This is a genomic window from Streptomyces sp. NPDC054842 (assembly GCF_053611025.1).
This window is the reverse complement of sequence record NZ_JBSGZN010000030.1, coordinates 1-56,177: the sequence shown is the minus strand read 5'-3', so window position 1 is coordinate 56,177 and position 56,177 is coordinate 1. Positions and strand designations below refer to the sequence as shown.

49 protein-coding genes, 1 other RNA gene and 1 pseudogene (1 of these 51 running past the window's edge) are annotated in these 56,177 nt (G+C 72.8%); 24 read left to right on the top strand and 27 right to left on the bottom strand.

Annotation, left to right across the window (positions count from 1 at the left end):
* From ACWGIS_RS23195 to ACWGIS_RS23180, 4 genes are all read right to left on the bottom strand, one after another.
* Window positions 1-876, bottom strand: partial view of an MFS transporter gene (locus ACWGIS_RS23195; protein ID WP_453364369.1) — the 5' portion only. The gene continues 351 nt to the left of window position 1, outside the view; 876 of the gene's 1,227 nt are visible here — the first part of the coding sequence; it begins with the start codon at window positions 874-876; its stop codon lies off the left edge, out of view.
* 145 nt (window positions 877-1,021) lie between these two features.
* Complete coding sequence (locus tag ACWGIS_RS23190; protein ID WP_453364368.1) at window positions 1,022-2,059, bottom strand: endonuclease/exonuclease/phosphatase family protein; 1,038 nt, start codon at window positions 2,057-2,059, stop codon at window positions 1,022-1,024.
* A gap of 222 nt (window positions 2,060-2,281) precedes the next feature.
* Window positions 2,282-2,905 carry a TetR/AcrR family transcriptional regulator gene (locus tag ACWGIS_RS23185; protein WP_453364367.1) on the bottom strand — a complete coding sequence of 208 codons (624 nt, stop codon included), beginning with the start codon at window positions 2,903-2,905 and terminating at the stop codon, window positions 2,282-2,284.
* 70 nt (window positions 2,906-2,975) lie between these two features.
* Complete coding sequence (locus ACWGIS_RS23180; protein ID WP_453364366.1) at window positions 2,976-4,565, bottom strand: MFS transporter; 1,590 nt, start codon at window positions 4,563-4,565, stop codon at window positions 2,976-2,978.
* Window positions 4,566-4,782: 217 nt separating this feature from the next.
* Here ACWGIS_RS23180 and panB point away from each other — a divergent pair, with 217 nt between their 5' ends.
* From panB to ACWGIS_RS23165, 3 genes are all read left to right on the top strand, one after another.
* Entirely contained in the window at window positions 4,783-5,664 is an 882-nt protein-coding gene (panB, locus tag ACWGIS_RS23175) for a 3-methyl-2-oxobutanoate hydroxymethyltransferase (protein WP_453364365.1), read from the top strand.
* A 231-nt stretch (window positions 5,665-5,895) separates the two neighbouring features.
* Complete coding sequence (locus ACWGIS_RS23170) at window positions 5,896-6,924, top strand: ATP-binding cassette domain-containing protein (RefSeq protein WP_453364364.1); 1,029 nt, start codon at window positions 5,896-5,898, stop codon at window positions 6,922-6,924.
* 104 nt (window positions 6,925-7,028) lie between these two features.
* The gene (locus ACWGIS_RS23165; protein ID WP_453364412.1) at window positions 7,029-7,802 is read left to right on the top strand and encodes an ABC transporter permease; all 774 of its coding nucleotides are present in this window, start codon (window positions 7,029-7,031) and stop codon (window positions 7,800-7,802) included.
* Between the two features lie 31 nt (window positions 7,803-7,833).
* Here ACWGIS_RS23165 and ACWGIS_RS23160 read toward each other — a convergent pair whose 3' ends face one another.
* Window positions 7,834-11,136, bottom strand: a complete 3,303-nt coding sequence (locus tag ACWGIS_RS23160; RefSeq protein WP_453364411.1) for an AfsR/SARP family transcriptional regulator — start codon at window positions 11,134-11,136, stop codon at window positions 7,834-7,836.
* A 299-nt stretch (window positions 11,137-11,435) separates the two neighbouring features.
* Between ACWGIS_RS23160 and ACWGIS_RS23155 the strand changes: the two genes are divergently transcribed.
* A complete protein-coding gene (locus ACWGIS_RS23155) occupies window positions 11,436-12,230 on the top strand; it encodes a site-2 protease family protein (protein WP_453364363.1) in 795 nt (264 codons plus the stop codon).
* Between the two features lie 10 nt (window positions 12,231-12,240).
* Here the strand turns inward: ACWGIS_RS23155 and ACWGIS_RS23150 are convergent, their stop codons facing one another.
* Genes ACWGIS_RS23150 through ACWGIS_RS23140 form a run of 3 tightly spaced genes read right to left on the bottom strand, consistent with a single transcriptional unit; the run spans window position 12,241 to window position 14,333 of the window.
* Window positions 12,241-12,489 (bottom strand): hypothetical protein, encoded by a 249-nt coding sequence (locus ACWGIS_RS23150; RefSeq protein ID WP_453364362.1) that lies wholly within the window; start codon window positions 12,487-12,489, stop codon window positions 12,241-12,243.
* A gap of 13 nt (window positions 12,490-12,502) precedes the next feature.
* Window positions 12,503-13,222, bottom strand: coding sequence for an NADPH-dependent F420 reductase (npdG, locus tag ACWGIS_RS23145; RefSeq protein WP_453364361.1), 720 nt, complete (start codon window positions 13,220-13,222; stop codon window positions 12,503-12,505).
* Window positions 13,223-13,259: 37 nt separating this feature from the next.
* A complete protein-coding gene (locus ACWGIS_RS23140; RefSeq protein WP_453364360.1) occupies window positions 13,260-14,333 on the bottom strand; it encodes a sialidase family protein in 1,074 nt (357 codons plus the stop codon).
* Between the two features lie 117 nt (window positions 14,334-14,450).
* On the opposite strand from ACWGIS_RS23140, the gene ACWGIS_RS23135 reads away from it, so the two are divergent.
* Both ACWGIS_RS23135 and ACWGIS_RS23130 read left to right on the top strand, forming a co-directional pair.
* Window positions 14,451-15,059: a hypothetical protein gene (locus ACWGIS_RS23135; protein ID WP_453364359.1), complete on the top strand. Its 609-nt coding sequence runs from the start codon at window positions 14,451-14,453 to the stop codon at window positions 15,057-15,059.
* A 64-nt stretch (window positions 15,060-15,123) separates the two neighbouring features.
* Window positions 15,124-16,449, top strand: coding sequence for an MFS transporter (locus tag ACWGIS_RS23130; RefSeq protein WP_453364358.1), 1,326 nt, complete (start codon window positions 15,124-15,126; stop codon window positions 16,447-16,449).
* A gap of 100 nt (window positions 16,450-16,549) precedes the next feature.
* On the opposite strand, the gene ACWGIS_RS23125 is transcribed toward ACWGIS_RS23130, so the two are convergent.
* A complete protein-coding gene (locus ACWGIS_RS23125; RefSeq protein WP_453364357.1) occupies window positions 16,550-16,780 on the bottom strand; it encodes a hypothetical protein in 231 nt (76 codons plus the stop codon).
* Between the two features lie 58 nt (window positions 16,781-16,838).
* Between ACWGIS_RS23125 and map the strand changes: the two genes are divergently transcribed.
* On the top strand, window positions 16,839-17,696 hold the full coding sequence (gene map, locus ACWGIS_RS23120; RefSeq protein ID WP_453364356.1) for a type I methionyl aminopeptidase: 858 nt from the start codon (window positions 16,839-16,841) through the stop codon (window positions 17,694-17,696).
* A gap of 182 nt (window positions 17,697-17,878) precedes the next feature.
* The gene (locus ACWGIS_RS23115; RefSeq protein ID WP_453364355.1) at window positions 17,879-18,556 is read left to right on the top strand and encodes a biliverdin-producing heme oxygenase; all 678 of its coding nucleotides are present in this window, start codon (window positions 17,879-17,881) and stop codon (window positions 18,554-18,556) included.
* A 632-nt stretch (window positions 18,557-19,188) separates the two neighbouring features.
* On the opposite strand, the gene ACWGIS_RS23110 is transcribed toward ACWGIS_RS23115, so the two are convergent.
* Window positions 19,189-19,836 carry a PhzF family phenazine biosynthesis protein gene (locus ACWGIS_RS23110; RefSeq protein WP_453364354.1) on the bottom strand — a complete coding sequence of 216 codons (648 nt, stop codon included), beginning with the start codon at window positions 19,834-19,836 and terminating at the stop codon, window positions 19,189-19,191.
* 337 nt (window positions 19,837-20,173) lie between these two features.
* On the opposite strand from ACWGIS_RS23110, the gene efeO reads away from it, so the two are divergent.
* The 4 genes from efeO to ACWGIS_RS23090 all read left to right on the top strand — a co-directional run bounded on the left by efeO (window position 20,174) and on the right by ACWGIS_RS23090 (window position 24,643).
* Complete coding sequence (gene efeO / locus ACWGIS_RS23105) at window positions 20,174-21,328, top strand: iron uptake system protein EfeO (protein ID WP_453364353.1); 1,155 nt, start codon at window positions 20,174-20,176, stop codon at window positions 21,326-21,328.
* Window positions 21,329-21,339: 11 nt separating this feature from the next.
* A complete protein-coding gene (efeB, locus tag ACWGIS_RS23100; protein WP_453364352.1) occupies window positions 21,340-22,620 on the top strand; it encodes an iron uptake transporter deferrochelatase/peroxidase subunit in 1,281 nt (426 codons plus the stop codon).
* Between the two features lie 2 nt (window positions 22,621-22,622).
* Window positions 22,623-23,498, top strand: coding sequence for an iron uptake transporter permease EfeU (gene efeU / locus ACWGIS_RS23095; protein ID WP_453364351.1), 876 nt, complete (start codon window positions 22,623-22,625; stop codon window positions 23,496-23,498).
* A gap of 158 nt (window positions 23,499-23,656) precedes the next feature.
* Complete coding sequence (locus tag ACWGIS_RS23090; RefSeq protein ID WP_453364350.1) at window positions 23,657-24,643, top strand: hypothetical protein; 987 nt, start codon at window positions 23,657-23,659, stop codon at window positions 24,641-24,643.
* A gap of 9 nt (window positions 24,644-24,652) precedes the next feature.
* On the opposite strand, the gene ACWGIS_RS23085 is transcribed toward ACWGIS_RS23090, so the two are convergent.
* Entirely contained in the window at window positions 24,653-25,378 is a 726-nt protein-coding gene (locus ACWGIS_RS23085) for a bifunctional DNA primase/polymerase (RefSeq protein ID WP_453364349.1), read from the bottom strand.
* A gap of 169 nt (window positions 25,379-25,547) precedes the next feature.
* Between ACWGIS_RS23085 and ACWGIS_RS23080 the strand changes: the two genes are divergently transcribed.
* The gene (locus ACWGIS_RS23080) at window positions 25,548-26,477 is read left to right on the top strand and encodes a glycerophosphodiester phosphodiesterase (RefSeq protein WP_453364348.1); all 930 of its coding nucleotides are present in this window, start codon (window positions 25,548-25,550) and stop codon (window positions 26,475-26,477) included.
* On the opposite strand, the gene ACWGIS_RS23075 is transcribed toward ACWGIS_RS23080, so the two are convergent.
* A complete protein-coding gene (locus ACWGIS_RS23075) occupies window positions 26,456-27,088 on the bottom strand; it encodes a TetR/AcrR family transcriptional regulator (RefSeq protein ID WP_453364347.1) in 633 nt (210 codons plus the stop codon). The genes ACWGIS_RS23080 and ACWGIS_RS23075 overlap by 22 nt on opposite strands.
* Before the next feature lie 106 nt (window positions 27,089-27,194).
* Between ACWGIS_RS23075 and ACWGIS_RS23070 the strand changes: the two genes are divergently transcribed.
* Window positions 27,195-27,548 (top strand): DUF6243 family protein, encoded by a 354-nt coding sequence (locus ACWGIS_RS23070; RefSeq protein WP_453364346.1) that lies wholly within the window; start codon window positions 27,195-27,197, stop codon window positions 27,546-27,548.
* Window positions 27,549-27,867: 319 nt separating this feature from the next.
* Here the strand turns inward: ACWGIS_RS23070 and ACWGIS_RS23065 are convergent, their stop codons facing one another.
* The 4 genes from ACWGIS_RS23065 to ACWGIS_RS23050 form a co-directional block, all read right to left on the bottom strand.
* On the bottom strand, window positions 27,868-28,854 hold the full coding sequence (locus tag ACWGIS_RS23065; protein WP_453364345.1) for a small ribosomal subunit Rsm22 family protein: 987 nt from the start codon (window positions 28,852-28,854) through the stop codon (window positions 27,868-27,870).
* 92 nt (window positions 28,855-28,946) lie between these two features.
* Window positions 28,947-29,180, bottom strand: a complete 234-nt coding sequence (locus ACWGIS_RS23060) for a hypothetical protein (RefSeq protein ID WP_453364344.1) — start codon at window positions 29,178-29,180, stop codon at window positions 28,947-28,949.
* 331 nt (window positions 29,181-29,511) lie between these two features.
* On the bottom strand, window positions 29,512-30,738 hold the full coding sequence (locus tag ACWGIS_RS23055) for a serine hydrolase domain-containing protein (RefSeq protein ID WP_453364410.1): 1,227 nt from the start codon (window positions 30,736-30,738) through the stop codon (window positions 29,512-29,514).
* Window positions 30,669-32,051: a multidrug effflux MFS transporter gene (locus ACWGIS_RS23050; protein ID WP_453364343.1), complete on the bottom strand. Its 1,383-nt coding sequence runs from the start codon at window positions 32,049-32,051 to the stop codon at window positions 30,669-30,671. The genes ACWGIS_RS23055 and ACWGIS_RS23050 overlap by 70 nt, the downstream gene beginning before the upstream one ends.
* 84 nt (window positions 32,052-32,135) lie before the next feature.
* Here ACWGIS_RS23050 and ACWGIS_RS23045 point away from each other — a divergent pair, with 84 nt between their 5' ends.
* Window positions 32,136-33,137 (top strand): Gfo/Idh/MocA family protein, encoded by a 1,002-nt coding sequence (locus ACWGIS_RS23045; protein WP_453364342.1) that lies wholly within the window; start codon window positions 32,136-32,138, stop codon window positions 33,135-33,137.
* Between the two features lie 362 nt (window positions 33,138-33,499).
* Here the strand turns inward: ACWGIS_RS23045 and ACWGIS_RS23040 are convergent, their stop codons facing one another.
* Window positions 33,500-35,155 carry an alkaline phosphatase D family protein gene (locus tag ACWGIS_RS23040; protein WP_453364341.1) on the bottom strand — a complete coding sequence of 552 codons (1,656 nt, stop codon included), beginning with the start codon at window positions 35,153-35,155 and terminating at the stop codon, window positions 33,500-33,502.
* 133 nt (window positions 35,156-35,288) lie between these two features.
* Between ACWGIS_RS23040 and ACWGIS_RS23035 the strand changes: the two genes are divergently transcribed.
* A complete protein-coding gene (locus ACWGIS_RS23035) occupies window positions 35,289-36,047 on the top strand; it encodes an SDR family oxidoreductase (RefSeq protein ID WP_453364340.1) in 759 nt (252 codons plus the stop codon).
* Window positions 36,048-36,336: 289 nt separating this feature from the next.
* Here ACWGIS_RS23035 and ACWGIS_RS23030 read toward each other — a convergent pair whose 3' ends face one another.
* Together ACWGIS_RS23030 and ACWGIS_RS23025 are read right to left on the bottom strand one after the other, a co-directional pair.
* The gene (locus ACWGIS_RS23030) at window positions 36,337-37,650 is read right to left on the bottom strand and encodes a D-alanyl-D-alanine carboxypeptidase family protein (protein ID WP_453364339.1); all 1,314 of its coding nucleotides are present in this window, start codon (window positions 37,648-37,650) and stop codon (window positions 36,337-36,339) included.
* A gap of 491 nt (window positions 37,651-38,141) precedes the next feature.
* Entirely contained in the window at window positions 38,142-38,465 is a 324-nt protein-coding gene (locus ACWGIS_RS23025) for a nuclear transport factor 2 family protein (protein WP_453364338.1), read from the bottom strand.
* A gap of 142 nt (window positions 38,466-38,607) precedes the next feature.
* On the opposite strand from ACWGIS_RS23025, the gene ACWGIS_RS23020 reads away from it, so the two are divergent.
* From ACWGIS_RS23020 to ACWGIS_RS22995, 6 genes are all read left to right on the top strand, one after another.
* The gene (locus tag ACWGIS_RS23020) at window positions 38,608-39,153 is read left to right on the top strand and encodes a DoxX family protein (protein WP_453364337.1); all 546 of its coding nucleotides are present in this window, start codon (window positions 38,608-38,610) and stop codon (window positions 39,151-39,153) included.
* Window positions 39,154-39,190: 37 nt separating this feature from the next.
* Window positions 39,191-39,532, top strand: coding sequence for a MazG-like family protein (locus tag ACWGIS_RS23015; RefSeq protein ID WP_453364336.1), 342 nt, complete (start codon window positions 39,191-39,193; stop codon window positions 39,530-39,532).
* Between the two features lie 346 nt (window positions 39,533-39,878).
* The gene (locus ACWGIS_RS23010) at window positions 39,879-40,682 is read left to right on the top strand and encodes a methyltransferase (RefSeq protein WP_453364335.1); all 804 of its coding nucleotides are present in this window, start codon (window positions 39,879-39,881) and stop codon (window positions 40,680-40,682) included.
* A complete protein-coding gene (locus ACWGIS_RS23005) occupies window positions 40,679-43,345 on the top strand; it encodes an SUMF1/EgtB/PvdO family nonheme iron enzyme (RefSeq protein WP_453364334.1) in 2,667 nt (888 codons plus the stop codon). Before ACWGIS_RS23010 ends, ACWGIS_RS23005 begins: the two co-directional genes overlap by 4 nt.
* Window positions 43,342-43,605, top strand: a complete 264-nt coding sequence (locus ACWGIS_RS23000; protein ID WP_453364333.1) for a hypothetical protein — start codon at window positions 43,342-43,344, stop codon at window positions 43,603-43,605. Before ACWGIS_RS23005 ends, ACWGIS_RS23000 begins: the two co-directional genes overlap by 4 nt.
* A gap of 26 nt (window positions 43,606-43,631) precedes the next feature.
* Window positions 43,632-44,882: a hypothetical protein gene (locus ACWGIS_RS22995; RefSeq protein ID WP_453364332.1), complete on the top strand. Its 1,251-nt coding sequence runs from the start codon at window positions 43,632-43,634 to the stop codon at window positions 44,880-44,882.
* Window positions 44,883-45,118: 236 nt separating this feature from the next.
* Here the strand turns inward: ACWGIS_RS22995 and ACWGIS_RS22990 are convergent, their stop codons facing one another.
* The 5 genes and pseudogenes from ACWGIS_RS22990 to ACWGIS_RS22970 form a co-directional block, all read right to left on the bottom strand.
* Complete coding sequence (locus ACWGIS_RS22990) at window positions 45,119-46,372, bottom strand: hypothetical protein (protein WP_453364409.1); 1,254 nt, start codon at window positions 46,370-46,372, stop codon at window positions 45,119-45,121.
* A 569-nt stretch (window positions 46,373-46,941) separates the two neighbouring features.
* Window positions 46,942-47,343: RNase P RNA component class A (gene rnpB / locus ACWGIS_RS22985), an RNA gene on the bottom strand.
* 118 nt (window positions 47,344-47,461) lie between these two features.
* A pseudogene (locus ACWGIS_RS22980) lies at window positions 47,462-48,178 on the bottom strand (DMT family transporter); the annotation flags it as partial.
* Between the two features lie 211 nt (window positions 48,179-48,389).
* Window positions 48,390-49,211 (bottom strand): AraC family transcriptional regulator, encoded by an 822-nt coding sequence (locus ACWGIS_RS22975; protein WP_453364331.1) that lies wholly within the window; start codon window positions 49,209-49,211, stop codon window positions 48,390-48,392.
* Between the two features lie 310 nt (window positions 49,212-49,521).
* Window positions 49,522-50,961 (bottom strand): RNB domain-containing ribonuclease, encoded by a 1,440-nt coding sequence (locus ACWGIS_RS22970; protein WP_453364330.1) that lies wholly within the window; start codon window positions 50,959-50,961, stop codon window positions 49,522-49,524.
* Window positions 50,962-51,118: 157 nt separating this feature from the next.
* Between ACWGIS_RS22970 and yaaA the strand changes: the two genes are divergently transcribed.
* Together yaaA and eda are read left to right on the top strand one after the other, a co-directional pair.
* Window positions 51,119-51,919 (top strand): peroxide stress protein YaaA, encoded by an 801-nt coding sequence (gene yaaA / locus ACWGIS_RS22965; RefSeq protein ID WP_453364329.1) that lies wholly within the window; start codon window positions 51,119-51,121, stop codon window positions 51,917-51,919.
* A gap of 75 nt (window positions 51,920-51,994) precedes the next feature.
* A complete protein-coding gene (gene eda / locus ACWGIS_RS22960; RefSeq protein ID WP_453364328.1) occupies window positions 51,995-52,669 on the top strand; it encodes a bifunctional 4-hydroxy-2-oxoglutarate aldolase/2-dehydro-3-deoxy-phosphogluconate aldolase in 675 nt (224 codons plus the stop codon).
* Window positions 52,670-52,691: 22 nt separating this feature from the next.
* On the opposite strand, the gene ACWGIS_RS22955 is transcribed toward eda, so the two are convergent.
* From ACWGIS_RS22955 to ACWGIS_RS22945, 3 genes are read right to left on the bottom strand one after another with little or no spacing between them, the layout of a single operon-like run.
* Window positions 52,692-54,224 (bottom strand): bifunctional RNase H/acid phosphatase, encoded by a 1,533-nt coding sequence (locus ACWGIS_RS22955; RefSeq protein ID WP_453364327.1) that lies wholly within the window; start codon window positions 54,222-54,224, stop codon window positions 52,692-52,694.
* A 15-nt stretch (window positions 54,225-54,239) separates the two neighbouring features.
* On the bottom strand, window positions 54,240-54,983 hold the full coding sequence (locus ACWGIS_RS22950; protein WP_453364408.1) for a zinc ribbon domain-containing protein: 744 nt from the start codon (window positions 54,981-54,983) through the stop codon (window positions 54,240-54,242).
* Complete coding sequence (locus ACWGIS_RS22945; protein WP_453364326.1) at window positions 54,980-55,840, bottom strand: Nif3-like dinuclear metal center hexameric protein; 861 nt, start codon at window positions 55,838-55,840, stop codon at window positions 54,980-54,982. The genes ACWGIS_RS22950 and ACWGIS_RS22945 overlap by 4 nt, the downstream gene beginning before the upstream one ends.
* Between the last annotated feature and the right edge of the window lie 337 nt (window positions 55,841-56,177).

Sequence of the window (56,177 nt, the reverse complement as noted above, 5' to 3'; positions counted from 1 at the left end):
CGCGCTCCACTGGGCGCCCATCAGCAGCGGGAAGAGGGCCAGGACGGCGACGAGGGACGCGAGACCGCCGAACAGGGTCCCCCGCAGCGAGTGGTCGGCGAGGCGTCCGCCCAGCAGGTTGCCCGCCGTCGCTCCGACGCCGAAGAGGGCGAGCAGCAGCGTGACGCTGCCGTCGGCGTACCCGGCGGCGTCCGTGAGCATCGGGGTGATGTAGCTGTACGCGGAGAACAGCGCGCCGAAGCCCGCGACGGTGGTGCCGAGGGCGAGCCAGACGGGCAGGGAGCCCAGCGCGGCCAGCTCGCCGCGCAGGCCGCCGGCCGGGGCGTGGGCGTGATCGCGGGGGATCAGCAGCGCCAGCGAGGCTATGGCGGCCACGCCGATCACGCTGACGCCGAGGAACGTGGCGCGCCAGCCGAGGTGCTGCCCCATGAGCGTGGCGACGGGCACGCCGGCGATGTTGGCGACGGTCAGTCCGAGGAACATCAGCGAGACGGAGCGGGCCTTGCGCTCGGGGGCGACCAGTCCGGTGGCGACGACGGCGCCGACTCCGAAGAAGGCGCCGTGCGGCAGGCCGCTGAGGAAGCGGGCCGCCAGGAGCCAGTGGTGGTCGGGGGCGAAGGCGGACAGCGCGTTGCCGACGACGAAGAGGCCCATCAGCGCGATGAGGACCGTGCGGCGGGACATCCGGGAGGTGACGGCGGCCAGCAGCGGCGCGCCGATGACGACGCCCAGGGCGTACGAGGAGACCAGGTGGCCGGCGGTGGGGATGGAGACGTGGAGGTCGTCCGCGACGTCGGGCAGGAGGCCCATCATCACGAACTCGGTGGTGCCGATGCCGAAGGCGCCCACGGCGAGGGCGAGCAGGGCCAGGGGCATGAGGGGCCTTTCAGAGGAACGGGGGCGCGCGCGGACTCGTGGGGGACACGTCCGCGCGCAAGGTCGTGCCCGTGCACACCGCTGTGCACGGGCAGCATAAGTTCAGTCTAGGAACAAACTCTTCCAGGCCCAGTATTCCAGGAGGTTACGAGGCGGTTGCGTCCACCTTGACGCGTGCGGCGACGGGCAGGTGGTCGCTGCCGGTGCCGGGCAGCGTCCAGGACGTCACCGGCTCGATGCCCTTGACCATGATCTGGTCGATGCGGGCCATCGGGAACGACGCGGGCCAGCTGAAGCCGAAGCCGCTGCCCGCCGCGCCCTGGGTGGAGCGCATCTGCGCGGTGACGGCGTTCAGCGCGCGGTCGTTCATGGTGCCGTTGAGGTCGCCGAGCAGGACGACCCGCCGCACCGGTTCACCGGCGATCGCCTCGCCCAGCGCGTCGGCGCTCTTGTCCCGCTGGCGGGCGGTGAACCCGGCCTCCAGTTTCACCCGCACCGAGGGCAGGTGGGCGACGTACACCGCGACCTGCCCGGCCGGCGCCGTCACGGTCGCCCGCATGGCGCGCGTCCAGCCCAGCTTGATGTCCACGGGCCCGGCGCCGCTCAGCGGGTACTTGCTCCACAGCCCGACGGTGCCCTGCACCGAGTGGTACCGGTACGTGGCGGCGAGCGCCTTCTCGTACACGGGGACCGCCGAGGCCGTCAGCTCCTCTAGGGCGACCACGTCGGCGCCGGAGGCGGCCACGTCGCGCGCGGTGCCGTCGGGGTCCGGGTTGTCGGCGTTCACGTTGTGGGTGACGACGGTCAGGTCCCCGCCGCCGCCGGTCTTGTCGGAGAGCAGCCCGCCGAACAGGTTCAGCCAGACGACCGCGGGCAGCAGCACGGCGATCAGGGCCGTCGCCGACCTGCGGACCACCGCGAGGACCAGCAGCACCGGCACGAAGACGCCCAGCCAGGGCAGGAAGGTCTCGGTGAGGCTGCCCAGGTTGCCGAACCGGTTGGGGATCTGCGCGTGCAGCAGCATGACCAGGGCGAAGAGCACCGCGAGGGCGGCGAGGACCAGACCGCGCCGCCAGATGCGGGGGTCGCCGCGCCACTCGTCCCGCAGGCGTCGAAGCCGGGATCCTCGGCGCTCGGGCCCCGAGCCGCCGCTGCCCGTCTCCGTCACATACGCCTGCGCCATACCCTCGCCTCACAACTTGCCGTGCACACCGTCTGTCCCGCGCCTACGACCCTAGGGGATGACCGGTGCCCTTTCCGCCGTCCTGGGACGGCCGTACGGGCACGAGGACGAACAACTCGGCGTCAGGAGTTCCGTATAGCGCTCTCCCGCCGGTCCTCTGTGACGAAACACGCACATTCGGGCAAGTCGTTGCCCGATGAACTACCGCGCGGGAGGCGGGAACTACGGCGCGGGCGGCCGCAGTCCCGTGAGCACGGTGTCGACGATCCGCTCCGCGAGACCGTCGGGCAGCTCCGCCTCGGGCCGCATGAGGGCGCGCACCAGCATCGGGCCGACGACGATGTCGTTGAGGAGCTCCACGTCGACGTCGTCGCGGAGTTCACCGCTGAGCTGCCCGCGGCGCAGCACCTCGAAGGCGAGTCTGCGCCGCGGTTCGATGACCATCGCGTGGTACGCCGCCCAGACCCGGGGGCTGCTCTTCATCTGCGCGTACACGTTGTGCAGGATCGCCGACGAGCGGTTGACGAGGCCGCGCCGGCGCAGCGCCTCGACCAGGACGACGAGGTCGTCGCGCATCGAGGTGCCGGGCAGTTCCGGTTCCGGGGGTTCGGCGGCGCGCAGGACGTCGACGAAGAGTTCCTCCTTGCCGCGCCAGCGACGGTAGATGGTCGCCTTGCCGACCCCCGCGGTCCGGGCGACCCGCTCGATGGAGACCTCCCCCAGCGGGACGCCCTCCTCCAGCAGCTTCATCACGCCCTCGACGATGGCGCGTTCCACCGCCTCGCTGCGGGGGCGGCCCCGGGAGACGGGTCCGTCCTGCCCGGCTCTGCTGTCCGCGAGGCTCACGTCGACTCCGTTTCTCCGTTGCGCTGGGGGTGATTCTCCCTGATGCGGGGCCCGTGCCCGCCGGGGGCCGCTACTCCGCCGCCACCAACTCGCTCTCGTCCTTGCCCTGCTGCGGGGACGGCGTGCGGCCGGGCAGGAACAGGGCGACCACGACCGCGCCGACGAGCGCGACACCCGCACCGCACAGGGCCGTCACGTGCATGGCGTGCAGGAAGGCGTCGTTGGCCGGGGTGACGAGGGCGTCGCCGCGCGGGCCGAGCTTGGCGGCGACGCCGAGGGTGGCCTCGATGGACTCGCCCGCGGTGTGCCGCAGGCCGGCGGGCAGCCGGGTGAGGTCGTCCTCGATGCCGTTGCGGTAGGCCGTCGAGAGCACGGAGCCGAGCACCGCGATGCCGAGGGCGCCGCCGACCTGGCGGAAGGTGTTGCTGAGCGCGGAGGCGGAGCCCGCCTTCTCACGCGGCAGCGCCTGCATGATGACGACGCTGGTCGGCGTCATGATGTGCGCCATGCCGGTGCCCATGAGGAAGAAGACGACCTCCAGGGTCCAGATCGGGGTGTCGGCCTCCAGGGTGGCGAACGCGGCGAGCATCGCGGCGATGAGCAGCAGTCCGGCGGTGCAGGTGGCGCGGTTGCCGAAGCGGTCGACGACGAGCCGGGCGCGCGGCGCGAAGATGAGCTGGGCCGCGGCGAGCGGCAGCATCAGCAGGCCGGTCTGGAGCGGCGAGTAGCCGCGCACGCTCTGGGTGTAGAAGACGGAGAAGAAGGTGACGCCCATCAGCGCGAAGAAGACGAGCGCGATGGCGGAGATGGCGGCCGAGAAGACCTTGTTCTTGAAGTACGTGACGTCGATGGACGGGTGGTCGCTGCGCTTCTCGTACACCACGAAGACGACCAGGACGAGGAGCCCGGCGCCGACGGTGGCGAGCACCTTCGGGTCGGTGAAGTCGGCGAGCTGGCCGCCCTTGATGATGCCGTAGACGAGCAGGACGAGTCCGACGACGGAGAGGACCACGCCGACCGGGTCGAGGCGGCCCGGGTTCGGGTCGCGGGAGTCGGGGACCAGCCAGATCATCAGGCCGAGGGCGAGCAGCACGATCGGCACGTTGATCAGGAAGACGGAGCCCCACCAGAAGTGGTCGAGGAGGACGCCGCCGGTGATCGGGCCGATGGCGATGGCGAGGCCGACGCCGCCGGCCCAGATGCCGATGGCCTTGGGCTGCTCGTCGCGCTCGAAGACGTTCATGAGGACGGCGAGGGTGGCGGGCATCACGAAGGCGGCGCCGAGGCCCATCACCGCGCGGAAGACGATGAGCTGGACGGGCGAGCCCGACTCGGCGGCCAGCGCCGACCCCACGCCGAAGACGGCGAGACCGGCGAGCAGTATCTTCTTGCGGCCGAGCCGGTCGCCGAGGAGGCCGGCGGTGAAGAGCAGTCCGGCGAAGACGAGCGTGTAGGCGTTGATCGCCCACTCCAGCTCGCTCTGGGTGGCGCCCAGGCCGGTGGGCGCGGGGGTCGAGATCGTCTTGATCGCGACGTTCAGGATCGAGTTGTCGAGCACGACGATCAGCAGGCTGAGCATGAGCACACCGAGGATGGCCCAGCGCCGCCGGTGCACCGCCTCGGGCACCCGTCGTTCGGTGGAGGGAGCGGGAGTTGTCATGTCCTCCAGCCTAGCCACTTCCGATACGACACCGTCTCGTATCGGAATGGCTTTACGGAGAACTTGCCAAGAACTTACGAAGCGTCCCGGGTCGTCCGGAGGGAGACACAGCTCGCTCCGCGCGGTCTGGCCTCCGTCGGCACGAGGTGCCACCATGGGGGTGATCCGGGGACGCCGTCAGGGCGCCTCGAGATGACAGACAGAAGGAGCCGTTGCGATGACGCAGCTTTCGGCTGCCCCGAAGCCGGGTCAGGAGTCTGGCCGGACGTCCGACAGCAAGGCGCTGTACGGGGGCAAGAGCACTCGCCGCATCACCGTCCGTGACATCACCACCGCCAAGGAACGCGGCGAGAAGTGGCCCATGCTCACCGCGTACGACGCGATGACCGCGTCCGTCTTCGACGAGGCCGGCATCCCGGTCATGCTCGTCGGCGACTCCGCGGGCAACTGCCACCTGGGGTACGAGACGACGGTCCCGGTCACCCTCGACGAGATGACGATGCTCTCCGCGGCGGTCGTCCGGGGCACCAGCCGTGCCCTGATCGTCGGCGACCTGCCCTTCGGGTCGTACCAGGAGGGCCCGGTCCAGGCCCTGCGCTCGGCCACCCGCCTCGTCAAGGAGGCCGGGGTCGGCGCGGTGAAGCTGGAGGGCGGCGAGCGCTCGCACCGCCAGATCGAGCTGCTGGTGGAGTCCGGCATCCCCGTCATGGCGCACATCGGCCTGACCCCGCAGTCCGTGAACTCCATGGGCTACCGCGTGCAGGGGCGGGGCGAGGAGGCGGCCCAGCAGCTGCTGCGGGACGCCAAGGCGGTGCAGGACGCGGGCGCCTTCGCCGTGGTCCTGGAGCTGGTGCCGGCGGAGCTGGCCGCCGAGGTCACCCGGGTGCTGCACATCCCCACCGTCGGTATCGGCGCGGGTGCCGAGACCGACGCGCAGGTCCTCGTCTGGACCGACATGCTGGGCCTCACCGGCGGCAAGATGCCCCGCTTCGTGAAGCAGTACGCGAACCTGCGCGAGGTCATGGGGAACGCGGCCAGGGCGTTCGCCGACGACGTGGTCGGCGGGACGTTCCCCCAGGAGGAGCACTCCGTCCACTGAGCCACCGGGCCACTGGCCACCGAGCAGTGAGCACCGAGCCACTGCGGCACCGAACACCGAGCCACTGCGGCACCGAGCGGCCCCGCCGATCTTCCCCCGTCGGCGGGGCCGCGCCGTTTCCCCGGGCCGGACGGCGGGATCCCGCGCCCGCCGACGGCCGCCGACAGCGGCCCGGTCCGCCTGTCGGTGATCTGTCGGTCGTTTGTCGGTGGCGGCTGGGAGCGTGGCCGCATGACGCGAATCGACAAGAACCCCTCCGACGGCACACGCAACGCCGTCACCGTACGGGGGCTGGTCAAGCACTACGGCGAGACCAAGGCGCTCGACGGTGTCGACCTGGACGTGCGCGAGGGCACCGTCCTCGGCGTGCTGGGTCCCAACGGCGCCGGCAAGACCACCCTGGTCCGCTGCCTGTCCACCCTGATCACCCCCGACGCCGGCCGGGCCACGGTCGCCGGTTACGACGTGCTGCGCCAGCCGCGGCAGCTGCGCCGGGTGATAGGGCTGACGGGCCAGTACGCCTCGGTCGACGAGAAGCTCCCCGGCTGGGAGAACCTGTACATGATCGGGCGGCTGCTCGACCTGCCCCGCAAGGAGGCCCGCCGCCGCGCCGACGAGCTCCTGGAGCGCTTCTCGCTCACCGAGGCCGCGAAGCGCCCCGCCGCCACCTACTCCGGCGGTATGCGCCGCCGGCTCGACCTGGCCGCCTCGATGATCGGCAGCCCGGCCGTGCTGTACCTGGACGAGCCGACCACCGGCCTCGACCCGCGCACCCGCAACGAGGTGTGGCAGGAGGTCAAGCGCATGGTCGCCGACGGCGTCACCGTGCTGCTCACCACCCAGTACATGGAGGAGGCCGAACAGCTCGCCTCCGAGCTGACGGTCATCGACCGCGGCAAGGTCATCGCCAACGGCCGCATCGACGAGCTGAAGGCACGGGTCGGCGGCCGCACGCTGCGGATCCGCCCGGTGGACCCGCTGCAACTGCGGCCGCTCGCCGCCATGTTCGACGACCTCGGGCTCACCGGCCTCGCCACGACCATCGTGGACGACGAGACCGGCAGCGTGCTGGTGCCGGTCCTCAGCGACGAGCAACTGACCGCCGTGGTCGGCGCGGTCACCGCGCGCGGCATCACCATCGCCGCCATCTCCACCGAACTGCCCAGTCTGGACGAGGTGTTCCTGTCCCTCACCGGCCACAAGGCCAGTGCCCCGCAGGACGAGTCCGCCGCCCGCTCCTACGAGGAGGTCTCCGCGTGAGTGCCCGCCCGTCGCCCGCCGCCACCCTCACCGGGAGCGGCTCCGCCACTCCCCCGCCGCCCGCCGCCGAGGTCCCCCTCGCCGGCGCCGAGGGCGACTCCCGGATCTCACCCCGGGCCCACGCCCGCCACATCGGGGCGCTGGTCCGCCGCAACCTGCTGTGGATCCGCCAGGACCCGGAGTCGATGTTCGACGCCGTGCTGATGCCCGTCGTCTTCACCCTGCTGTTCGTGTACGTCTTCGGCGGCTCCATCGGGCAGTCGCTGGGCGGCGGCCAGCAGCAGTACGTGCAGTACGTGGTGCCCGGACTGATGGCCATGATGGGCATGAACATCGCCACGGCCGTGGGCACGGGCTTCAACCAGGACTTCCAGACCGGTGTCATGGACCGCTTCCGCACCCTGCCGATCGGCCAGGGCTCCGTGCTCTTCGCCAAGATCGTGGTGGAGCTCATGCGGATGCTGGTGGCCACGACGATCCTCATGATCGTCGGTGTCCTGGTCGGCTTCGACATCGAGAACTGGCCGGGCCTGTTCGCCGCCGTCGGACTCGCCACCCTCTTCGGCTCCGCCCTGATGTGGATCTTCCTGGTCCTCGGCGTGACGATGAAGAACGCGCAGTCCGTGCAGGCCATGGGCTTCCTGGTGCTGATGCCGCTGCAGTTCGGCTCGTCCATCTTCTCGCCGACCCAGACCATGCCGGGCTGGCTCCAGGCGTTCACCGACTACAACCCGCTGTCCTCCCTCGCGGACAGCGCGCGCGGTCTGATGGTGGGCGGCCCGGTCGCGCACGACCTGTGGGTGACCCTCGGCTGGACGGCCGCGCTCACGCTGGTGATGGCCCCGATCGCGATCCACAAGTTCCGGACGAAGAGCTGACGTCCGGCCGGGTGCGGGTCCCCGGTCCGCGTCACACGAGGGCGGCGGCCTCCTCCAGGGAGAGCCCGCCGCCCTCGCGGTACGCGCTCTCGTACGCCGCGTCGCCGAGCACGGCCCGCACCTCCGCCTCCGCCCGGGCCCGCACCTCGTCCTGCGTCGGGCCCGCCACGTGGCCCGGCGGCAGCAGCGCGTCGGCGGAGCCGATCAGCCGGGCCGCGTCACGGGCGTCCCGCCCGCCGTCGAATCCGGCGAGGGCGATGGCCGCGGTGACCAGATGGGCCGAGGTCATGTGCGGCGCGATCATCTGCGTCAGCGGGTCCTGGGCCCGCACCAGGGCCTGCCGGGCCTTCTCGCGGGCGCTCGCGTACTGCCCGTCCATCGCGTCCAGCCACGCCTCCACGCCGAGCACGAAACCGTCGAACACCACGAAGGTGACCGCCGCGAAGTCCGAGCGCAGCAGGCGCATCTGCTCGCGGGCCTCCTCGATCCGGCAGGAGCGGCCGAGCCACATCGCGAGGTAGAGGCGGGAGGCCGGCATCGCCTCGTTGACCGCGCCGTGTCCGTTCGCCAGGACCTCGCGCAGCATGCGCTCGCCCCGCTCGGTCTCCCCCGACTCCACCAGGACACTGCCGAGCCTGGCGCTGAGCACCGCCGACTGCGCGTGGGCGCCGAGCCGTTCGGCGTAGGTGATGGCCTCCGCGTAGTCGGCGGCGGCGAGGGCGTAGGCGCCGTGGCGCTCGTGGGCCTCGCCGCGCGCCGAGAGGGCCTCGGCGGCACCCCAGGCGTCGCCGAGGCGTACGAAGATCTCCAGGGCCTCGTCGGCGTCGCGGGTGGCGTCGCCGGCCCAGTCGGAGCGGTTGGCCAGGATGTTGGCGCGCATCTGGAGGGCGACGGCGAGTTCCCATCCGTAGCCCAGTTCGCGGCAGGTGGCGACGGTGACGTCGGCGACGGCGCGCATGCGGTCGATGTCGCCGGTCAGCAGGACGGCGTAGAACCAGAGGTAGCCGGGGCTGCGGCAGGTCTGCGGCAGGCCGGGCCGGTAGGCCTCGCTGATGGCACGGAGCTTCTCCTGCGCCTCGGGGGTCTGCCAGGCGTTCAGGTCCATGTCCATGCACGCGAGGTGGACGAGGTGGACTCCGCGCCGGGCTTCTTCGAGGACCTCGGGCCGCATCGGCGGCGGGGCGGCCGTGCAGCTCTCGTAGAGCGGGGCGATCGGCTTCCCGGGCGAGGTGAAGGGGTCGGGGCCGAGCGCCATCACCTCGCGGGACCAGGTGCGGGTCTCGACGCGCTGGTCGCGGGTCTGCCAGTACCAGGCGAGGGACAGGACCAGGCAGATCGCCTCCTGCTCGTCCCGTTCGGCGACGGCGTGGCGCAGGGCGGTGCGGAGGTTCTCGTACTCGCGCCGGAACCGTTCGATGGCGGCGAGCTGGCCGGGGCCGCGCAGTTCGGGGTCGGTGGTGCGGGCGAGTTCGCGGTAGTGGGTGAGGTGGGCGCGCGCCGCGGCGGGGCGCCCTCCGGACTCGTCGAGGCGGGCGCCCGCGTACTCGGCGACGGTCTCCAGGAGGCGGTAGCGCATCTCGCCGTCCCCCGAGGGGGCCGCGACGACGAGGGACTTGTCGACGAGGGAGCCGAGCGCCTCCAGCGCGGCGGGCCCGCACACGGCCTCGGCCGCGGCGAGGTCGCAGCCGCCGGCGAAGACGGACAGCCGCCGCAGGACCTCCCGCTCCTCCTCGTCGAGGAGGTCCCAGGACCAGTCGACGACGGCGCGCAGGGTCTGCTGGCGGGGCAGGACGGTGCGGCTGCCGGAGGTGAGGAGCCGGAAGCGGTCGTCCAGACGGTCGGCGATCTGGCGGGGGGTGAGCATCCGCAGCCGGGCGGCGGCCAGTTCGATGGCCAGCGGCAGCCCGTCGAGCCGCCGGCAGATCTCGGCGGCGGCCTCCGGGTCGTCCTCGACGCGGAACCCCGGCCGTGCCGCGGCTCCGCGGTCGGCGAGCAGGCGCAGGGCCACCGGCTCGGGCAGCGGCTCGACGGGGCGCAGCAACTCCCCGGGTACGCCGAGGGGTTCGCGGCTGGTGGCGAGCACGGTCAGCCGGGGGCAGCGCTCCAGCAACTGCTCGACGAGCCGGGCGGCGGCGTCCACGACGTGCTCACAGTTGTCCAGGATGAGCAGCATGCGGCGTTTCGCGCAGTGTTCGGCGAGCCGGGTCACGGGGTCGTCGTGCCGGTCGGCGACGGCCCGCAGCTCCTCGGCGCCCGCTCCGCGCAGCACGGTCTCGCGGGCGCCGAGCGCGGTGAGCACGGCCTCGGGGACGGCGTCGGGGTCGTCCACGGGCGCCAGTTCGGCCAGCCACACCCCGTCCAGGGCGGTGTCCCCGACGGTCTCGGCGGCCTCCTGCGACAGCCGGGTCTTGCCGGCTCCGCCGGGTCCGAGCAGCGTCACGAGCCGGGCCGCGGCGAGGTCCCGGCGGATGGCATCGATGTCGTGCTCCCGGCCCACGAAGGAGGTGAGCCGGGCCCGGAGGTTGCCGGGGTGGGCGGCGGCGGGGGCGGGCCGGGGTGCGGGCCCCGGGCCGGGCGCGGCGGGGACCGCGCCGCCGGTCCGCTCGCCGTGGTGCAGCAACTCGCGGTGCAGGGAGCGCAGTTCGGGGCCGGGGTCGGAGCCGAGGCGGTCCGCGAGGAGGCGGCGTACGGAGGCGTAGGCGGCGAGGGCCTCGGCGGGGCGGCCGACGTCGCGCAGGGCGCGCAGCCGCAGGACCTGGAGGGGTTCGTCCAGCGGGTGGAGGTCGCACAGGGCGGTGAGTTCGGGCAGGGCCTGCGCGGGGTGGCCGAGGGCGAGGGCGGCGGTGAGGCGGGCGCGGCGGGCGTCCAGGCGCCGGGTCTCCCAGCGGGCCGACTCGGCGGTCCGGTCGGGGAGGTCGGCGAGGGCCGGGCCGTGCCACAGGGCGAGGGCGTCGTCCAGGACCGCGGCGGCCTTGGCGGGGTCGCCGTCGGCCAGCGCCCGGTCGCCCTCGCCGGCGAGCCGCTCGAAGCGGTGCAGGTCCACGTCGTCGGGAGCGGCGGTGAGGCGGTAGCCGCCGTCCGCCGAGGCGACCGCGTCCGGCCCGAGGGCCCGGCGCAGCCGGCCGACCAGGGCCTGGAGCGCGCCGGCCGCGTCGGCGGGCGGGTCGCCGTCCCACACCTCGTCGACGAGGTGGGCGGCCGGCACGGTCCGGCCGGCCCGCAGGGCGAGCACCGTCAGCAGGGCACGCAGTCGCGCTCCGCCGACCGGTACGGGGGTGCCGTCGGGGCGGAGTGCCCGGGTGGTGCCGAGGACGCGGTAGCGCACGAGGTCCATTGTCTCCGGTGCCGTGGTGGGTGCGTGCCCGGTGCGGTCGCGGGGGTCCGCGCCGCCGGGATCGTGCCGGGTGGGAAGGCGGAGGGGGTGCGGGCCGGGGAGCACTGGCCGGTCCTGGCCGTCCCCGCGGACGGTGTGCCCCCGCGCGTGCGCCTGTCGCCGTACCGCCGCCCGCTGTTTCCCCATGCCCCCACCTTCTCCGGAACCGGCGGGGGATCGCGAGACGTTTTCCCACCGCGCCCGGTACGGTCGGGCGGACCGAGGGGCAGGACACGCCCCGCCTCAGAATGGGGAGATCCATGACCACCGCCGCCTCCCGTCGCAGCGACCGGACGGTCAGTCCCGTCTTCCTCGGGATCCTGGCCGTCACCGCGGTCACCGGCTGGGCCACCTGGACCGGTTTCGCCGAGCAGCCCGGCGTGGCCGTGTTCCTCTTCGTGACGGCGGCGTGGATCGTCTCGCTGTGCCTGCACGAGTACGCGCACGCCCGCACCGCCCTGCACGGCGGCGACATCTCCGTCGGCGCCAAGGGCTATCTGACCCTGAACCCGCTGAAGTACACGCACGCCCTGCTGAGCATCGTCCTGCCGGTGATCTTCGTGATCATGGGCGGGATCGGTCTGCCGGGCGGCGCGGTCTTCATCGAGCGCAACCGCATCCAGGGCCGCTGGAAGCACAGCCTGATCTCGGCGGCGGGCCCGCTCACCAACGTCCTGTTCGCCCTGGTGTGCACGGCGCCGTTCTGGCTGGACGCCCTGGACGGGGTGCCGGCGGAGTTCCAGTACGCGCTGGCGTTCCTGGCGCTGCTCCAGGTCACGGCGGCGATCCTGAACTTCCTGCCGGTCCCGGGTCTGGACGGCTACGGGGTGATCGAGCCGTGGCTGTCGTACAACGTCCGCCGCCAGGTGGAGCCGCTGGCGCCGTTCGGGCTGCTCATCGTGTTCGCCGTGCTGTGGATCCCGTCGGTGAACGCGGTGTTCTTCGACGCGATCCACGCGATCCTGGGCGGGCTCGGCATCGACGACCTCCAGCGCTACTGCGGCCAGGACCTCTACCGCTTCTGGCAGGGCACCGACGAGCTCTGCGTGCGCTAGCCCGTCAGCTTCAGGCGGTCGGCCCCGCGGAGGCGGAGCCGTCGCGCAGGCGGGCGCGGCGGGCGTAGTACCAGGTCATGTTGGACGAGAGACCGGCGAGCAGCACCCACACGATCCCCAGCAGGCTGCCCTGGACGAAGGAGACCACGGCCGCGGCGGCGGACAGGACGCAGACGACGAGGGCGTACAGGGCGAGGCGGGGCATGGGGGGCGGCTCCTGACAGACGGACGTGGTGTGACGGCATCCAGTGTCCCCCATGCCCCGGCGACTCCTACACGTCGGTCAGCCGCAGGCCCGCGTGGGCCTTGTAGCGCCGGTTCACGGAGATCAGGTTCGCGACCAGGGACTCGACCTGGTGGGCGTTGCGCAGCCGTCCGGCGAAGATCCCGCGCATCCCGGGGATGCGTCCGGCGAGCGCCTGCACGATCTCCACGTCCGCCCGCTCCTCGCCGAGGACCATCACGTCGGTGTCGATCTCCTCGACCTCGGGGTCCTGGAGGAGCACCGCGGAGAGGTGGTGGAAGGCGGCCGTGACCCGGGAGTCGGGCAGCAGGGCGGCGGCCTGCTCGGCGGCGCTGCCCTCCTCCGGCTTCAGGGCGTAGGCGCCCTTCTTGTCGAAGCCGAGCGGGTTGACGCAGTCGACGACGAGCTTGCCGGCCAGTTCCGCGCGCAGGGCCTCCAGCGTCTTGCCGTGGCCGTCCCACGGCACCGCCACGATCACGATGTCGCTGCGCCGTGCGCACTCGGCGTTGTCGGCGCCCTCGACGCCGTGCCCCAGTTCCTCGGCGGCGCCGCGCGCGCGGTCCGCGGCCCGGGAGCCGATGATCATCTTCTGGCCGGCCCGGGCGAGCCGGAGGGCGAGGCCCTTGCCCTGCGGTCCGGTGCCGCCGAGCACGCCGACGACGAACCCGGAGACGTCGGGCAGGTCGAAGGGGTCCTTGGCGGGGGCCTTCTCGGCACGGGCGGTGGAGGCGCTGTCGGTAGAGGTCATGGGCCGACTTTACGTGCGGTGACCCCCGGGATGCCGCTCAGGTCAGGGCGGTCAGCGGGACGCGGCGGAAAGTGATCGTCTCGTACGCGCCGAAGTCGCCGGTCTCGTAGAGGAGCCCGACGGTCTCCGCGTCGACGCGGACGAGGTCGGAGTACGCGGCGGGGAGCCCGTCGACCGTGTGGACGGGCCGCCAGGTGGTGCCGCCGTCCGCGGAGGCGCGCAGGGTCATCAGGGCGCGGAAGCCGGGGGCGGCCGGGCCGGAATAGAGCAGCAGGTCGGGGTCGCGGAGCTGGAGGAGGCTGCCCTGGACGACGGGGGTGACGAGGCCGGCCTGCGGGCGGAAGGGCTTCTCCAGGGTCCTGCCGCCGTCGCGGGAGTGGGCGTCGGCGCGGTCGCCCGGGGACGGCGAGTCGTTGCGGGTGTTGAAGTAGACGCGCCCGTCGGGGAGTTCGGCCGCGGTCGTCTCGTTCACGTTGACGTAGCCGTCGGTGTTCTCGTCGACGTAGCCGAGGTACCAGGTCTGGCCGCGGTCGTCGCTGAGCAGGCAGTGCCCGCTGTTGTACCGGGCCTCCGTGCCGTTGTCGCGGCCGGTGGGCGGCACGGTGTGGTTGCCGGGGACGACGACGCGGCCGGTGCTGAGCTGGAGGGCGTGCCCGGGGGTCGTCGCGTACCAGCGCCAGCCGGCCTTCTTGACCTGGCCGGTGATCTCCCGGGGCGCGGACCAGGTGACCCCGTCGTCGTCGCTGTGCTGCACCCAGACGCGGCGGCCGTCGGCGGCCTTCACCTTGCCGCGCAGGATGGCGTCCTCGCTCGCGCCTGCCGCGCTGCGGACGTGGACGAGCAGGATGCGGCCGGTGTCGAGGACGACGGGGGCGGGGTTGCCCGCGAGGTCGTCGCCGTTCGCGGCGGCGACCTGGAGGGGGCCCCAGGTGCGGCCGCCGTCGGCGGACCGCTTCAGCACGATGTCGATGTTCCCGTGGTCGCGCGCGGAGCCGGCCCTGCCCTCGCAGAAGGCGAGGAGGGTGCCGGCGGCGGTGGCGACGACGGCGGGGATCCGGAAACTCGCGTACCCCTCGTGGCCCGCGCGGAAGGGGATGCTTGCCTCGGTCATGGGCGGCTCCTGGGTCGGGCTCCTCGGGTGAGCAGCGGTCGTTGCCCTTGCCCGGTGCGGGCGAATTCGCGGTGAACTCGGCCTGACGAGTACGCGATTGGGGCAGGATGCGTGCACATGGACGCCGTACGGGTCGCGTTGCTGCGGGAAGTGCTCGCCGGGACCGAGTGGCTGGGGGCCACCCGGCGGTTCGCCGGTGCCCTGCGGGGGTCGGTCGTGTCGCACGGCGGCGGGCTGCTGCTGGTGGGGACGGCCGCTTACGAGCCCTGGCACCTGGCCGCGCACCTGGTGGACGAGGCGGCCTGGTCGGGGACCCCGGAGCTGTCGCCGACGCTGGTCCGGCACGGGGCGCGGGCCTCGGACCCCGCGCACCTCGCGGTGGGCCTCGGCCGGATCGAGGCCGCCCGGCACGGCGAGACGCTGCTCGTGGTGTCCCCGGAGGCGCCCGGGGCGCCGCTCCTCGAGCGGGTCTCGGACGCGCGGCGGGCGGGGGCGACGGTGCTCGCGCTCGACGAGGGCGAGGGCGGCGGCGATCTGCGTGCGATGGCCCACGAGTCGCTGTCCGTCCCGGCCGGGCAGGAGCTCGACCTCGACACGGTCCAGCATCTCGTCAGTGCGGCGGCCGGGGAGAACTCGCTGCCGGTGCGCCGGGGCCGGCGGCGTTTCCGTGACCGGCTGTCCCGGCTGGCCGACCAGCTGACCTCGCCCCCGCCGGCACGCTGGTAGGGCGCCGGGCCGGGCCACAAAACCGGTTGCCCGCGACGGGGCCCGGCGCCGAGCATGGCCCGTTGTGACCGACGACGCCCCCGCCCCGCGCTCCGCCGCTCCCCCGGGATGGCGCTCGGTGCTCCCCGACCTCGCGCCCTGGCGCAGCTCCGCCGACTTCCGCCGGCTGTGGCTGGCGGGGCTGATCACGAACTTCGGGAGTTTCCTGACGCTGGTGGCCCTGCCGGTGCAGATGAAGGCGCTCACCGGCTCGGTGGTGGCGGTGGGGGCGATCGGGGCCGTGGAACTCGTCCCGATGATCGTCTTCGGGCTGTACGGCGGGGCCCTCGCCGACGCCCTGGACAAGCGCGCGCTGATCGTCCACACGGAGGTCGGCCAGGGCCTGCTGTGCGCGGGCCTGCTGGTCAACGCGCTGCTGCCGCAGCCGGCCGTGTGGCCGCTGTACGCGGTCGCCGCGCTGTCCTCCGCCCTGGGCGCGGTCCAGCGCCCGGCCCTGGACTCGCTCGTCCCGCGGATCGTCCCGCACGAGCACCTGCCGGCCGCCGCCTCCCTCAACTCGCTGCGCTGGACGGTCGGCGGGGTCGCGGGCCCTGCACTGGCGGGCGTCGTGGTGGCGTACGCGGGGCTGGGCTGGGCGTACGCCGTGGACCTGCTGACGTTCGCCGTATCGGTGGCGCTGGTCGTCGGGCTCGCCGCCTCGCCGGCCGCCCACGAGGCCGTGAAACCGTCGCTGCGCTCGATCGCGGAGGGGGCGCGGTACGCGTGGGGCCGCAAGGAGCTGCTCGGCACCTACGCCGTCGACCTCGCCGCGATGTTCTTCGCGATGCCGCTCGCCCTGCTGCCGTTCCTCGCCGACGAGCTGGACGCCGAGTGGTCGCTGGGCCTGATGTACGCGGCGCTGCCCGCCGGTGCGCTGCTCGTGACGCTGACCAGCGGATGGACCTCCCGGGTGCACCGGCACGGGCGGATGGTGGTCCTCGCGGCCGCCGGCTGGGGACTCGCGATGGTGGCGGCGGGCGCGGCGCACGACGTGTGGCTGGTGCTGCTGTGCCTCGTCCTCGGCGGCGGCTTCGACATGGTCAGCGGCATCTTCCGGGCGGCGATGTGGAACCAGACGATCCCGGACGAGCTGCGGGGCCGGCTGGCCGGGATCGAGCTGCTGTCCTACTCCGCGGGCCCGCAGTTGGGCCAGGTCCGCGCGGGAGCCATGGCGGCGTGGACGAGCGTCCGGACGTCGATCTGGGCGGGCGGCGCCATCTGCGTGGGCGCGGTGGGGCTGCTGGCGCTCTGTCTGCCGAAGCTGATGACGTACGACGTGCGGACGAACGAGCACGCGAAGCGGCTGCGCGACCTCCGCGGGACCGGGGCGGTCACGGGCGCCGACTCCTGAGACCCCGGGACGCTCCGGGGCCCGGCGCCGAGCGGACGACCGCCTCGGGGTCGGCCGCGCGTGCGGCCGGCCCCGAGGCGGCGTACGGCGTGCGTCCCGCTCAGCCCTCGTCCGCCCCCCGGGCCGTGGAGTCGTGCCACTTGGGGTCGTTCTCCCATTCGAGGTTCCGCTCCCGGGCGGTCTCCATGGCCTGCTCGGCCTCCCTGCGGGAGGCGTAGGGGCCAAACCGGTCCTTGGCGGGGCACTCGGGGCCCTCCTCGACCTTCTTGTGCTCCAGGCAGTAGTACCACTCGCCGGGCTTGCCGACGGTCCGCTTCTTGAACAGGGCCATGACCAGCTCCTCTCGCCAGGGACATGTTCCCCCATGGCCGCTGGTTAGACTCGCTGGCATGTCTGGCCAGTCGCTGCTCGTACCAGGGGAGCTCTCTCCCACCCGTTCCGTGCCCGGAAACATCAGGCGTCCCGAGTACGTGGGCAAGCCCGCCCCGACGCCGTACACCGGCCCGGAGGTGCAGACTCCGGAGACCATCGAGGCGATGCGGACCGCCGGGCGCATCGCGGCGCGGGCGATGGCGGAGGCCGCGAAGCTGATCGCCCCGGGCGTCACGACGGACGAGCTGGACCGGGTCGCCCACGAGTACATGTGCGACCACGGCGCCTACCCGTCGACGCTCGGCTACCGCGGTTTCCCCAAGTCGCTGTGCACCTCGGTCAACGAGGTCATCTGCCACGGCATCCCGGACAGCACCGTCCTGCGCGACGGCGACATCGTCAACCTCGACGTGACGGCGTACATCGGCGGGGTGCACGGGGACAACAACGCCACCTACCTGGTCGGCGACGTCGACGAGGAGAGCCGGCTGCTCGTCGAGCGGACCCGTGAGTCCCTCGACCGCGCCATCAAGGCGGTCAAGCCCGGCCGTCAGATCAACATCATCGGGCGAGTCATCGAGTCGTACGCCAAGCGCTTCGGGTACGGGGTGGTGCGGGACTTCACCGGTCACGGCATCAACTCGTCGTTCCACTCCGGGCTGATCGTCCCGCACTACGACAGCCCGCACGCGACGACCGTGATCCAGCCCGGGATGACGTTCACCATCGAGCCCATGCTGACGCTCGGCACGCACGACTACGACATGTGGGACGACGGCTGGACGGTCGTGACGAAGGACCGCAGGCGGACGGCCCAGTTCGAGCACACCCTGGTCGTCACCGACAGCGGGGCCGAGATCCTCACGCTGCCGTAGCCCCGCCCCGAATCCGCACCTGAAGGGCCCGTCCTGGTCGCAGGCGGGCCCTTCGCGCTGCCCGCGGGTGGACCGGGCGCCACCGGGGTACGGTTTTACCGACAGGGCGTCGGGAAACCATTGACTTAGGTAACCCTAACCCGAGAGGATGCGGGCATCCCGCCCCGGCACCGGAGGTCCCCATGAACGCGTCGGCCACCACGGGCCCGGCGGACACCGCCTTCTCCTCGGTGATCCGCACCGCCTCGCACGAGCAGCACACCGAGGCGGAGACCTCGTCCTTCATGGGCGACCTGCTCGGCGGCAGGCTGGGCGTCGACGCGTACGCGCGCTACACCGAGCAGCTCTGGTTCGTGTACGAGGCACTGGAGGCGGAGGCCGGGCGGCTGGCGTCCGACCCGGTGGCCGGCCCCTTCGTGCGGCCCGAGCTGCTGCGCCGCGCCGCCCTGGAGCGCGACCTCGCCCATCTCCGGGGTCCCGGCTGGCGGGCGACGCTCGACGCGCTGCCGGCCACGCGGGCGTACGCGGCGCGGGTCGCGGAGTGCGCCCGGCGGTGGCCCGGCGGCTACGTGGCGCACCACTACACCCGCTACCTGGGCGACCTCTCCGGCGGCCAGATCATCCGCGGCGGGGCGGAGCGGACCTGGGGCTTCGCGCGCAAGGGCGACGGCGTCCGGTTCTACGTGTTCGAGGACATCGCCAACCCGGCCGCGTTCAAGCGGGAGTACCGCGGACTGCTGGACGCGCTTCCGGCGGACGACCTGGAGAAGCAGCGGATCGTCGCCGAGTGCCGACGGGCGTTCGCGCTGAACACCGCGGTCTTCCACGCCTTGGGCGAGGAGTTCCCCCTGTCGGCGTGAGTCCTGGCCGGCACGGGCGGTGGGCGGGGGCGCGGGGGTGCGGGTGACGCGGAGGCGCCGGTTGCCCGGGGGACGCGGAGGCACGGGTGGCCCGGGTGGCGCGGGGGCCCGGAGGCGCCGCCGACCCGGAGGCCCGGGTGGCGCGGAGGCCCGGGTGGCGCGGAGGCCCGGGTGACCCGGGAAGCCGGGTGACGTGGAGGCCCGGGTGGCGCGGAGGCGCGGGTGGCGCTGGGGCGCGGGTGGCGCTGGGGCGCCGGTGGCCCGGGTGACCCGGAGGCTCGGGTGGCGCGGAAGGCCGGGTGACGTGGAGGCCCGGGTGGCGCGGAGGCACCGGCGGCACGGGTGGCGTTGGGGCGCCGGTGGCCCGGTGGCCCGGGTGACGTGGAGGCTCGGGTGGCGCGAAGGCGCCGGTGGCCCGGCGGTGCGGGTGGCGCGGGTGACCCGAAGGCTCGGGTGACGCGGAGCCGCCGGTGGCCGGGTGACAACGGGGGGCGCAGGTGGCGCTTGGCCCGGAGGCACAGTGACGCGGGGGCGCCGGTGGCGTGGTGCCGTAGAAGCGTCTGCCGTGTGACGGCGTCGGCGGGAACCGCTTGCCCGCGTCGGCGCGCTTCGCGCGACGCCGTGCGGCGTCGTCAGCGGCGCAGCAGCCGTACCCGGCCCCCGACCTCGACCCAGCCGCCCGGCTGCGGCGCGGTGAGGATCTGGGAGCCGGCGCCCTGGACGATGTTCAGGGCCCGGCCGAGCCGGGCGGTGAGCAGCAGGGCCGCCGCCCCCGTGGCCTCGTCCTCGCGGACGCCGTCGTCGCGGCCGGGGAAGGCGCGGGCGCGGACCCGGCCCGCGGCCTCGTCCTCCCAGGCCCAGGCGTAGATCCACTCCCCGGGCGGCGGGACGGGCAGGGCGTCCACCTCCGCGGCCGAGGCGTACTGCCGCAGCGTGCGCGGCGGGACCCATTCCGGCCGGGCCTCGATCCAGCTGAACTCGCCGTCGAGCCGGGTGCCCACCACCCCGGCGGGCGTGACCAGTTCGGGCACGTCGAGGAGCCAGGCCGTACCGACGCAGGGGTGCCCGGCGAAGGGCAGCCGCAGGCCGGGCGTGTAGATGTCGATGACACCGCGTTCCGGATCGTCGACGAACACGGTCTCGCTGAAGCCGAGTTCGGCGGCGAGGGCCTGCCGCTTGCCGCGGTCCGGCACATGCGATCCCTCACGGACGACGCCCAGTTGGTTGCCGTGTCCGCCGCCGGGTCCGCAGAAGACGCGCAGTACGTCGAAGTCAGTCACCCGCGCATTCAAACACCCCCTGTACGGCAGGTTCATGCCGTCCGGATCGCGTACGCGAGGCCGCGTACCCCGGCCACACGCCCGTGCGCCCCCCGCGGGACGGCCGCGGTCCCCGGGCCCGGTGCGGCGGCAGTCAGGAGCCTTTGACCTGTGCTTGACCGTCCCATGGGGTCTGCTTTTGGCCACCGTGATCCGGCCGTGTCCATGAGCTTCCTGTGAGAGCTGAATCACCGGACGCGCGGGTATCACTGAGGCAAGCCTCAGATAAGTTAGGCCAGCCTCACCCATGCCGCGCGTCACTCCGCGCGGTCTGTCCGTCCTTTCACTTGGAGCCTTCATGCGAGCCGTCCGACTCTCAGTCGTCACCGCAGCCGCCACCGCGGCCGCTCTGACCGCCGTCACGGGCTGCACGGAGAAGAGCGACGCGAAAGGCGGCAGTGGCGCGATCCAGGTGACCGCCGCGGACGCCAAGTGCGACACCTCCGCCACGTCGGTCCCGGCCGGCCAGGTCACGCTGAAGATCGAGAACAAGGGCTTGAAGGCCACCGAGGTCGAGATCCTGTTCCCCGACGACCGCATCGTCTCCGAGAAGGAGAACATCGGCCCGGGCACCAAGTACACGCTGACCGCCGAGGTGAAGGCCGGCTCGTACGAGATCGCCTGCCGCCCCGGCATGAAGGGCCACGGCGTCCGCCAGAAGCTCACGGTCACCGGCGGCAGCAAGGTCGCCAAGCGCGACCCGCGCCTCGACAAGGCCGTCGCCGCCTACCGTGAGTACGCGCAGGAGCAGGCCGACGAGACGCTGCCGAAGGCGAAGGCGTTCGCCGCGGCCATCAAGGACGGCGACCTCGACGGCGCCAAGAAGCTGTACGCGGACTCGCGCCTCGGCTGGGAGCGCACCGAGCCCGTCGCCGAGTCCTTCGGCGACATCGACCCGAAGGTCGACGTCCGCGAGGACGGCCTGGAGGAGGGCCAGGACCCGGAGAAGGACTGGACGGGCTGGCACCGCCTGGAGAAGTCCCTCTGGCAGGACAAGAAGATCGGCGACCGCGAGAAGGAGCTGGCCGACCTGCTGGTGACCGACCTGACGGACTGGCAGAAGCGCGTCGGCAAGGCCGAGATCACCCCCACCTCCATGGCCAACGGCGCCAAGGAGCTGCTGGACGAGGTCGCCACCGGCAAGGTCTCCGGCGAGGAGGACCGCTACGCGCACACCGACCTCGTCGACTTCAAGGGCAACGTCGAGGGCGCGCAGAAGGCGTACGAGCTGCTGAAGCCGGTCGCCGCGGAGAACGACGCCGCGCTGACGAAGGAGCTCGACAAGCAGTTCACCGCGCTGAACACGCTGCTCGACACCTACCGCAAGGACAAGACGTCGTACGACTTCGTCTCGTACGACAAGGTCGGCAAGGCCGACCAGAAGGAGCTCTCGGACGCGGTCAACGCGCTCGCCGAGCCGCTCTCCAAGCTCGCCGCCGCCGTCGTCAAGTGAGCGAGGGGCCCATGACGGACACCGATCGGACCACTTCCGGCACCGCCGCCGACAGCGCATCGCGGACACCCTCCCGGCGTTCGCTGATCGGCTGGGGCGGGGCTGGGCTCGCCCTGGGCGCCGCCGCGGCGGGCGGTGCCGTCGCGATGACGCGCGCCGGCAACGACGTCGACCCGGCCGGCGCCGAGACGGGGGCCGCGGTCCCCTTCCACGGCCCGCACCAGGCCGGTATCGCCACCGCGGTGCAGGACCGGCTGCACTTCGCCGCGTTCGACGTGAAGACCGACGACCGCGACGCCTTCGTCCAGCTCCTCAAGGACTGGACGCGGGCCGCCGCGCGGATGACCGCCGGGCACGCGGTCGGCGAGGGCGCCTACGGCGGTCTCGCCGAGGCCCCGCCGGACGACACCGGTGAGGCGCTGGGCCTCAAGCCGTCCAGGCTGACGCTGACGATCGGCTTCGGACCGTCCCTCTTCGACAAGTTCGGACTGCGCGAGCGGCGGCCCGAGGCGCTGGTCGACCTGCCGAAGTTCTCCGGCGACAACCTGGACAAGGCCCGCAGCGGCGGCGACCTGTGCATCCAGGCGTGCGCGGACGACCCGCAGGTCGCGGTGCACGCCATCCGCAACCTCGCCCGGATCGGCTTCGGCAAGGTCGCCATCCGCTGGTCCCAGCTCGGCTTCGGCAAGACCTCGTCGACGACGCCCGACGCGCAGACCCCGCGCAACCTGATGGGCTTCAAGGACGGCACCCGCAACATCGCGGGCACCGAGACGGACCGGCTGAAGAAGTTCGTCTGGGTCGAGGACGAGGGCCCGGACTGGATGAAGGGCGGCTCCTACCTCGTGGCCCGCCGCATCCGGATGAACATCGAGACCTGGGACCGCACCTCGCTCCTGGAGCAGGAGGACGTCTTCGGCCGCGACAAGGGCGAGGGCGCCCCCGTCGGCAAGGCCAAGGAGCGCGACGAGCCGTTCCTGAAGGCGATGAAGCCCGACGCGCACGTCCGGCTCGCCCACCCCGACTCCAACGACGGGGCGACGCTCCTGCGCCGCGGCTACTCCTTCACCGACGGCACGGACGGCCTCGGCCGCCTCGACGCGGGGCTGTTCTTCCTCGCGTACCAGCGCGACGTCCGCAAGGGCTTCATCCCGGTCCAGCGGAACCTGTCGCGCACCGACGCGCTCAACGAGTACATCCAGCACGTGGGTTCGGCGGTCTTCGCGGTTCCCCCCGGCGTCCGGGACAAGGACGACTGGTGGGGCCGGGCGCTGTTCTCCGAGGAGGCGTAGCCGTGTTCGGCAACTATCTGATCGGCCTGCGCGAGGGGCTGGAAGCCAGCCTCGTCGTGTGCATCCTCATCGCCTACCTGGTGAAGACCGGCCGGCGGGACGCCCTGCGGCCCATCTGGACCGGTATCGGCGTCGCCGTCGCCCTCGCCCTCGGCTTCGGCTGCGCCCTGGAGTTCGGCTCGCAGGAGCTGACGTTCCAGGCGCAGGAGGCGCTCGGCGGTTCGCTGTCGATCGTGGCGGTGTGCCTGGTGACGTGGATGGTCTTCTGGATGCGGCGCACGGCGCGGCATCTGAGGGCCGAGCTGCACGGCCGGCTGGACGCGGCGCTCGCGATGGGCACGGGCGCGCTCGTCGCCACCGCCTTCCTCGCCGTCGGCCGCGAGGGCCTGGAGACGGCCCTGTTCGTGTGGGCGTCGGTGCACGCCGCGAGCGACGGGACACCGCGCCCGCTGATCGGCGTCGCCCTCGGTCTCGCCACCGCGATCCTCCTCGGCTGGCTCTTCTACCGGGGCGCCCTGAAGATCAACCTCGCGAAGTTCTTCACGTGGACCGGCGGCATGCTCGTCGTCGTCGCCGCGGGTGTGCTCGCGTACGGCGTCCACGACCTCCAGGAGGCCGACTGGATCCCCGGCCTGACGAACCTGGCCTTCGACATCAGCGGCACCATCGAGCCCACCAGCTGGTACGGCACGCTGCTGAAGGGCGTCTTCAACTTCCAGCCCGACCCGACCGTCCTCCAGGTCGTCGTGTGGGCGCTGTACCTGGTACCGACCCTGCTGATCTTCCTGTGGCCCTCGGGCCGCGGCGCGGGCAGGCCCGAGCCGGCGGGCGGGCAGCCGCAGCCGGCGGCCGACGGCGCGGTGGCCGACCGGAACTGACGGCACGGCACGGGGCCGGGAGCCGGTCCGAGGCGGTGCGCCCGTTCCCCGGCAGGCCCCGGGTCACGATGCGGGCCCGGTACCCTGTCCCCGCGCCCGCCGCCCCCGTCCTCCCCGGTAGGGTTCGGGCCCGGGAACGGGGAAGGTGAAGGGACCCGATGAGCAGGCTTGGAAGGCTGAGGCGGTCCGCGCCGGTGGTGGCGGCCGGGATCGTACTGTCCGTCACGGCGAGCGGGTGCGTGGTGGTGCACGGGGAGCGCGAGGTCCTCCCCGGCGCGAAGAAGTCCGAAGCGGCGCGCGCCCTCAAGGACTTCACGTCCGCCTACAACAAGGCCGACAAGGCGTACGACCCCTCCCTGGACGCCGGACGGATCACCGGGCCCCTCGCCGCCATCGACGGCGCGAAGCTCAAGGCCGGTCACGCCAACACCCCGTCGGGCAACCCGGCCCACCGGCCGCTGGAACTGACGGACGCCCGCTTCGCCATACCGAAGAAGGCGGGCTGGCCGCGCTGGTTCCTCGCCGACACCAAGGCCAACAAGGGCGCCCCGGACTCCCGTTGGCTGCTGGTCTTCACCCGCGGCGACGCGGACGACGTGTGGCAGGTCTCGTACCTGACCGTCCTGGCCGCCGACGACGTGCCCCGGTTCGCGAAGGACGCCGACGGCTGGGCCGAGCCGGTCACGCCCGGCGACAGACGGCTGGCGGTCACGCCCGCGAAGCTGAGCACCTCGTACGCGGGCTACCTGAAGAGCGGCGGCGAGGACTTCGCGCCCGGCACGCACACCTCGGGTTGGCGGTCCCTGCGTAAGAAGAACGCGAGCAAGCCGGGACTCGCCCGGCAGTACGTCGACGAGCCGCTGACGGCCGGCGACTACGCCCCGGTCGGGCTGCGCACGGCGGACGGCGGCGCGCTGGTGTTCTTCAGCACGCGCCACTTCGAGAAGCAGACGGCGGCTCAGGGTGTCGACCTGGAGGTGACCGACCCGAACATCGAGGCGCTGCTGACCGGCGAGGTCAAGCAGTCCCTCACCCTGGAGTTCGTCTCCAACCAGGCGGTCCTGGACCCGCCGCGGACGGCGGCGGAACCGAAGGTGGAGTTCGTCAGCCGGATCCAGGGGCTGACGGCGGCACACGGCGAGTAGCCGCCGAGGTCAGCCTCCGTGCGGCCAGGCGGCGAGCTGGTCCGAGCCGTCCCCCACGGAGCGGGCGCATTCGTCGGTCAGCACTTCCAGCAGGCTCAGCGGATCGGGCAGCGCGTGCTCGGGGCCGCGCACCCAGTCGACCGACAGGCCGCCCGGCAGCTGCGCCGGCGGCACGAGGACGTACGAGCCGCGGCAGTGCCAGCGCAGGCCCGGATGCTCGTCCATCGTCTCCGGGTGGCAGTCCAGCTCGCAGGGCCACCACTCGTCCTCGTCCTCCGGCGTGCCGCGCGTGAGGGTGAAGAAGAGCATGCGTCCGTCGCCGGTCTCGGCGACCGGCCCGACCTCGATGCCGGCGGCGAGGAGTCGCGCCAGCGCCTCGCGCCCCGCGTCGAGCGGCACGTCGAGGACGTCGTGCACCACGCCGGTCGCGGTGATGAAGTTGGCCTGCGGCTGGTGCCGGGCCCAGCGCTCGATCTGGCCGCGGTCGGTCGTGGACTGCGTCTGCCAGGCGAAGGAGACGGGGTGCCGCGCGGGCGTGGGACAGCCGACGCGGTCACAGGAGCACCGGTATCCGGCGGGGTGGGCGGCGGGCGCGAGCGGCAGCCCGGCACCGGCGGCGGCGAGCAGCAGGGTCTCACGGCCGCCCGCGTCGGCGGTCTCCTTGGGGCGACGGCCGCGCAGCCACTGGGAGATCTTGCCCTGCCGGCCGGAACGGCCGCCGAACTCCGCGCTCATCTATCCCCTCGCCTTGCCGTGGTGCGGACAGCATCGCTTCATGGTCCCACCATCCTGCGCCCTGGGGAGCCGGAGCCCGCATCCGGGGTCGGCGGGCCGGTCCGGTCACGGCCCCGGATCGAGTGTCAATGCATAGTTTGATGGTATTTATCCCCCTACCGTGGTCGCCATGGTCACACGGACTGCGCTCACGGGTATCGCCGGTCTCACCTCGCTGGCCCTGGCCGCGCCGGGCGGCGTCCTGACCCCGCTGGAGTGGGGCGCCCGCCCCCTGACGGTGGCGGGACTCCCCCGCGTCGTCCACGTCGCCCACCGCGGCGGCGCCCGCGAGGTCCCGGAGAACAGCATGTCGGGCCTGATGACGGCCTACGAGCGCGGAACGGCCCAGGTCCTCGACTTCGACACCCGCATGCTGCGCGACGGCCACATGGTCGTGATGCACGACGAAACGCTGAACCGCACGACCTATCTGGGCGGCCCGGTGCGCAACCTCACGCTGCGGGACTGGCAGGGGGTGCGGCTGCGGCCCAAGGACGCGCTCCCCGGCAGCTGGCGCTCGGAGCGGCCGCCGACCGTGGACGAGGTGCTGGATCGTTTCGGCGGGCGCGTCGTGCTGATGCTGGAGGCCAAGGACCCGCAGAGCCTCCGCGCCCTCGCCGGGCTGCTGCGGGCGCGCGGGCTGACCCGCTCCGTGTTCGTGAACTCCAACCGTCCCGAGGTGGCCCGGCGCGCCCACCGCATGGGGCTGATCGCGCAGCTGTGGCGCTCGGCCGACCAGATGCGCCGGGACCGGCCGGAGCGCTGGGCGCCCTTCGTGGACCTCCTCGACGTGGACCACAAGGCCCGCGACGCCGACCTGGTCCGGGCGACGGTGTCGGGCATCCCCCGCGTCTGGGCGCACACCGTGGTGACCCCGGCCCAGCGCGACCGGGCCCTCGGGCTCGGCTGCAACGGGATCATCACGGACGCGCCGGGCCGGCTCGCCCGCCACCCGGTGCGGGCCGCCAGGGTCGCGAAGGCCGCCAGGAGCGCGAGGGCGCTCAGGGCCCGGCACGTCCTGCGGGTGCTGCGGTCGGTTCAGCGCGGGGCGAGACCGTAGAGGGCGTAGTCGACGAGCGTGTCCGTGTACGCGTGCGTGATCGGCCCGGTCCGCTGGAGCCAGCGCTGGGCGAGGGGGGCCACGAAGAGTTCGAGCGCGATCCGGGGGTCGACCTCGGGGCGTACGACCCCCTGGTCCTGCGCGGAACGCAGCCGGCGGACGTAGAGCTGGAGCTGCGGTTCGAGGAGCTTGCTCACGAACTCGGCGCCGACCTGTTCGTCCACGATGCCCTCGGCGGCGAGCGCCCGCGACGGGGCCTCGAAGCGGGGATCGAGCAGTTCGTCCACGGTGGCCCGCAGGACCAGCTTCAGGTCGGCGGCCAGATCCCCGGTGTCCGGGATGCCGTACGGCTGCTGCGGGTCCTGCCCCGGCTGCGCCGCGGCCCTGGCGGCCTGCTCGCCGAGGTCCAGGAACGCCTCCAGCAGCACGTCCGCCTTCGAGTTCCACCAGCGGTAGATCGTCTGCTTGCCGACTCCGGCGCGGGCGGCGATGCCCTCGATGGTCGTCCTGGGATAGCCGACCTCGCCGACGAGGGCGAGGGCGGCGTCGTAGATCGCGCGACGCGACCTCTCGCTGCGACGGGTGGAATCGGGGGCGGGCTTCTGGACCATGGGCCGAATGTAACAGGTTGACAAGACGGCACGTCTCGCTGACAGTGGAGGGAGTTGGCGAGACGATACGTCTCGTATAGGTGTGAGAGAGGGACAGGAGCCGGTGATGGCACGAGGCGGAGACGGAAACATGCTGGGCGTCGGCGGGACGCGGCAGAAGCTGGGCCGCTCGGCCCTGCGGGGTGGCGGCAGCGGCGGCCGGATCGGCGGGGGCGTCGACCCCCAGTCCCAGAAGCGCGAGCTGCTGCGCAGGCTGCGGGAGGGGCGCGGGGAGAGCGCGGAGGCCGTGGGGGCTGGGGCCCCGGGGGTCGGGGCTACGGGAGCGGGGCACGGAGAGGACGCCGGTGGGGCGGGGGCGCGGGTGACGGAGGAGGAGGACGGCTCTCGTCCGGAGAAGGACGGAGGCGGGAGCGGGAGCGGGAGCGGGGGTGGCGGTGACGGCGGGGGTGCGGGGAGGTAGGGGCGGACCCTGAGGGGCCGCTTGCCCCGGGGCGGGGTCCGGCCCGGGGCAAGCGTCAGGAGCCGCTGGCTCCGCCTGCCTGGGTGTGGGCCGGGCTGGGGCGAGGTGGAGTGCGGGAGTCCTCGGGCGCGACCCCTCTTGCCCGGGTACGGGCCGGGCGCCCCTGGGTGTGGGGCCGGGGGCGCCGCCGCTTACCCGGGTACGGGCCGGGCGCCACCGGGTGTGGGACAGGCTCGGTGCAGCGGTAGGGCAGGGGCAGAGCCTGCGGGGTCCCAGCCTCGTGCGCGAGGGCCCGGCTCGGCGGCCGGGGCGGGTCCGGTTACTCGGCCGGCGGCCAGGGGTCGCCCCAGTCCGCGTCGCGGGCCGCGCGGTACAGGGCGCCGTGGCGCTTGGTCACCGTCTCCCGGCGCAGTACCTCGTCGGAGGCGCACAGGTCGAGCAGTACCTGCCCCTTGCGGATCTGCGGCCTGCGCACGACGCGGGAGGGGGCCGGTGTCGCCGGCAGCCGGGTGGCGGCGACGTAGCTGAACTTCTCGTCCTCGTACGCCAGGGAGCCGCCCTTGACCTGGCGGTGCAGGGAGGAACGGCTGACCCGGGCCGAGAAGTGGCACCAGTCCTCACCCGGCACGAGAGGGCACGCGGCGCTGTGCGGACAGGGCGCCGCGATCCGGAAGCCGGCGCCGATCAGGCGGTCGCGGGCCTCGATGACGCGGGCGTAGCCGTCGGGGGTGCCGGGCTCGACGATCACGACGGTCCGGGCGGCGGTCGCGGCGGCGTCCACGACACTGGCGCGGTCGGCCTCGGTCAGCTCGCCGAGGACGTAGGAGACCGTGACGAGATCAGTGCTCTCGATGGTGAGCGCTGATCCGATACGAGAGCGGCGCCACTCGGCGGTCTTCAGGGCGGGGTTCGCGGCGGCGATGTCGCGGCCCAGTGCGAGCGCCGGTTCGGCCCAGTCGAGGACCGTCACCGGGCGGTCGCCCTCCCAGGTCGCGCTGACCGCCCAGGTCGCGGCACCGGTGCCGCCGCCGACGTCGACGTGGCTGTCCGGCGTCCAGTCCGGCACGGCGTCCGCGAAGGCGTCCAGCGCCGCACGGACCGCCTCGAACGTGGCGGGCATCCGGTACGCGGCGTACGCGGTCACGTCCGCGCGGTCGCGCAGGATCGGCGCGTGGGTCGGGGTGGCGCCCCGGTAGTTCGCGATCAGCCGCTCGACCGACTGCGCCGCCGCCTTCGGGGGCAGGCCGTCCAGGAGGCCGGCGAGGGCGGTGCGCAGGGTCTCGGCGGGAGAGGCGGGGGCGTTCACCCGGCGATTCTACGGTCGCCGGGCCGGGACCCCGCCCGTCCGGCCCCCTCCCCCCTCCCCCACTCACACCGACCGGTACCCGGCATCACCCCTCACGCCCCGACCGCCGTGCGGGGCCACCTCGGCTTCCCGGTGTCGCCCCGCAGGCCGAGGCCAGACGGGGACCTCGGCATCCCGGTGTCGCCCCGCACGCCGAAGCCGGACAGGGAGCCCGGCACCCCGGTGTCGCCCCGCACGCCGAGGCGGGACGGGGAGCCCGGCACCTCGGTGTCGCCCCGCAGGCCGAAGCCGGACAGGGAGCCCGGCACCCCGGTGTCGCCCCGCACGCCGAATACGGACGGGAAGCCCGGCACCCGACAGCGGCCATCATGCGGAGGCGGGACGGGGAGCCCGGCACCCGACAGCACGCACATGCGGAGGCGGACGGTGCGCCCGCCGCCTGCCGGGGGGTGCCGCCTGTGACCCACCCGTGCCGGTCCTCGCGGCACGCCTCCCCGCAGGTGCCGCACGCGGGTCCACCGCCCGCAGGCCAACCGCCCGACGCACCGCCTGGCGGCGGACACGGCGCCAGGCACCCGCACGACCCACCCGCAAGGCGGGCGAAGCGGCCCGCCCCCGCGGTACCGGGCCCAAGCCCAGGCACCCCGCCCGAACCGGTCACGGCTCCCGCGGCGGGGTCCCTCCGGTGGGGCCGCGTACCGCTCGGGCCAGGCGGGTGGCCGCTGCCGCCCGGGGCGTGTTGTCCGGGGTGCGGCGGCGGGGGTGGACCGTGTTGGCCAGCAGGACGAGGAAGGTGTCCGTCGCCGGGTCCAGGACCAGGGAGGTGCCCGTGAAGCCGGTGTGGCCGACCGCGCCGTGCCGCGCGAGGTCGCCCATGAACCACGGCTGGTCCACGGCGAAGCCCAGGCCGGGCGGGGCCAGCATCAGCTCGACGAAGTCGGGCCCGAGGATGCGGGCGGGGCCGTAGGAGCCGCCGGCGAGGAGGGTGCGGCAGAAGACGGCGAGGTCGCGGGCCGTGGAGAAGAGGCCCGCGTGTCCGGCCACCCCGCCGAGCGCCCAAGCGTTCTCGTCGTGGACGACGCCCCGCAGCATCCCCCGGTCCGCCTTTCCCCACGGGCGCCGCTGGTCCTCGGTGGCGGCGGCGCCGGGGCGGGGTCCGAAACCGGTGTCCGTCATGCCCAGCGGGCGGGTGATCCCGTCGTGCACGAGGACGTCGAGCCCGCGTCCGGTGATCCGCTCCAGGACGTACTGCAGGAGCAGGAGGTTGAGGTCCGAGTAGCGGTACACCGCGCCGGGACGGGTCACCGGTGCCTCGGCGCGCAGGAGTTCGAGGCGTGCCGCGTCGGACGGGCAGTCGTAGAGCGGGAGTTCGGGACGCAGGCCGGAGGTGTGGGTGAGGAGCTGCCGCACGGTGATCCCGTGGCGTGCGACGGCGCGGAAGTCGGGCAGGTACGCCGCCACCCGCGCGTCGATGCCGAGCGTGCCGCGCTCCAGCTGCTGGACCGCGGCGACGGCCGTGAACAGCTTGGTCAGCGACGCCAGGTCGAAGGGCGTGTGCACGGTCATCGGCACCCGTTCCTCGGGTGCCAGCTCGGTCCCCGCGTCCCTGGCCTCGTCGTACGCCGCGTAGCGCACCGCCCACCCGGCCGCCTCCTCGACGGCGATGACGGGGCCGCGTCCGGCGACCACGACGGTGCCCGCGGCCCAGGGGCGCTTCCCCGTGGTCAGGGTGCGCACCTCCCGTACGAGCTGCCGCAGTTCACCGGGGTCGAGCCCGGCCCGCTCCGGTGTGTCGACGCGCAGTCTGGGTGCGCTCAGTTCTCCGCCGCCTTTCCTTGCGCTGTCCGGCCGTCCGCGGGACCGCGGTCCCCGTCGAACGGTGATCCCTGTTCCCAGGGACGGCACAGTGCCACGAAGCAGGTGATCGCCACCAGTGCCGCGGCGAGTTGGACGACGGCCATGGGTACGGCCGTGCGCTCTCCGGCGATCCCGACGAGGGGCGAGGCGATCGCGCCGATGAGGAAGGAGGTGGTGCCGAGGAGGGCCGACGCCGAGCCCGCGGCGTGCCGCGTGCGCAGCAGGGCGAGGGCCTGGGTGTTGGGCAGGGTGATGCCCATGGCGGTCATCAGGGCGAAGAGCGCGGTGGCGACGGGCACGAGCCCGACGTCGCCGAAGGCGCCGGCCGACATGAGCAGCAGGGCGGTCGCGGAGACGGTGACGACGGCGAGGCCGGTGGCGAGCGTCTTGTCGAGACTGACCCGGCCGACCAGGACCTTGCCGTTGATCTGGCCGGCGGCCACCAGGCCGACCGAGTTCACGCCGAACAGCAGGCTGAAGGTCTGCGGGGAGGCGCCGTAGATCTCCTGGATGACGAAGGGCGAGGCGGAGATGTACGCGAAGAGCGCGGCGAAGGCGAAGCCGCCCGCGAGCATGTAGCCGGCGAAGACGCGGTCGGCGAGCAGCCCGCGCATGGAGCGCAGCGCCTCCGCGACACCGCCGCTGTGCCGGTCCTCGGGGGCGAGCGTCTCGGGGAGCCTGAACCACACGACCGCCGTCAGCACGATGCCGACGACCGTGAGGACGGCGAAGACGCCCCGCCAGTCGGTGACGCGCAGGATCTGGCCGCCGATGAGCGGGGCGACGACCGGGGCGACCCCCGAGATCAGCATCAGCGTGGAGAAGAAGCGGGCCATGGCCCCGCCGTCGTACAGGTCGCGGACGACGGCGCGCGCGATGACGATGCCGGCGGCTCCCGCGAGGCCCTGGGCGAGCCGGAGGGCGACGAGGAGTTCGACGTTCGGTGCGACGGCGCACAGGGCGGTCGCGACGATGTAGACGAGCAGGCCGGCCAGCAGGGGCCTGCGGCGGCCTAGCTTGTCGCTCATCGGCCCGACGACGAGCTGGCCGAGCGCCATGCCCGCCAGGCAGGCGGTGAGCGTGAGCTGGACGGTCGCGGCCGGCGCGTGGAGCGACCTGGTGACCTCCGGCAGGGACGGGAGGTACATGTCCATGGCCAGCGGGGGCGTGGCGGTGAGGCCGCCGAGGACGAGGGTGACGAGCAGTCCGGTCCTGCGCAGGGCCGTCGGGTCGGCCGGCGTCCCCGCCGCGGCCCCGGGCGCTCCTCCGGCGACCGCCGCCCGCGGTATGTGCCCCTGGGAGTCGTCCCGGCTCCTCGTCGTGCGGCCGCCTTCCGGCATGTGCCCCTCCCTCTGCGTCAGGTCCGCCACCTATGCTCTCAGCTCGTACGGAGTGTTCGGGGTCACAGGGCGAGGGGCCGGGTAATGGCGGGCGAGAGCGTGCGGTGGGGAATTCTGGCGACCGGAGGGATCGCGGCGGCGTTCGCGGCGGATCTGGTGGATCTGCCGGACGCGGAGCTGGTGGCGGTGGCGTCGCGCAGTCAGGAGTCCGCGAAGGCGTTCGCGGAGCGGTTCGCGATACCCCGGGCCTACGGCGACTGGGCGTCGCTCGCCGCGGACGAGGAGGTGGACGTGGTGTACGTGGCCACCCCGCACTCGGCGCACCGGGCGGCGGCGGGCCTGTGCCTGGAGGCCGGGCGGAACGTGCTGTGCGAGAAGGCGTTCACGCTGAACGCGCGTGAGGCGCAGGAGCTGGTGGACCTGGCCCGCGAGCGGGGCAGCTTCCTGATGGAGGCCATGTGGATGTTCTGCAATCCACTGGTCCGGCGGCTGAAGGCGCTGGTGGACGACGGTGCGATCGGTGAGGTCCGCACGCTGCAGGCCGACTTCGGGCTGGCCGGGCCGTTCCCGCCCTCGCACCGGCTGCGGGACCCCGCTCAGGGCGGCGGCGCGCTCCTCGATCTCGGCGTGTACCCGGTCTCGTTCGCGCAGTTGCTGCTCGGGGAGCCCTCGGACGTGACTGCGAGAGCGGTGCTCTCGGATGAGGGCGTCGATCTCCAGACAGGTGCACTGCTCTCCTACGAGAGCGGCGCTCTCGCTTCGGTGCACTGCTCCATCAGCGGCGGCACTCCGGTGACGGCGTCGGTCACCGGCTCCGCGGGCCGCATCGACATCCCGGACGGGTTCTTCTTCCCGGACCACTTCGTGCTGCACCGCGACGGCCGCGAGCCCGAGAAGTTCATGGCCGACCCGGCGAGCGGCCCCCGCAACAGCATGAAGCACGAGGCCAACGAGGTGATGCGGGCCCTGCGCGCCGGCGAGACCGAGTCCCCGCTGGTCCCGCTGGACGGCACCCTCGCCGTGATGCGCACCCTGGACGCCGTCCGCGACCGCATCGGCGTGCACTACCCCGGAGAGGTTCGGTAGGGCCGTTCGTTCGGATCAAGCCGGCGTCGCGGGGTCGGGTCGGCCGGGACGGACCGTCGGTCACGGCCGGCCCGATCCGAACGACGGCCCCAGGGGCAGCCGGTCGCACCCTTGCCGCCCGCGCCGGGCGACGCCTGCCCGCGAAGGCACTGTGCGCGGTCGCCGCCCGGCCCGCACCCGGAGGCACTTGGCGCGGGTCGCCGCCCGACCGCCTCCAAAGGCACGTGGCACAGGTCGCCGCCCGGCCCCGGTCCGGGGGCAGGTCGCCGCCCAACCCCAACACCGGCACCGGCACCGGCCCGGACCGGCCCGGACCGGATCGGGGCCGGTCCGGGCCGGGCCGGGCGGCAACCCGTGCCGGCTCAGGCCGGCTTGAGGCCCTGGTCGCCCACCTCCGTCACGAAGGACGCGGCCGTGGTGATCGGCGCGCCCGGCGTCGTCACCGCGGACACCGTCTTGAAGTCGGCCCGCGCCGCCTCGCGCCCCAGCTCGACGGTCACGTAGCCGCGGCGCCCGTTGTAGAACTTCAGGTGCGGGTTGGCCTGGGTGTACGTCGCCCAGTTGGCGGGCCGCTCCGCGCCGTCCTTGCCGCTGGAGATCGACGTCGCGACGATCTCGGTGCCGAGCGTCGCCGACGCCGGGTCGTCGAAGTCGTCCTTGATGTCGAAGGCGTACCCGACGTGGACGTCACCGGTGAGCACCATCAGGTTCTCGATCCCGGCCGACTTCGCCCCGGCGAGGACCCGCTCGCGCGAGGCGCGGTAGCCGTCCCAGGCGTCCATCGACACCTTGGCGACCGGGTTGAGGTCCAGCTTGCGCTGGGAGAAGGTGACCTGCTGCGGGACCACGTTCCACAGCGCCCGCGTGTCGCGCCAGCCGTCGAGCAGCCAGCGTTCCTGCGTCGCGCCGGTGATGGTGCGCGCCGGGTCGTCCGACTCGGGCCCGGGGACGTGCGAGCCGTCGCCGTACGCCTGGTTGGAGCGGTACTGGCGGGTGTCGAGGATGTCGAACTGGGCGAGCCGGCCCCAGCGCAGCCGCCGGTACAGCTGGGCGTCGGGTCCGTCGGGCAGCTGCGGGCGGCGCAGCGGCTGGTTCTCCCAGTAGGCGCGGTAGGCGGCGGCCCGGCGCAGCAGGAACTCCTCCGGCGGGTTGCCGTTCTCGTCGATGTCGTCGGCGTAGTTGTTCTCGGTCTCGTGGTCGTCCCACGTGACGACGAAGGGGTGGGCGGCGTGGGCGGCCCGCAGGTCGGGGTCGGACTTGTAGAGGGCGTACCGCAGCCGGTAGTCCTCCAGGGTCACGGTCTCGTGGTTGAAGAGGTCGGGCAGCGTGCGGTCGGTGTACTTGCGGGCGCCGCCGACGGAGTTCACGGCGTACTCGTAGAGGTAGTCGCCGAGGTGGAAGACCACGTCGACGTCGTCCTCGGCGAGGTGCTTGTACGCGGTGAAGTACCCGTCGTGGTACGCCTGGCAGGACACCGCGGCGAGGGTGAGCGCGGAGGTGCGGCTGCGGGTGGCGGGCGCGGTACGGGTGCGGCCCGCCGGGCTGACCCAGGTGCCGGCGCGGAAGCGGTAGTAGAAGACCCGGTCGGCGTCGAGGTGGCCGACCTCGACGTGGACGGAGTGGTTGAACTCGGGGTGCGCGAGGGCGGTGCCGCGTCTGACGATGCGGCGGAAGCGCTCGTCGTGGGCCAGCTCCCAGTGCACGACGACGCGCTCCCGGGGCAGTCCCCCGTCGGCCTGGTAGGGCGCCGGGGCGAGCCGGGTCCACAGGAGCACGGAGCCGGGCAGCGGGTCGCCGGACGCCACTCCGAGGGTGAACGGGTCGTCCCCGATCTTCGCGGCGTCGAGTTCGGCGGCACTCGCGACGCCCGCGGTCGGCAGGTCGACGGCGAAGGCGAGCGCGGCGGCGGCGCCCGTGACGGTGAGGAAGCGGCGGCGTCCGATGTGCCGGGCGGCGGCGCGCAGTTCGGCTGCGTGCCGGGACGGGGCGTGCGGTGGCTGATGGGCTGCGGGTGTCATCTGGCCCTCCCCTGACGGTGGTTGTACGAGGCATTGGAGTGGCCAGGGTCGACGCTGGCCTGTCGCGTACACAACAGCCAGATGGCGGATGGATGAGTTCCGGATGTTGGCCCCTCCCGTACGCTGCGGGGCCATGAATGCCATGCAAACGAAGACGGCGGTGGTGACCGGGGCGGGCTCCGGCATCGGTCGCGCGGTCGCCGTGGAACTGCTGCGCGCGGGCTGGTCGGTGGCGCTGGCGGGCCGGCGTACGCAGACCCTCGAGGAGACGGCGGCACTGGTGCCGGGGAGCACCACCCTGGCCGTACGCACGGACGTCTCGGAACCCGACGACGTGGCGGCGCTCTTCACGGCCGTCCGCGAGCGCTTCGGGCGGCTGGACCTGCTCTTCAACAACGCCGGCACGTTCGGGCCCGGCGGCGTCCCGGTCGAGGAACTCCCGTACGACGCCTGGCGGCACGTGGTGGACACGAACCTCAACGGGGCGTTCCTGTGCGCGCAGGCGGCGTACCGGCAGATGAAGGAGCAGGCCCCGCAGGGCGGGCGGATCATCAACAACGGCTCGATCTCCGCGCACACGCCCCGCCCGCAGTCCGTCGCCTACACGGCGACGAAGCACGCGCTGACCGGACTGACCAAGGCGCTTTCCCTGGACGGCCGCCCGTACCGGATCGCGGTGGGGCAGATCGACATCGGCAACGCGGCGACCGACATGACCGAGCGCATGCGGACCGGCACGCTCCAGGCCAACGGCGAACTGGCCGTCGAGCCCGTGATGGACGTGGCGGACGTGGCGCGCACGGTGCGGCACATGGCGGAGCTGCCGCTGGAGGCGAACGTGCAGTTCGCGACGGTACTGGCGACGGCCATGCCCTACGTGGGCCGCGGCTGAGACCGACCGCCCGGATTGGTCAAGTCCTCAACCTCCCCAAGCGGAGGCACTCCGTCCGGGGTATCGCGGCCGGTGACGGGCCTATGCTCAACTCCTCCCTCACAGAGCTTCACAAGGCTTCACATATGCAGCACTGACTTCCGCAGCCACTCCGAGGGGGGAGGGGCGGCCGTCCCCGGTTCGGAGGGGGTGGGTCTCGCGCAGTACGGCGAGGCGTGCACCGGACCCGGGAGGGCCGCCCCGCCGTACGTTCGCCGGGCGGCCTGAGATGCGAGGCGGGTCCGCGCCCTCACTTCCCGCGCGGGCCGTCCGGCTGCCCGGCGCCTTCCGGGGTCTCCTTGCCGGGGTGCGCGTCCGCCGGTCCCGGGTCCACGGCGGCCAGCTCCCGCTCGCTGTAGGGGCCGTCCGCCCGCTCGCCGTGCGGGCCGTCCGGTCGCTCGCCGTGCGAGCTGTCCCCCCGCTCACTGCCCCCGGCGGCCCGCTTGTTCAGGCGGCCGCGCACCGCGAACGCCCCGGCCCCCAGCAGCAGCACCGCGGCCCAGGACCCGGCCACCAGGCCCCAGTTGGACGAGGAGCCCGCAGCGTGGGACGCCGGAGAGCCCGCGGCGCCCTTGCCTCCCGTGCGGCTCGTCGCCTCGCGCGCGCCGCCCTCGCTGACCGGATCGACCAGCACCCCCACCGGCTCGGCCCGGCCCGCCCACTCGAAGCCCCAGTCGAGCAGGGCGGCCGTCTCCTTGTAGACGCCGTTCCCGCCGCTCTTGGGATGCAGCACGGTGACCAGGAGCGTACGGCCGTCGCGGGTGGCCGCACCGGTGAAGGTGTTGCCGGCGTGACTGGTGTAGCCGTTCTTCACCCCGATCAGGCCCGGGTACGTCTCCATGCCCCAGGCGCCCGTCAGCAGGCGGTCGGTGTTCTGGATCTGGAAGGTCTTCTTGCCGCCCGCAGGAAAGTCGGCGGTCCGCGTGGCGCAGTAGGCCCGGAAGTCGGCGTCGCGCAGACCGTGCCGGGCGAACAGCGTCAGGTCGTACGCGGAGGACAACTGCCCCTTGTGGTCGAAGCCGTCGGGACTGACCACGTGCGTGTCCAGGGCCTGCAGGTCGACCGCCCTGGCCTGCATCGCGGCGACGGTACGGTCCATCCCGCCGTACATGTGACTCAGCACGTGCACGGCGTCGTTGCCCGACCGCAGGAAGACGCCGAGCCACAACTGCTCGACGGTGTACGTGATTCCGGGCCGGATGCCGACGAGGCTGGAGCCCGCCGGGACGTCGGCCAGATCCGCGTCGGTCACCGTGTACCGCTCGGTCCGCTCGAACTTCTCCAGCACCGTATCGGCGAACAGCATCTTCAGGGTGGACGCGGGTGCCAGCCGGCGGTGCGCGTTGTACGAGGCGAGCACCTGGCCGCTCTCCTGGTCGGCGATCAGCCAGGCTCGGGCGGTGAGTTCGGGCAGTCCCGAGGCGCCGCGCGACTGGACGCCGGTCCGGCCGAGCCGCTCGCCCCCGATGGTGGCGACGGCGGCGGCGGGCCCGGCCGCGGCCAGAGGGACGGCGGCGGCGAGGCCGAGAGCGGCACGGCGGGTCAGCCGAGAGGAATCACGCATCCCGGGACCGTACAAAGCGCGCCTGTGACGCCGTGCGGCGGGGTCTCGAAGAGAGGGCGCGATGCGCGTGACGGCACGGGGAAGGCGCCGGGGACAGCCTCCGCCGCGGGCCCCGGAGGCATCACCGGGCGACATACATGAATGCCTGGGGCGCGGGGCATCACCGGGCGGCCTGGCCGGACGGGACGCCGGGGTCGAGGGCGCGGGGCCCCGATGAGCGGCATGCAGGGGCGCCGGGATCGAGGGCCCGGGCCATCACGGGGCGGCCTGCCCCGACGGGACGCCGAGGCCGAGGGCATGACGGACGGCCCGTACGGACCCGTCGTCGGCCTTGCCCAGCCGCGAGGGCCTGCCCGTCGGCGGACCAGCAGTCCCCGCCGATCACTCAGCAGCCGAAGCCACTCGTGCACGCAGCCACGTCGGTCTTCCTGCCTGCTGACGCCGGGAGTTGGAAGGCACGAGACGGCAAGGCCCTTACCCCTCGGCCCTGTTCAGGCCTGGCCGGTCTCGAACCGGGAGATCCTGCCGTCCTCGACGACGAAGCTCCACCGGGTCTTCATCTCGCCCCAGGTGTCGTTGCTGTAGCGGGCGATGAGGGCGCGTCCGCCGTTGGACTCGTTGTCGACCTCCATGTGGCCGTGGGAGGAGAAGATCTCCCGGTCGGTCCAGTCGGCGAGGTCGCGGTCGGACCCGTCGTCGGCCATGGTCGCGTCCGGGGTGAGGACGGCCAGAAAGGCCTCGCGGTCGTGTGCGTTCACGGCGCCGACGAAGGCCCGGACGGCCGGGTCGCTGAGCTTGGTCACCTGAATCGTCATGCCGCCCAGACTCACACCGCGCCCGGGAGGCCGCCACCCGTACGGCGGCCCGGGCCCGCCGGACCCGGCTGAACGGTGCGAGGGTGGACGCGGGAGGGGGTTCCGTTCAACTGCCGTCCGCCGCTCTGCACTGGGAGTCACCGTGACCTGTTACAACCGAAGTGATCTGGGGCTGCTGCTGCTCCGTCTGGGCACCGGCGGGGTACTGGCCGCGCACGGGGCGCAGAAACTGTTCGGCTGGTTCGGCGGAGGCGGCATCGCCGGGACCGCCACGGCCATGGAGGCCATGGGGTACGCGCCCGGGAAGCCCAGCGCGGTGGCCTCGGGCATCGCGGAGGCGGGCGGCGGCGTGATGCTGGCGCTGGGCCTCGCGACCCCGGCGGCGGGTGCGGCGGCGGCCGGCGCGATGGCGGGCGCGACGGCCGTGCACGCGCCCAACGGGTTCTTCGCGGCGAGCGGCGGCTACGAGTACGCCGCGTCCCTGGGCCTGGCCGCTGCGGGCCTCGCCGTGACGGGACCGGGCCGCCTCTCGCTGGACAGCGCGCTCGGCCACGCGGTGAACCGGAGCTGGATGGTGCCGGTGGCGCTGGCCGCGACGGCGGCGGGGACGATCGCCGTGGTCGGCACCCGCAACAAGCGGGTACGGCGCGCGGCGGAGGGCGAGCAGGACCCGCTGTTCGAGGAGTAGGCGCCGGCCCCCGGCCCCGGGGCGCGAGACTGGCCCCATGGCTGATCACACCGCTGAAGAACTCTGGGCCACCATCGAGGACCTGCACACCTGGCTGGACGCCAACCGGACGCACGACGGCCCGGAGACGCTCCTGCTACGGATGCTGAAGCTCTCGGAGGAGGTCGGCGAGGTCGCCCAGGCGGTGATCGGCGCGACGGGCCAGAACCCGCGCAAGGGCACGAGCCACACGTGGGACGACGTCCGCGCGGAACTCTGCGACGTCGTCATCACGGCGTTGGTGGCCCTCCGCACGCTGGCCCCGGACGCCCGGGGGGTCTTGTCGGCGCATCTGAGGGGGGTGGCGGAGCGGTCTTTGGGGAGTGGCGGGGGGTCTTGAGGATGTCGGGCGCCCGCGCCGCGAGAGTCCCAACCATGGATCGCTTGCGGAAACCTGAAGCCTCCGTCTACGGCCGCCTTGTCCTGTCAGTCCTACTCATGATCTGGGCCGTGACGTCGCGCTGCTGACCGCGGAGAAGGACGTGCTCCAACCGTCCATGCCTGACGTCCGGACTGCCGAGCCCGCGGGACAGGGCGAACTCCCCACCATGAAGCTGAACAATCATCTGCCGACTCCGACTCCCGCGAAGACCTCTTCGGTCCCCAGTCCCGGCGCATAACGGCCTGTTGTTGCGTAAATACTCGGGATAACCTTCCCGGGATCGGTACGAGCGCAGCGCAATGGCGTGACTTACAGGGGCGCGGGGGAGAACGTGGAGCGGCGGGACCTGCGGGGGCATTACGAGGATCTGGCGGCCGAGTACGACGAGCACTGGGTGTACGGGCCGGGCTACATCCCCTGGATGTCCGGCCGGATCGCCGAGACGCTGCGCCTCGTCCCCTCGGACCGGATCGCCGACATCGGCGCCGGTACCGGCCTGTTCGCCAGGGAGGTGGCCGATCGGCTCCGGCCGCGTCGACCTATTCTGTGTGTCGACCCCTCCAAGGCGATGCTGCGTCAGCTCGGGTCCCCTCCTCCGGCCGATCTGGCACCGGTGGTGGCCTCTGCCGAGGACATCGCGGAGGGCCGCGAGCAGCTGCCGTACGAGCAGCTCGACGCGATGTGGCTGAAGGAGTCGGTGCACCACCTGAGCGACCCGGCGCGCACGCTCCGGGGCCTCTCCGACCGGCTGGCACCCGGTGGCCGACTGCTGGTGGTGATGCTCCCGGCCAGCATCCGATACCCACTGTTCGAGGCAGCACTCACCCGGTTCGAGGAGTTGCAGCCGGACCCGGCGTACATCGTGGGACACCTCCGTGCGGCAGGGCTGGATGCGGGTCTCACCCATGTCGAACATGAGCTGCGCATCGACCGGGACCGGTACTTCGGCATGGTGCGCGCCCGCTACATGTCCCTGCTCTCGACCTTCAGCGACAGCGAGATCGAAGAGGGCATCGAGGAGATGCGTGCCGCTCACCCGGAGCCCGTGCTGGTGTTTCCCGACAGGTTCGCGTTCATCCTGGGCCAGCGACGAGGGGGGTCCGCATGAGTACCGCTGTCGACGAACGGTTACGACGCCTGCGCAGTGAGCTGGACGACCACTCCCGGATCGCCGACCGGCTGGGGCTTGATCTGGAACGGCCGCTGCGGTCCCTGAACGACGGTTATCCCGAAAACGCGGTGGCCCTGGTCGGGAAACTGACCGAGAAGCTGCTCAAGGAGCTGTGGCGCCACCACGGCGTCGAGGGCGACCCCGCGACGAAGGCACTGAACGACCTCGTGAAGCGCTGCCGCCCGTACATTCGGAGCAGCACGGTCATGGACGCGCTCGATGACATCCGGCGGTTGCGCAACCGGTCCACGCACGACGGGTACGACATCAGCGACGAGGACGGCCTGCTGGCGGTCCGCCGGCTCGTGGACGTACTGGTGTGGTTCACCGACACGGGGAGCGCTGCTCTCCTTGGCGGCGAGCCGGACGTTGCGCCGGAGGTGGCGCGTCGCTGCGAGTTCCTCGCCGGGCTCTACGTCACTCTCGGCTACCGGCAGGCCAAGCGGTTCGTCCTCAGCCCCGACACCGTGTACCAGCTGTTCTGCCGCGAGTCGGGTATGCGGCTGGAGTACGTGGAGCTGATGCTCTCCAGAGACGCCGACGATCTGAGTACGGTACTCGCCGCGAGCGGCGGCGAACTGCTGCGCACCCGGCTGCCGAAGCTGACCCGGTTCGTCATCGTGGACAACGACGGGGGTGCGGGGCCCGGCGCCCTTCACCGAATCCTCGGGACGGACTTCCGGGTCGTGCGCTACGACGGTTTCGTCGACACCATCGTCAGTCTGGAAACACACCTCTCCGGCCTCACGCCCGCCGGTGATGCCGCTGAGCCACGGAGCGCCGTCGCCGCAGCGGTCCTGACCACGGACCCGCACACCGGTGAGCAGAAGGTGGAGCAGTCCGGCGACGCGGCGGAGTTGTTGACCCGTCTGTCGTGCGGCAGTGCGAATGTCCTGGTGACCGGTCGCCCGGGAAGCGGCAAGAGCACCCTCCTGCGCACGCTGGCCCTCGACCCGGAGCTCCGGCGCTTCCGCTTCTACTTCGATCTCGGTCTCAAGCCAAAGAACGAACCGTTCTCCGAGTACGCGGCTCGCCTTCTGGCGCCGGCCATGGGATCGGAACGTTCGCGCGCCTACGACCTCTTCCTCTACCTGATCCGCTCCGGGAGCGCGCTGTGTGTGCTCGACGCTGTCGATGAAGGTGTCGAGAAACCCAGCCCGGAAGGTTTTCTGCGACTCTTCACCGATCTCGCGGCTGTCCTGTCCGCCGAGTCGGCGGTGGTCATGAGCTCCCGAGTGTCCTTCCTCGCGGATTCGCCGCAGGTGCGTCAACTGCTGGACAGCGGCGCAGGCCGCTCCGAGCAACTGGTCGAGCAGATGTACTCGAACGGCATCGACCCGACACGCGTCCCCCACTTCCACGTCGTACGTCTGACCGAACCCGACGCCACACCGCTGGAGAAACACCTCGCCGCGGCCCTGGAACTTCCCCCGGGACAGGAACTCGGGGACGTTCTGGGCGCACACATCACGCGGACCCTGGCCGAACGGGGGCGGCCTCAGATGGAGGAGCGGATGACTACCGCGTTCGGCCCCGCCTTCCTCGCCGACAAGACCGTGTTCTCCCTCCTGGACATCCACCGGGCCCTCGGCGCCGACGCGTTCGCGGACGGACTCGTCGATCCGGACGCGTGTGTCCTCGCTCCTCTGCTGCGGTCCGCGGGACCGGAGCACGTCGCCTTCGCGCACACGGCGTACCAGGAACTGCTGGCCGCCCGGCACCTGGCGGAGCCCGCGAATCTGGACGCGGCCGCGGACATCCCGGGTGGTGCCTTCCTCACCGAGCAGGTACGCGCCTTCCTCGCCGGAATGCCAAGTGCCCAAGACACCGACGACTGCGTGCTGCCCGCGGGGGCATACCTGGTCGGCCCGGCCGAACGACTGCTCATCCGCCGCGTTCCCCGCCCCGTGCGGTTCGACCGTCACGCGGTGACGGTGGCCCGCTTCCGCCGGTTCCTCGACGCCCTCGAAGCGGACGGTACCTCGCGGTGGGACCACCCGGACCAGCCCGCGCACATCAACCACCGTCCGTGGACCGACCGGCTGCGGCATCCCGACTACTACGAGAATCCGCGCTTCGCCGATCACCCGGCCGTGTGCGTCAACTGGTGGAGCGCGTACGCCTTTGCCGCGTTCGAAGGCAAGCGCCTCCCGACCGCCCTCGAATGGGAGGCCGCCGCGCGCGGCACGGACGGACGGCTGTTCCCCTGGGGCGACGCACCTGACAGCAGTCGCGTCAACTGCGCGGACGCCTGGGTCGGACGGCCTGTCGTGACCTACCAGGCTTGGTACCGCGAATTCGCGGGCGACGCCGTCCGCCGGGCGGGCGCGACCCCCGTCGGCCAACACCCGGACAATCGCTCCCCGTTCGGCATCCTCGGCATGGTAGGCAACTGCTGGGAATGGACGTCCACCAGCATGAACGACCCCGGAGAGGCCGTGATCTGCGGCGGCAGCTACGACAATCCGATGCGCGCAGTGCAAGCCAGCAGCAAGGGCGTCTACCGCAAGCGCGGCGGAAGCAACGCTGTCGGCTTCCGGTGCGTGCGGTCCATGGACACCGACACTCCCACCGACAGGACAGAGGAGAGAGCGGCGTGAGCGGCGGAGGGCCCCGGCACGGAACGATCGTCGACAGAAGGCCGAGCGGCGGAGGGCTGAACGGGGCGCTGGGCTCCTACATCGTCCGGGACGACGAAGACGAGCGGTACTACGGCTTCGACTACCGACAGATCGTGACGGAGGGGTTCCGGACCATCCGCACCGGCGAGCGTGTCCGCTTCCACGTGAGCGCAAGCCCCGACCGCGCAGAGTTCGTCATCCGCCTCGACCAGCCCGACCCGGCCGAGTACTACCGGTGACCCCGGTCCCTCCAGCGCTCGACGAAGTGACCGGCGCGCGCCAGGAACTGACCGTCGTCCTGCCCGTGAGACTTCTGCGACTCCCCGACTGGCCCGAAGGGCCCTTCCCGTTCGAGCTGGGCAGCCGCCGCACCGATGCCCGGACTCGGTCCACCTACTTCGCCCCGGCCTCCGCCCGCGCCCTCTACGGGGCGCCCGGACGGCCCCTGCGCTGGCACCTTCCGTTGGACATCAAGCATGACGGACTGAACCTGCTGGGCCTGGAACTCCTCCGCGCGGGCACCGCACGCAGCGCCGAACACGCCCTCGCGGTGCTGCACTTCAGCGTGGAGAGACCACTGCTGCCCGTGTTGAGGGCCATCGCCGGACGGCGTCCGGCCGACGCGGACGAGCCGCTCACCGGCCCATTCGACCCGGCCGCGCTCCTCACCGGCATCGCCGATCTCCGGAACCCCGCCGCTCCGTTCGCGATCGCCCGGCCCTACACGATCGCCTTCCTCACCCCGACAGCACGGCACACCCCGGCCCTGCGCACCGGCCCAGAAGGACGGCTCCCCGCGTCCGCGGACGGATGGCTGTGGCAACTCGCCTCGCGGTCCACACCGGAGGACTTCCCCCTCCCGCCGGAGACAGCGGGGGAACAGCTGAAGGACACCATGAGGGTCTCCGGTGACTGGAGCGCCCTGGTGCTCAGGCAGGGAGCCGCCTTCCTCGGACATCGGCCCGACACCGGCGCGGGCGACTTCTTCGAGTTCGGGGCGCTGCACTCCCGAACCGTGTACCTCGACGCACTGCTCCTGGGTGCCCTTCAACGCGATCACATCGACGAACTCACCGACGAACTCTCCGAGGTGTTCAACTCCTCAAGGCTCGCTCGCCGCGTGGCACGTTTGGAGCGGAACATCGCGGTCTTCCGCAGCACTTACTGGCGACAGCACCTCACCGCCCACGGGCCGGCCAACGACCTGCTGCTCGCCTTCCAGCACCAGCACCGGCTTCCGGCCCGCTTCGGCGAGATCCTGGCCGAAGCCGCCGACTACAGCCGGCTCGTGCAGACGCAGGAGAGCCAGCAGATCAGCGGCGCACTGGGAGTCCTCACCGTCCTGGGCCTGCCGGTGGGCACCGCCCTCGGTATTCTGCAGGTCCTCGGGGACGCTTCGGTGTCCCATCTGCTCATCGCCCTGGCCTTGTCGGTCGCCGCGACGGGAGCCATCCTCACCACACGGTACGGACGGCTGGTCCTGTCGTCTCTCAAGGGTGGGACCGACAGGGTGTAGAGAGGTATGCACCAGAGTGCTGTGGGACGTGCTCACCACGGACCCGAATCACGCGGCTGAGTGGCCCGGTTCGGCAGGGCCTCGGTCACGGCGTTCCCGGCACAGGGCACGCAGATCCGGCGAGCGGAACGCACGTTCGCAGCCGTCGCATGTAACCAGGGATCGCGCCCCACCGTGTCACAGCATCCGCACCCCGGCGACGGACTGGGACGAACACGCAGTCACCGGGCGGACCCTCAGCCTTTCTCCTGGCGTTCCTCGTCGCCCCCGCGCCGACGCAGCACTCGCCCGGCGATCCCGCTGGAGAGGTTTCCCGTAACTGATCTGGCTCGGCCGAGAGTCTCGTTTCCGAGGCGCCTGGCGGCGTCGACGCCCTGCGCTCCCGTCTCGAGCACCCTGTCCCTCGTCTCCGCAGCCGCGTCCCCCCAGCGTCTCGCATCCCTTGACCGGGGATCGCGCTCGATCCCGAGCCGCCCATGGAAGTCGACAACAGCCGTCGCCACCTGGTTACTCGAGAGCACCACAGCCGGGGAGGTGGTCGGGTGCAGCAGCACCTTCGCGTTGGCCGTACCGGCAGCCGCATCCACTCGGGCCATCAGTCGCTCGGTGCACGACGAGATGAGTTCCATCCGGTTCTGTCGCGCAGCGTGCAGTGCGAGGCGATGCCGGTCCAGGTCACCGGGAGATGCGTCCAGTACTCGGTCGAGCTCGAGCACGCCAATTCCTTCGTGCAGTTGGTAGCAGCGAGCCAGAACTGCGAGCCACTCCCGAACCGCGGACTCTGCGTCCTTGGACGCCTTTGCGAGATCACTGACCTTGGTCTTGTCCTCCATCTTCTCGGTGAGGGCGTCGAGTTGACGCAGCGCGTACGCCTGTGTCCGCGCGATCGTCATCGACGTGGCCTGCACCTTCGACCACGTGACCTCGGAGACCCGACCCACCTGCTCTCGGACGATCATGGCTTCTTCGATGACGAAGCCCGCGCCGATCATGTCCGCGAGCACCGCGTCCTTCTGGGCGCGAAGCACGTCGTCGACTTTCTCGTCGATCGTGGCGAGATAGTCGGTGATCTCGTCCATGGTCTGTTGCATCGCAAGTTGCGCCATGAGCCCTGCGGCACCGGCCAGAAACGCCGGGTTGCCCAGAAGCGATCCGGGCGTCGTCCTCGCCACTTCGAGTAACCCCTTGATCTTGCCGTTCTCAGTCAAGACCGCACGGTTGGCACCCGCATGCGAACCTTTCATCAGTCGGTACTTCTTCAGGGCTTGCGCGGACTGTTCAGTCAACTTCACCCAGCGACCCGAGTTGGCTGCGATCTCGGACCCCATCTGCGCGGCTCCGGCCATCGCGCTGAGGGTGGATCCGAGCCTTGGCAGTCCAAGGTCCCTCGACGGCAGTCCTTCGGAGACAAGGAAGCGTTCGACGGCCATCGGACTTCCGATGACCGCCAGGCCGTCACCGTCGCTGATCACCTGAAGGTCGTCATCCATCGTCGGCTCCTGAGGTAGCTCTTCACAGTCGAGAGCGTGGGTGGTATGCGCGGCGGTGACCGGGCAGGAGTCGAGGTCTTTCGCCATGGAACGTCCCCCACTGCCCACTCGGAAGACCTCAAGGCGTCTGACGCTACCTTCGCCTGTTCAGACCTGACTACGTTTCGTCGCTTCGATAAGGTCGGACAGGGGCGGCGGTGACGGCGTGTTGAGCAGGAACGAGCGCTTCTTGCCTGCCGAGTCTCGCGCCGAGAAACACGTGTGAGAGCGAGGGCGGTCAGCCCTCCGCAACCCGGCTCTCCGGGAGAGCAAGGAACGCACTGCGCTGATGACCAGCCCTTCCCACGTGGACGACGACCGCGGTTGCCTCCGTGTCGTCCTCGCCGTACCGCTGACCCGGCGGTTGAGACACCCCGTACCGTCGTGCGCTCCGCATCAGAGGCGGTGGGCGACACACTGGCAGACGGGGTGGGAGGCGATCGCCGTGCGCATCCTGGAGCTGGGCGCCACCCTGACGAGCGGATAGCACACGAGCAGGCGCCCCCGTCGCAGGTCAGTGACCTGAGGGGCAGACGAGTCGGGCTGTACGCCGGGTTCTGTCGCCCGGCTGCCTCGCGGCGGCCGGGGAGACGGCCATCCATCTAGGGCCGGCGTTGCCGCCGGCCTCGTGCGGTCTACCCGCGGACTCGGGCGGGCAGCCCTCGAACGTCCGCGCAGAGACACCGGAGTGTCTCCTTTTGACCTTGCTCCGGGTGGGGTTTACCTAGCCGCCTGAGTCACCTCAGGCGCTGGTGGTCTCTTACACCACCGTTTCACCCTTACCCGGTGCCGAAGCACCGGGCGGTCTGTTTTCTGTGGCACTGTCCCGCGGGTCACCCCGGGTGGCCGTTAGCCACCACCCTGCCCTGTGGAGCCCGGACGTTCCTCGGGGAGGTCCACAAGAACCTCCACGCGGCCGTCCGCCCGGCTCGTCTGCCGTACCCGCCATGCTACCGGGCGTCCGGACCCCCGCCGCCCAGAGGCCGCCGTCGCGAGGAACGAACCCGCCAGGATCAGCGCGAACGCGGCCCCGACCGTGACCGTCAGGGACTCGTCCAGGAAGAGCACCCCCGCCGCCACCGCCACGGCCGGGTTGACGTACGTGAAGACGACCGCGCGGGTCGGTCCCGCCTCGCGGATCAGTTCGAGGAAGACCACGAAGGCCAGGGCCGTGCAGATGACGCCCAGGCCGGCGAGCGAGGCGAGGACCGGGGCCGACGGGAGCGAGGACGGCCAGGTCAGGGCCGCCGCCGGGGCGTAGACGACGGTGGCCAGGAGCAGGCACGGGGCGATCAGCTGGAGCGTCGGGACCTGCTTGAGGTGGCGGGCCATGATCAGCGGCGCCGTGGCGTACCCGATGACCGTCAGCAGCACCTCCGCCAGGGACCGCGCGTCGCCGCCCGTCAGGTGCGGGACGGTCAGGACGCCGACGCCCGCGAGTCCCAGGGCGAGCCCGGTGGTGCGGCGGACGCCGAGCTGCTCCGTGTCGCCGAAGAAGCGGGCGAGGACCACCCCGACGATGGGGACCCCGGCGATCAGCAGCCCCGCCGTGGAGCTGGACAGGTGGCGTTCCGCGTCCGTCAGCGTCCACCAGGGCCCGATGATCTCGATGCACGCGAAGGCCAGCATGGGACGCCAGTGGGCCCGTACGACGGTGAGCAGCCCGCCCTGCCGCAGAGCGAACGGGAGCAGCAGGGCCGCGCCAAGCGCACAGCGCGTGAACACGACCATCGTCGGGGAGACCCCGTCCACCGCCACTTTGATCATCAGATAGGGGATGCCCCAGAGGACTCCCATCAGGGAGAAGAGGAGCCAGCCACGTGCAGTCATGGGGACGAGTGTGGGCGGCTCGCGGCGGGGTGTCTTGAACGCTGTTGCGGGACCCTTCCCGCCAAGGCCGACGAGGCAACGCTCGCCGTTGCCGGACTCTCCTGCCCACGCCGGCGGTGCCACGTTCGCCGTCGCGGGATCTTCCCGCCTACGTCGGCGGTGCCACGCTCGCCCGGTACGCGGCCGGGGTCACCCCCAGCACCCTGCGGAACCAGCGCGTCAGATGCGCCTGGTCCGCGAAGCCGACCAGACCCGCCACCTCCGCCGGGCGGTGACCGGCCTCCAGGAGTCCCCGGGCCCGGCTGACCCGGTGCTGGGCGAGCCAGGCGTACGGCGGCATCCCCGTCGTCGTGCGGAAGGCCCGCAGGAGCTGGTAGCGGGACAGGCCCAGGTCGGCCGCGAGGTCGGCGAGGGACGGCGGGGCCAGCAGCTCGTCGGCGAGCCGGTCCCGTACGGCCCGGGCGACCGCCGAGGCTCCCGGCACCGTGTCGCGGGCCGGGCGGGCGGTGGAGTGCCGGCGGGCGAGGGCCGTGAGCAGCCACGGGAGGCGCGACTCGGCCTCCAACGGGTCGGGGCAGGCGCTCAGTTCGGCGTGCGCGGTGCGCAGGGCCGCGGCGAGTTCGGGGTCGTCCAGGAGGGGTTCGCGGAAGTTCGGCGGGGCGAGGGTGCCCTCGGTGAGCAGGGCGGCGTCCGGGTACAGGGCGCGGTACGCGTAGCCGTCGCGGGCCGCGGGGCCTCCGGTGTGCGGCTCCCCCGGGGCGAGTACGACGATCGAGCCGGGACCGGGACGGATGCGGCCGCCTCGGTAGTCGATGACCTCGTTCCCGCCGACGCAGACGCCGACGGTGAACTCCTCGTGGGCGTGCGGGGCGTAGACGTGCCGGTCGAAGCGTGCCGTGAGCAGGTCGAGGTGCGGTCCGCCGCGGCCGAGGGTGGCCCGGGTCCAGCGGGCCTCTTCCCGTGCGCTCACCGGCCCCTCTCTCCCGATTCCCCGTCCGGCGGCGGTCTCGTCTGCGCCGGGCGGCCGTCTCATGTGCTTCGTTCCGCGTCCCGTCTTCGCCGTCCGGCGTCCCCGTCGTCCGGCGGTCTCGTGTGCTTCGTACCGCGTCCTGTCTTCGCCGTCCCCGTCCGGCGTCCCGTCTTCGCCGTGCGGCGTCCCGTCTTCACCTCGGCGTCCGTCTTCGTCAGGGCAACGCACACACCGCGCGCCGTATGCCGCGCCTGTGCGGGCCGCGCCCGGACGCCCGCCGTGGGGGCGGGGTCCGGGCGGGCGCGGGTGCTCAGGCGGGTGCGAAGCTCACCTTCGCCGTGGTCGGGTCCGCCTGGGTGAGGCGTACGCGCAGGCGTTCGCCCAGAGGGAGCGGTGCCGTGGTGCTCTCGATGCGGGCGACGACCGCCGGGTCGTGCAACTGGACGGTGCCGACGGTGGGTTCGTGATCCTTCAGGTCCACCACGCAGCCGTCGAAGAGGTCGCCGACCCGGTCCTGGAGCAGGGCGGCCTCCACGGTGTCCACGCACGCGCGTTCCACCGAACCGGCGCGGCGGGCGCCCTCGGCCATCTCGCCGGGGAGGTCGTCGAGGGCGGCCGTCACCCAGTCCGGGACCGCCTCGCCGGCCGCGGCGGCGAGGCAGATCTCGGCGGCGTAGCGGTCGACGAGCCGGCGCAGCGGGGCGGTGCAGTGGGCGTAGGGCGCGGCGACGGCGGCGTGTGACGTGAGCTCGGGGAGCGCGCCGTCACGGAAGACGGTGTAGCCGGCGCCGCGCAGCAGCGTCGTGCACTCCTGGAGGAAGGCCGCGTGGTGCGGGAGGTGCGGGTCGAGGGAGCGGATCAGCTCGGCGTACGAGACGTGGTGCGGCCAGTCGATGCGCAGTGCCGTGGCGGTGCGGCGCAGCCGGCCGACGGCGCCGTCGGGTGCGGCGGGGAGGGTGCGCAGGACGCCGGTGCCGTGCGCGAGCATGAGGTCGGCCGCCGCCATCCCGGTCAGCAGGGAGATCTGGGCGTTCCAGCCCTCGGCGGGGAGCGAGGCGCGGAAGGCGAGTTCGTAGGTGTGGTCGTGCTCGACGATCTCCTGCTCGGGGACGCCGAGGGAGATGCCGCCCCGCTCCGCCTCCAGGCGCTCGCGCAGCAGCCCGATCTCCTTCAGGAGGGCGAGCGGTTCCTCCGCCGTGCCCGTGTCGATCCGGCGCTGCGCCTGTTCGTAGCCGAGTTTGGCGCGGCTGCGAACGAGGGCCCGGCGGACGTCGGCCGACTCCGTACGGCCGTCCGCGTCCAGGTCGATCGTCCACAGGACGGCCGGGCGGACCTGGTCGGGCAGCAGGCTGGCCGCGTCCTCGGAGAGCCGCTGGGGGTGCAGCGGGACCCGCTCGTCGGGGAAGTAGAGCGTCGTGACCCGGCGGTGCGCCTCGGCGTCCAGGGCGCCGCCGGGGGCGACGAACGCGGCGACGTCGGCGATGGCGTACCGGACGCGGTAGCCGCGGGGTGTGCGGGCCAGGTGCATGGCCTGGTCGAGGTCGGTGGAGGTGGGCGGGTCGATGGTGAACAGCGGGACGTCCGTCGCGTCGTACGACGGCAGGCGGGGTGCCTTCGCGGCCTGCTCGGCGTCGGCGAGGACACCGGCCGGGAAGGTCTCGGGCACGTCGAGTTCGGTACGCAGCGCACGCAGCGCGGCCCGCAGGGGGGCCTCCGCTGCTCCGGTGACACGTATGTGACGGCGAGGCATGGTGCGAGCGTAGGCAGAAACCGGCCCGGCGGTCGTACCGGGGGGTGTCCGCCGGAGTGCGAACGGGGGCCGGAGGGGGTGCCCCCGGGTGGGCGGGCGGCCTGCCGGGACCCCGTACCCTGGCGCCGGGCCACCCCACTGCTGAGGAGAAACAACCGTGCTCGTCCTGCTGCCGCCCTCCGAGGGAAAGGCCCCGTCCGGCCGGGGAACCGCTCTGAAGACGGACTCGCTGTCCCTGCCGGGGCTCAACGAGACCCGGGCGGCCGTCCTGGACGAGCTGGTCGAGCTGTGCACCGGCGACGAGGAGAAGGCCCGCGAGGTCCTCGGCCTGAGCGAGGGACTGCGCGGCGAGGTCGCCAAGAACGCGCGGCTGCGGACCGCGGGCACCCGGCCCGCCGGGGAGATCTACACGGGGGTCCTGTACGACGCCCTGGACCTGGCCTCGCTGGACACGGCCGCCAAGCGGCGGGCCGCGCGGTCCCTGCTCGTGTTCTCGGGGCTGTGGGGCGCGGTGCGGGTGACCGACCGCATCCCGTCCTACCGCTGTTCGATGGGCGTGAAGCTGCCGGGCCTCGGGGCGCTGAGCGCGTGCTGGCGGGCGCCGATGGCCGAGGCGCTCCCGGAGATCGCCGGGTCCGGGCTGGTGCTCGACCTGCGGTCCTCCGCGTACGCGAGCGCCTGGAAGCCGAAGGGTGAGCCGGCGGGGCGGACCGCGACGGTACGGGTGCTGCACACGCAGGTGGTCGACGGGGTGGAGAAGCGCTCGGTCGTCAGCCACTTCAACAAGGCGACCAAGGGCCGGATCGTCCGCGCTCTCCTCACCGCCGGTGCCGCGCCCGCGCATCCGGCCGAGCTGGTGGAGGCGCTCCGGGACCTCGGGTACACCGTGGAGGCCGAGGCGCCCACCAAGTCCGGCCGGGCCTGGAACCTGGACGTGGTGGTCTCGGAGATCCACTGACCACACCCCTGGCGTTGCATTGCACCATGCGCAACGACCTTTGCGCATGGTGCACACCCCGGGCAGGATGAGGGCATGACCTCGCCGCTGCCCTCGTCTCCGCCTGCCTCCGGACTCTCCGAACGAGGCGGGTCCGGGTCCGTGCTGGACCTCGCACCCGTCGTCCCCGTGGTCGTCGTCGAGGACGCCGCCGACGCCGTACCGCTCGCGCGGGCCCTCGTGGCGGGCGGACTTCCGGCGATCGAGGTGACGCTGCGGACGCCCGCCGCGCCGGCCGCCATCCGCGCGATCGCCGCCGAGGTCCCCGGCGCGGTGGTCGGCGCGGGCACGGTCCTGTCCCCCGCGCAGGTGACGGACGCCGTCGTGGCGGGCGCCCGCTTCCTGGTCAGTCCGGGCTGGACGGACGGACTGCTGGAGGCCATGCGGGCGTCCGGGGTGCCGTTCCTGCCGGGGGTGTCCACCACCTCGGAGGTGGTGGCCCTCCTGGAACGCGGCGTGCGCGAGATGAAGTTCTTCCCGGCGCAGGCCGCGGGCGGCACCGCCTACCTCAAGTCCCTCGCCGGCCCCCTGCCGCAGGCCCGCTTCTGCCCGACGGGCGGCATCGGGCCGGCCACCGCACCGGAGTACCTGGCACTGCCCAACGTCGGCTGTGTCGGCGGCAGTTGGATGCTCCCGCAGGACGCGGTGGCGGCCCGGGACTGGGACCGGGTGGAGGCGCTCGCACGGGAGGCGGCGGCGCTGCGCCCCTGATCCGGGCGCGGCCCGGGGTGCCTCAGCGCAGGTGCGAGGTGTCGTTGAGCAGGCGCAGGCTGGCGTTCCCGTCGGCGTAGTACGCGAGGGCCGACAGCGAGGCCGCCGACAGCTCCATGCGGAACAGGGACTCCGGCGGGGCGCCCAGCGCGAGCCGCACGAGCGTCTTGACCGGCGTCACGTGCGAGACGAGCAGCACGGTGCGGCCGGCGTACGAGGCCACGAGCTTGTCCCGGGTGACGGCGACCCGCCGCGCCACGGCCTCGAAGCTCTCGCCGCCGCCGGTCGGTTCGGCCTCCGCCGAGTGCAGCCAGGCGTTCAGGTCCTCGGGGTGGCGCTCGCGCACCTCCCCGAAGGTCAGCCCCTCCCACGCCCCGAAGTCCGTCTCCCGCAGGCCGTCCTCGACGACCACGTCCAGCCCCAGCCGCTCGGCGACGACGCCGGCGGTCTCCCGGCACCGGGCCAGCGGTGACGACACGACGGCCTCGATCGTGCCGCGCGCGGCCAGCGCCGCGGCGACCCGGCGCGCCTGGTGCCGGCCCACCTCCGACAGCGACGGATCGCTTCCCCCGCTGCCCGAGAACCGCTTCTGCGGCGTCAGCGGGGTCTCCCCGTGCCGCAGCAGTACGAAGGTGGCCGGCGGGCCGAGATCGGGGGGCGCGGTCGTCCCGGCCGGGCGGGGCCCGGTGGAGCCGGTCGCGCCGGTCGCGTCTGCCGGGGCGGTCGAGGGTGCCGGGGCGGTTCGCTTGGTGGGGGCGGAGGGCTCCGGGGGTGCGGCGGGTGCGGCGGCTTCCGGGTGTGCAAGGGGTTCGGAGGGCTCCGTGTCCGCGGGGGGTGCTGTGGGCTCGGAGGGTCCGGTGCGTCCGGCGGGTGCTTGGTCCTGCGTGAGGCCGGTGAGGGGCGGTGTTCCGGCGATGTTCCGTGCGGCCCGGGCGTCGTCGGCCGCGCGCCGGCCGGCGGCGTCGGCGGCGTCACCCGGGGCCGGGGGCGTCGGTGCCGAGGTGCCGGGGGTGCGGGCCAGGGCTGCGCGGGCCCTCGCCGCGCCCGCGGCGGCGTCGCCCGGCGGGCCGGACGGCTCGGGCGCCGCGGTCCTCGCCGCCCGGGCGGCGAGGTCGGCCGTGGAGCGCTCGGCCGACCACTGCTCGCCGCGCTTGCCCGCGTCCATCGCCTCGTTGGCGAGACGGTCGGCGTGCTTGTTCCGCTCGCGCGGGATCCACTCGTAGGTGACCTGGGAGGCCGGCAGGATCCGCGCCGCCTCGGCCGCGAGCGGCTTCATGTCGGGGTGCTTGATCTTCCAGCGGCCCGACATCTGCTCGACGACGAGCTTGGAGTCCATACGGACGCGGACCGTGGCCGTGGGGTCCAGCTCACGGGCCGCCCGCAGGCCCGCGACCAGGCCCCGGTACTCCGCGACGTTGTTCGTCGCGACACCGAGGAACTCCGCGGCCTCCGCCAGGGTCTCCCCCGTCGCCGCGTCGATCACCACGGCGCCGTATCCCGCGGGACCCGGGTTGCCCCGGGAACCGCCGTCGGCCTCGACGATGAACTCCCGCACCCGAGCGTCCGTCCCCTACAGGCCGGACTCGGACGTGCGCACCAGGATGCGGCGGCAGTTCTCGCAGCGCAGGACCGTGTCCGGGGAGGCCGCCTTCACTTCCTTGACCTCGGTGATGTTCAGCTCCAGACGGCAGCCCTCGCAGCGGCGCTGGTACAGCCGGGCCGCGCCGACGCCGCCCTGCTGCTGGCGGAGCTTGTCGTACAGCTTCAGCAGGTCGTCGGGGACGGAGCCCGCGACGACCTCGCGCTCCTTCGTCACCGAGGCCGCCTCGCCGTCGATCTCCTCGAACGCGGCGTCGCGGCGTCCCGTCGCGTCGTCGATCTTCGACTGCACGGAGGAGACCCGCTCGGTCAGCTCGGCGACCCGCTCCTGCGCGGACTCGCGGCGCTCCATGACCTCCAGGACGACGTCCTCCAGGTCACCCTGGCGCTTGGCGAGCGAGGTGATCTCGCGCTGGAGGTTCTCCAGGTCCTTGGGGGACGAGACGGCGCCCGAGTCGAGGCGCTTCTGGTCGCGGGCGGCGCGCTGGCGCACTTGGTCGACGTCCTGCTCCGCCTTGGTCTGCTCGCGGGCGCAGTCGCTCTCCTCGGTCTGCGCGGCGACCAGCAGGTCCCGCAGCTGGATGAGGTCCTTGTTCAGCGACTCGATCTCGGCGTGCTCGGGGAGCGACCTGCGCCGGTGCGCCAGCTGCTGCAGGCGGGCGTCGAGGGACTGGACGTCGAGGAGTCGGATCTGGTCGGCGGGCGCGGCGTTCAGTTGGGGGCTCCTGTTGATGTGGGTGTCGAGGCCGCGTGGGCGGTCCAGGGGTCGGTGACCGTCTTCGAGACGTGGACGCGAAGTCCCCATCCGTGGCGGTCGGAGATCTCGTCGAGCTGGGCGGCGGCCAGCTCGCACCAGGGCCACTCGGTGGCCCAGTGCGCCGCGTCGAGCAGCGCGAGAGGACTGTGGGCGTGATCCGCCGTGAACTCCGACGCCGGGTGGTGGCGCAGGTCGGCGGTGAGGAAGGCGTCGACGCCGGCGGCGCGCACCGCGTCGAAGAGGCTGTCGCCGGAGCCGCCGCTGACGGCGACGGTCCGTACGAGTGCGTCGGGGTCGCCCGCGACCCGGATGCCCTGCGCGGTGGCGGGCAGCCGCTCGGCGGCGCGGGCGGCGAGTTCGCGGACGGTCAGCGGGTGGTCCAGCTCGCAGACACGGCCGAGGCCGCGGCGGCCCTCGGCGTCGGTCGGGTCCGGTACGAGGGGGCGTACGACCCGCAGGTCGAGGGCGCCGGCGAGGGCGTCCGAGACACCCGGGTCCGCGCGGTCGGCGTTCGTGTGCGCCACGTGCAGCGCGATGTCGTTCTTGATGAGCGTGTGGACGGCGCGGCCCTTGAAGTGCGTGGCGGCGACGGTGGTCGTACCGCGCAGGTAGAGCGGGTGGTGGGTGACCAGCAGTCCGGCGCCCAGCTTCACCGCCTCGTCGACGACGTCCTGGACGGGGTCCACGGCGAAGAGCACCCGGGTGACGTCCTGGTCGGGGTCGCCGCAGACCGTACCGACCGCGTCCCAGGCCTCGGCCCTCTCGGGCGGCCAGAGGGCGTCGAGCGCGGCGATGACTTCAGACAGACGGGGCACGGGGAAAAGGCTACCTGGCTCACGTCACGGTCCGACCGGTCACGGGTGACTTGACCTGGCGGGCGGCCGGGATCCGTACGGCCCGGGGTGCGCGGGGACGACGCCCGGTGGGCGTCGGGCGCTGTCGGCCGGTGGGGTCGGGGCGCTGTCCGTGCGGTGTCCCGCGGTGGGCGCCGGGCGCTGACCGTCGGTGGTGGGGCGGGCGCATGCCGCCGGTGGGCGTCGGGCGCTTCCGGTTCGGTGGTGGGTCGGGGCCGTGCCGGTACATCCGGCCGTCGGTAGTTGGTGTCGGCCTCTGCTACCAGCGTTCCTCGGTTGCGTACCTCCCGTACCCGAC

Coding starts and splice junctions, on each gene's coding strand:
- npdG (WP_453364361.1), bottom strand. CDS start 13,222: ATGACCTCTACCGACAGCGCCTCCACCGCCCGTGCCGAGAAGGCCCCC.
- ACWGIS_RS23045 (WP_453364342.1), top strand. CDS start 32,136: ATGGCGGGCGAGAGCGTGCGGTGGGGAATTCTGGCGACCGGAGGGATC.
- ACWGIS_RS23190 (WP_453364368.1), bottom strand. CDS start 2,059: ATGGCGCAGGCGTATGTGACGGAGACGGGCAGCGGCGGCTCGGGGCCC.
- ACWGIS_RS23115 (WP_453364355.1), top strand. CDS start 17,879: ATGAACGCGTCGGCCACCACGGGCCCGGCGGACACCGCCTTCTCCTCG.
- ACWGIS_RS23005 (WP_453364334.1), top strand. CDS start 40,679: ATGAGTACCGCTGTCGACGAACGGTTACGACGCCTGCGCAGTGAGCTG.
- ACWGIS_RS23040 (WP_453364341.1), bottom strand. CDS start 35,155: ATGACACCCGCAGCCCATCAGCCACCGCACGCCCCGTCCCGGCACGCA.
- ACWGIS_RS23035 (WP_453364340.1), top strand. CDS start 35,289: ATGAATGCCATGCAAACGAAGACGGCGGTGGTGACCGGGGCGGGCTCC.
- ACWGIS_RS23170 (WP_453364364.1), top strand. CDS start 5,896: ATGACGCGAATCGACAAGAACCCCTCCGACGGCACACGCAACGCCGTC.
- ACWGIS_RS23030 (WP_453364339.1), bottom strand. CDS start 37,650: ATGCGTGATTCCTCTCGGCTGACCCGCCGTGCCGCTCTCGGCCTCGCC.
- eda (WP_453364328.1), top strand. CDS start 51,995: ATGACCTCGCCGCTGCCCTCGTCTCCGCCTGCCTCCGGACTCTCCGAA.
- ACWGIS_RS23070 (WP_453364346.1), top strand. CDS start 27,195: ATGGCACGAGGCGGAGACGGAAACATGCTGGGCGTCGGCGGGACGCGG.
- panB (WP_453364365.1), top strand. CDS start 4,783: ATGACGCAGCTTTCGGCTGCCCCGAAGCCGGGTCAGGAGTCTGGCCGG.
- ACWGIS_RS23150 (WP_453364362.1), bottom strand. CDS start 12,489: ATGGGGGACACTGGATGCCGTCACACCACGTCCGTCTGTCAGGAGCCG.
- ACWGIS_RS22970 (WP_453364330.1), bottom strand. CDS start 50,961: ATGCCTCGCCGTCACATACGTGTCACCGGAGCAGCGGAGGCCCCCCTG.
- efeO (WP_453364353.1), top strand. CDS start 20,174: ATGCGAGCCGTCCGACTCTCAGTCGTCACCGCAGCCGCCACCGCGGCC.
- ACWGIS_RS23160 (WP_453364411.1), bottom strand. CDS start 11,136: ATGGACCTCGTGCGCTACCGCGTCCTCGGCACCACCCGGGCACTCCGC.
- ACWGIS_RS23050 (WP_453364343.1), bottom strand. CDS start 32,051: ATGCCGGAAGGCGGCCGCACGACGAGGAGCCGGGACGACTCCCAGGGG.
- efeB (WP_453364352.1), top strand. CDS start 21,340: ATGACGGACACCGATCGGACCACTTCCGGCACCGCCGCCGACAGCGCA.
- ACWGIS_RS23025 (WP_453364338.1), bottom strand. CDS start 38,465: ATGACGATTCAGGTGACCAAGCTCAGCGACCCGGCCGTCCGGGCCTTC.
- ACWGIS_RS23135 (WP_453364359.1), top strand. CDS start 14,451: ATGGACGCCGTACGGGTCGCGTTGCTGCGGGAAGTGCTCGCCGGGACC.
- ACWGIS_RS23080 (WP_453364348.1), top strand. CDS start 25,548: ATGGTCACACGGACTGCGCTCACGGGTATCGCCGGTCTCACCTCGCTG.
- ACWGIS_RS23090 (WP_453364350.1), top strand. CDS start 23,657: ATGAGCAGGCTTGGAAGGCTGAGGCGGTCCGCGCCGGTGGTGGCGGCC.
- ACWGIS_RS23015 (WP_453364336.1), top strand. CDS start 39,191: ATGGCTGATCACACCGCTGAAGAACTCTGGGCCACCATCGAGGACCTG.
- ACWGIS_RS23075 (WP_453364347.1), bottom strand. CDS start 27,088: ATGGTCCAGAAGCCCGCCCCCGATTCCACCCGTCGCAGCGAGAGGTCG.
- ACWGIS_RS23155 (WP_453364363.1), top strand. CDS start 11,436: ATGACCACCGCCGCCTCCCGTCGCAGCGACCGGACGGTCAGTCCCGTC.
- ACWGIS_RS23125 (WP_453364357.1), bottom strand. CDS start 16,780: ATGGCCCTGTTCAAGAAGCGGACCGTCGGCAAGCCCGGCGAGTGGTAC.
- ACWGIS_RS23085 (WP_453364349.1), bottom strand. CDS start 25,378: ATGAGCGCGGAGTTCGGCGGCCGTTCCGGCCGGCAGGGCAAGATCTCC.
- ACWGIS_RS23140 (WP_453364360.1), bottom strand. CDS start 14,333: ATGACCGAGGCAAGCATCCCCTTCCGCGCGGGCCACGAGGGGTACGCG.
- ACWGIS_RS22990 (WP_453364409.1), bottom strand. CDS start 46,372: ATGGATGACGACCTTCAGGTGATCAGCGACGGTGACGGCCTGGCGGTC.
- ACWGIS_RS23180 (WP_453364366.1), bottom strand. CDS start 4,565: ATGACAACTCCCGCTCCCTCCACCGAACGACGGGTGCCCGAGGCGGTG.
- map (WP_453364356.1), top strand. CDS start 16,839: ATGTCTGGCCAGTCGCTGCTCGTACCAGGGGAGCTCTCTCCCACCCGT.